Here is a 54615-nt window from a genome sequence, read left to right as displayed (position 1 = left end):
GTCGCCGACCGCCATCCGCATGCTGAAGTTCGCGATGAACGCCGTCGACGACGGCCTCGTCGGGCAGCAGGTGTTCGCGGGCGAGGCCACGCGGCTCGCGTACGGCACCGACGAGGCGGCCGAGGGCCGCGACGCGTTCCTCGAGAAGCGCGACCCCGACTGGTCCGCCTTCCCGTACGCCTACTGACGTGCGCGATCTCGAGGTCGTCCCCGCCGGGGACCCGGCGCCGGTGATCGCCGCGCTGCGGGCCGCAGTCGACGGCTCGGGCCCGGCCGTGCTGCCGCTCGCACCGGATGCGGCACGGCCCGCAGGCCTCCCCGACCGCGTACCGGTGCGGGTCGCCCTCGTCATCGCGACCTCGGGCAGCAGCGGCGCCCCCAAGCTCGTCGCGCTGTCGGCCTCGGCGCTGCTCGCCTCAGCAGCCGCGACGGAGGGCGTGCTCGGCGGCCCGGGCGGCTGGGTGCTCGCGCTGCCCACGCACTACATCGCCGGCGTGCAGGTGGTCGTCCGCGCCCTCGCGGCCGGGACGGAGCCGGTCGTCGTGCCACCCGGGCCCTTCACCGCCTCGGCGTTCGCGGCCGCCGTCGCATCGCTGCCGGCCGACCGGCGCCGCTACAGCGCCCTCGTGCCGACGCAGCTGCACCGGGTCGTCGAGGCGGTCGAGAACAGGGAGGCGGAGGTCGCCGCTGCCTGCCGCGCGCTCGACGCGGTGCTGATCGGGGGCGGCCGCCTGTCCGCGCCGCTCGCCGAGCGTGCCCGCGCCGCGGGCATGCGCGTCGTCCGCACGTACGGGGCGAGCGAGACCGCCGGCGGCTGCGTCTACGACGGCGTGCCGCTCGCCGGGGTGCGGGTCGCGGTCGTCGACGGCGAGGTGCTGCTCGCGGGGCCGATGCTCGCCGAGGGCTACCTCGGCGACGACGCGCGCACCGCGCGCGCCTTCCTCGATGAGCCGGGGGTGCGCTGGTACCGCACCGGTGACGCGGGGGAGTGGGACGGCGAGCGCCTCACGATCACCGGGCGGCTCGATGACGTCGTGATCACGGGCGGCGAGAAGGTGTCGCTCGGCCTCGTCGAGCGGGTCGTGCAGGCCCTGCCCGGGCTCGCCGACGCGGTGGTCGTGCGGGCGCCGGATCCCGAGTGGGGCGAGGTGCCCGTCGTCGCGACCGCGACCCGCGGAGTCGATCTGGCCGTGGTCCGCGACAGGGTGGCCGACGAGCTGGGCCGGCGGGCCGCGCCGCGACGGCTGCTCGTGCTCGACCCGCTGCCGCTGCTGCCGAACGGCAAGCCCGACCGGGTGGCCATCGCCGTGGTCGCGCGGACCTGACTCAGGCGCTCCGCGGGCGCAGCGCCCCGGCGGCGGCGAAGCCGAGGGCGAGCAGCAGCACGACGAGCCAGAGGGCGTTCAGCAGCCCGAAGCCCTGCGACAGCAGACCGACGACCGGCGGACCGGCGAGGTTCGCGAGGTAGCCGATCGAGGCGACGACGCTGACGCGAGCCGCGGCGTCCGCTCCGCTCTCCGCCGCCGCCCCGTACCCGCTCTCCGCTGCCGCGGACATCCCGAGGGGGAACCCCATGGAGACCCCGACGGCCCAGAGCAGCACGCCGACGAGCACGATCCAGGGGGCACCCCCGAGGATGAACAGCACGAGGCCGACCGCGCCGAGCGCCGTCGTGATCCGGATCGTGCGCACCCGGCCCAGGCGGTCGACGAGCGGGCCGCCGAGCACGCGGGCGGTGGTCTCGCCGGCGGCGAAGGCGACGAAGAACAGCGCCGCGGTCGCGTCCGGCTGGCGGTGGCCGTCGCGCACCGCGAGGGTGAGCCAGTTGTTCGCGGAGCCCTCGCCGAGCTCGACACCGAGCATGACGGCCCCGATGAGCAGCAGGCGCCAGTCGGTCCAGCCGCGCGCCCAGCCGCGGATGCGCTCGGCGGCGGACGGCCGGTCCTCCTGCGCGGGCCCGTGCTCGCTCGCGGGCACGAACCGCACGGTGACGACCGCGAGCACCGCGATCGCGACGGCCTCGCCGGCGAACTGCGTCGCGGGCGGCACCTCGAGGGCGGCGCAGGCGGCGCCGAGCGCCGCGCCGAGGATGGCGCCCGCCGACCACGCGGCGTGCATGAGCGGCATGAGCGTGCGCTCCGCGGCCGCCTCGACGGCCGCTCCCTCGACGTTGATCATGACGTCGAGCGCGCCGATGCCGAGCCCGACCGCGACGAAGCCGAGCACCGTCGGGGCGACCGCGTGCAGGGTGCCGGCGGCGAAGCCGACGAGCGCGATCCCGGCGGCGACGAGCAGGAGCACGCCGAGCATCGCGCGGCGCGCGCCGAAACGCGTGAGCAGCGGCGACGCGAGCAGCAGGCCGGTGATCGACCCGACGGTCACGCCCGCCAGCACGGCGCCGATCACGGCGTCGGTCACGCCGAGGTCGGCACGCAGCGTGGGCAGCCGCGGGCCCCACGTCGAGAGGCTCACGCCGCCGAGTGCGAAGGCGGCCATGATCGCGTTCCGCCAGCCCCGCAAGCCGGGCCGCAGGGCGGTCGCGGAGGTCATCGGGTCGTGGCCGTCGTCACCCGACGACCCTAGGGGCGCTCGCGGCGCGAGCCGCCCAGGAGGGGCCCGGCAGAATGCTCTGCGACCACCGGCGCCGACGCGGGAGACCTGATGCGCTTCCTGCGGACGGGCACGACCTGGGTCCGGTACGGCCAGCTCGGCCTCGTCGCCTTCGTCATCGACGGCTACGCCCCGACCGTGCGTCTGATCGGACGCGACCTGCGGGTGCCGCTCGCGCTCGCCGCGCTGCACGCGACGGCGTTCGGGATCGGCTTCATGCTCGGCCCGTTCGCGACGACCTGGCTCACCGCGCGGGTGGGCCGCGTCGCGACGGCCTGGATCGGCGCGGCCGGTCTCTGCGCCGGCGTCCTGCTCTACCTCGCCGGAGGGGTGCTGCCCGTCACGATGCTCGGGATCGCGGTCGCCGGGTTCGGTGGCACGCTCGTGCAGTCGGCGGCGTTCGCCGATCTCGCGGTCGTGCACGGACCGAACGGTCCGCGGGCGCTCAGCGAGGGGGCCGCGGTCTCGCAGGCGGCCGGGGTGGTCGCCCCGCTCGCGGTGGGTGCGGCGAGCGCCACCGTGCTCGGCTGGCGCGCTGCGTTCGCGGTGGTGCTCGCGCTGGCAGCCCTGCTCGGCCTGCTCGGGGCGGTCGGCTCGCGCCGGGCCGCGACGGCGGGGGACGGGGCGCGGCAGTCGCGCCCCGCGCCGATCCGGCGCCGGCTGCCCGGGCGCTTCTGGGGCGTCTGGTGCTCCTTCGCCGTCGTGCTCGGGGTCGAGTTCTGCCTCTCCGTGTGGGCGCCCGTCCTGCTCGCCGCCCGGCACGTGCCCGACGCCCTCGCCACCGCGAGCCTCGCGCTGATGCTCACCGGGATCATGGTCGGGCGGCTCCTCATCGGCCCGCTCACACGGCGCCTCCGCGTCGACGTGCTGCTGCTCGCCTCGATCGCCGTCAGCCTGGCCGGGTTCGCGGTGTTCTGGACCGCGACGCAGGGGTGGCTCGCGGTCGCCGCCCTCGGCGTGGCAGGGCTCGGCATCGCGGGGCAGTCCCCCCTCTCGCTCGCCCGGCTGGTCGCCGCGTCGGACGACCGGCCGGACGACGCGTCGGCGTCCGCCTCGTTCGCGCTCGGGATCGCGATCGCCGGCGCCCCGCCGCTCGTCGGCGCGCTGGGCGACCTCGTGGGCGTGCGCGTCGGGCTGCTGCTCGTCCCCGCGCTCGGCGTGGTCGCCGCCGTGCTCGTGCTCCTCACGCCGACGGGTCCGGCCCCGGTCGCGGCGGCCTCGCCGGAGCCCGCCTGACGTCCATCGGTCCCGCCCCGGGGGCGGGGAATCGGTGGAACGATTGGGGCGTGGCGAGCAGGACGACGGCGAAGCGACCGGCGGCTCGGCGCGGCCCCGCCCGGCCCGCGTCGCGGAAGCCGGTCCCGAGGGCGCAGCGGCGCGCGACGGTCCGCGACTGGATCGACGGGGCCCGTCCGCGCACGCTGCCGCTCGCGATCGCGCCGGTCGCCCTCGGCACCGGCGCCGCGGTCGGCAACGGGCGCCCCGCGCACCTCTGGCTGGCCTGGCTCTGCCTCGCCGTCGCGCTGCTGCTGCAGATCGGCGTGAACTTCGCCAACGACTACTCCGACGGCATCCGCGGTACGGACGCGTTCCGCGTCGGACCCGCGCGGCTCACCGGGTCCGGTCGTGCGAAGCCGCGCACGGTGCTCGCCGTCGCGCTCGTCTGCTTCGCGCTCGCCGCGGTCGCCGGCCTCGCGATCGTCGTCGTCACGCAGGTCTGGTGGCTGCTCGCGGTCGGCGCCCTCGCGATCGTCGCGGCCTGGTTCTACACGGGCGGAAGGCGCCCCTACGGCTACGCGGGGCTCGGCGAGGTGGTCGTCTTCCTGTTCTTCGGCCTCGCCGCGACCGCGGGCACCACGTTCGTGCTGCTCGGCCTCGTGAACGCCGAGGGCTGGTTCACCGCGGTCGCGATCGGCTGCATCGCCTGCGCCGTGCTGCTCGTGAACAACCTGCGCGATCTCGAGCAGGACCGCGCCGCCGGCAAGCGCACGCTGAGCGTCCGCATCGGCGCGCGTGGCACCCGCGTGCTCTTCGCGGTGCTGCTGCTCGTGCCGTACCTGGTGCTCGGCTACCTGACGCTGTTCTACCCGTCGGCGTCGCTCGTCTTCCTCACGCTGCTGCTCGCGGGACCGGCCGTGATCATCACCGTGACGGGGCGCACCCCGCGCGAGCTCGTGCTCGCCCTCAGCCTCACCGGGCTGACGGCGCTCTTCTACGGCTTGGGGTTGGCCGCGGCGCTCGCGCTCTGACCGCCGTCCGGGCCGTCGGCGAGCCCGTCCTCGACCGACTCGTCGGATCCCGCGGAGGGACGCCGGCGCTCCCGGCGGCTCCCGAGCGCCTGCAGCTCGCTCGTGAACGCGCGCCGCTGCCGCGACAGGAACAGCACGGACACGGCGAGGCCGATCACGGCGCCGAGCGCGACGGCGAGCAGGGGGTCGACGCCGAGGCCCCATGCGACGAGGAACGGCACCGCGAAGGAGAGCACCCGCAGCACCGAGTAGACGAGCCAGCCCGGCAGCCGGGATCGGCGCTCCTCGGTCCCGCTCACGGTCGTCCAGTGTAGGTCGGCGGCACCGGGGCGCCGCGGCTGCGGACCCGGCCCGAGGAACGCTCAGGGAATCGATACCCGCGGGGGCACTTCGACACGCCACGGGGGCGCGGCGCTCACCTACACTCGCTCGAATGGGTCGGCTGATCGTCGGGCTGGTGATCGTGGTCCTGGTCTGCACGATCTACGCCGTCGTCGACTGCGCGCTCACCGAGCGCTACCGGGTGCGTGCGCTGCCGAAGTCGCTCTGGCTGCCGGTCGTGCTGCTGCTCCCGGTCATCGGGCCGGCGCTCTGGTTCCTGCTCGGCCGGATCCCGGTGCGGGCCGCGCGGCGCCTGCCTCCGGACGACGACCCCCGCTTCACCGGCCCGAGCACCCGCTCGCGCGGCCCGCAGCGCCGCGAGCCGAGGATCGATCTGAGCCGGCTCGAGGAGGAGCTCGCGAACCTCGACGGCGACGCGGACGACGACGGCGACGGCCGCCGCCGCTGAGCCGCCCGCCGGTACCGTGGCGGGCGTGGAGCAGACCGACGGGACCCGGACGTGGCGTGGCTGAGCCGGCGAGCCCCGCGGGTGCCGCCGCAGCCGCGCTGCTCGAGGCGCTCGTCGCGCGCGGTCTCACCCACGTCGTCGTCTCGCCCGGTTCGCGGTCGCAGGCGCTCGCCCTGGCGGCCGCCCGGCTCGAGCGGGAGGGCCGGATCCGGCTCGCGGTGCGCATCGACGAGCGCGTCGGCGGCTTCACCGCGCTCGGCATCGCCCGCGAGACCGGACGTCCTGCCGCCGTGGTCGTCACCTCCGGCACCGCGGTCGCCGAGCTGCACCCGGCCGTGCTCGAGGCGTTCCACTCGGGCGTGCCGATGCTGCTGCTCACCGCCGACCGCCCCGCCGAGCTGCGCGGCACCGGCTCGAACCAGACCACCGAGCAGCCCGGGCTCTTCGCGCCCGCGGTGCGCGCCGAGCACGACGTGCCCGCGCCCGCCGGGCCGGACGACGTGGCCGCTGCCGCCCGCATCGGCGCGCTCGCCTGGGACGAGTCCGTCGGCCGCCCGGGACCGGTGCACGTGAACCTGCAGTACCGCGAGCCGCTCTCCGGGCCGCCCGCTGAACCGGTGCCCGCGGCGCCGCCGCCCGCGGGGCCGGGCGCCGCCGGGGCGCCGCTTCCGATCGAGCCCGGGCCGCGCACGGTCGTCGTCGCCGGGGACGGCGCCGGGGAGCGCGCCGAGGCCTTCGCCCGGGCGCTCGGGGTGCCGCTGCTCGCGGAGGTCTCGAGCGGGGCGCGCTTCGGGCCGCACCTCGTCGCCGCCTACCGCGAGCTGCTGGACGAGCCGGAGCTCGGCGGCCGCGTGCAGCGGGCCGTGGTCTTCGGCCACCCCACCCTCAGCCGGCAGGTGCCCCGGCTGCTCGCCAGGCCGGACGTCGAGGTGGTCGTCGTCCGCGCGCCCGGGGAGCGGTTCGAGCCGACCGGCGGCCGCGCGACCACCGTGGACGGCGTGGTGGCGGCCGGGCAGGATGCCGACCGCGCGTGGACCGGGCGCTGGGTGACCGCGTCCCGCGCGCTCGTCGACCGCACGGAGGACCTGCCGTACGTCGGCTCTCCCGACGCGCCGGGCCCGCGCGAGCTGCGCGAGCACACGCGCGCCGAGCTCGCGGCGCTGCGCGCGCCGGTCACCCGCCGCGTGCTCGTCGATGCCGTCTGGCGGGCGACGTGGCCGCACGACCGGCTCGTGCTCGGCGCGAGCCGCCTCATCCGCGAGGCCGACCAGGTGGTCCCGGGCAAGCGCATCCGCGTGCTCGCGAACCGCGGCCTCGCCGGCATCGACGGCACGATCGCGACCGCCACGGGCGTCGCGCTCGGGCTGCCCGCGGACGGCCGCGCCGGTACCGTGCGGGTGCTGCTCGGCGACCTCGCCCTGCTCCACGACGCCGGCGCGCTGCTGCAGGCGCCGGGCGAGCCCGTGCCCCGGCTCCAGGTGATCGTCGGCAACGACCTCGGCGGCACGATCTTCGACACCCTCGAGGTCGCCGGCACCGCCGATCCGGCCGACTTCGAGCGCGTCGTGCGCACCCCGCGCCCCGCCGACCTCGAGGCGCTCGCCCGCGCCTACGGCTGGTCGTACCGGCGCATCGAGACCCGGGGCGACCTCGACCGGGCACTCACCGCGCCGGAAGCGCGGCCGAGCCTGCTCGAGGTGCCCCTGTCGGCAGCAGCGGCTGCTCGCCCAGGGCCTCGAGCACCGGCGTGAGCTTCCACGCCGTCTCGGCGAGCTCGCTGCGCGCCTCGGAGGCCGCGACGATGCCGGCGCCCGCGAAGGCCCGCACGACGCCGCCCGGCTCGACCTGCGCCGAGCGCAGCCCGATCGCCCACTCGCCCTCGCCGGACGCTCCCACCCAGCCGACCGGACCGGCGTAGCGCCCACGGTCGAACGGCTCGAGCGAGCGGATGAGCTCGATCGCGTCCGCACGCGGGGCACCGGCGACCGCCGCCGTCGGATGCAGCGCGGCGACGAGGTCGAGCACGCCGGTGCCGGCGTGGAGCCGGGCCTCGGCGTCGGTGGCGAGGTGCCAGACGTTCGGCAGCCCGAGCGCGAACGGGCGGCCGATGCGGAGGTCGTCGACGCGCTCGCCGAGGGTGAGCAGCAGGCTGTCGACGGCGAGGGCGTGCTCGAAGCGGTTCTTCGCCGAGCCGAGCAGGCCGCCGCGCGCCGCGGCGTCGAGGGCCGGATCCGCGTCGCGGGCGGCGGTGCCGGCGAGCACCCGGGCCGTGAAGACGCCGTCGCGGACCGTGGCGAGGGTCTCGGGGCTCGCCCCGAAGAAGCCGTCGACCGCGAAGGTGAAGGCGTCCCGGTGCCTCGCACGCAGCGCGCGCAGCCAGGCGGCCGGATCGACCTCGGCGGGAGCCAGGGCGAGGTCGCGGGCGAGCACGACCTTCTGCAGGCCGCCGGCCCGGATCCGCTCGACGGCCGCGGCGACAGCGGCCACGTAGTCCTCGTCGGCGAACCGCGTGCCCGGCCCCTGCGCGGGGACCGCGGCCGTGGCGATCGGGCCGGTGCCCGTCACATCGGTGACGAACCCGACCCCGTCGCGCCGTCCGACGATGCGCCGGGGCACGACGAGGACGCTCGGCGCCGCGGAGGCGTCGTCGAAGGCGAACGCGCCGAAGGCGACGGGACCGCTGCCGGGCAGGCCGACCTCATCGGCGATCCGGGCGCCCTCGAGCAGCCGTCGCCAGGCCGTGGCCGCGTCGGCGAAGCGCGACGGGCCGGAGAGGACGATCCGGGCGGCCACGCCGTAGCCGAGCAGACGGTCGTCGCCGCGCGCCCATGCCGTGACGGGCGGTCCGGCTTCGGCGCCGAGCGCCTCGGCCGCGCCGCCGTTCGCGGGATAGGTCCTGGTCGCGACGGTGAATGCTGCGCCCGCACCGACCGTCACCCGCACAGAGTACGCGTGCGCCTCTCGCCTAGACTCCCAGGGTGTCCTCGGCCGACCTCACGAAGAAGCCGGCCGATGTGGCCGCGATGTTCGATCGGGTGTCCCGCCGGTACGACATGACGAACGCGATGCTCTCCGGCGGCAACGCGGCCCTCTGGCGGGTCGCCACCGTCAAGGCGGTGAACCCGCGTCCGGGCGAGCGCATCCTCGACCTCGCCGCCGGCACCGGCACCTCGAGCGAGGCCCTCGCCCGCTCCGGCGCCCGGGTGGTCGCCGCCGACTTCAGCAAGGGCATGCTCGCCGTCGGGCGCGCGCGCCTCAAGGACGAGTCCCGCGTCGAGTTCGTCTTCGCCGACGCCCTCGCCCTGCCGTTCGGCGACGAGGAGTTCGACGCGGTCACGATCTCGTTCGGCCTCCGCAACGTGGCCGACCCTCACCGTGCCCTCGCCGAGATGTACCGGGTGGCCAAGCCCGGCGCGCGCATCGTGATCTGCGAGTTCTCGAAGCCTCCGATCGCGCCGGTGCGCGCCGCCTACTTCGCCTACCTCGACCGGGTCATGCCGGTCGTGTCCCGCCTCGCGAGCTCGAACGCGCCCGCCTACGGCTACCTCGGCGACTCGATCAAGGCGTGGGCCGACCAGACGACCCTCGCCGCGTGGATGCGCGAGGCCGGCTTCCGGCAGGTGCGCTACCGCAACCTCACGGGCGGCATCGTCGCCCTGCACCGCGGCGTGAAGCCCGCTGCCGGCGTCTGGGCGAGCGAGTGAGCGCGCGCGTGCCGGTCGCGCGGCGCAGCAAGTCGCTCTCCGCGCAGATCGGGCTCACCGAGCGGCTGTTCCTCTCCGGCGACGACCGCGGCATGGTCGGGGCGATCGAGGACGGCCTCGAGCAGGTCGAGCAGGGGCTGCTCGAGCGCGTCTCGTTCGACGACGGGTTCGCCGACGTCACCACCCGCTACCTGCTCGCCGCGGGCGGCAAACGGGTGCGCCCGCTGCTCACGCTCCTCACGGCGCAGCTCGGCGACGGCGTCAGCCCGGCGGTGGTCACGGCCGCCCAGGCGGTCGAGATCCTGCACCTCGCGTCGCTGTACCACGACGACGTCATGGACGAGGCGGAGCAGCGGCGGGGCGTGCCGAGCGCGCAGACCGTCTGGGGCAACTCGGTCGCGATCCTCACGGGCGACCTGCTCTTCGCGCGGGCGAGCAAGCTCATCGCCCGCGTCGACGGCTCGAACGTCGTCGGGCAGACCGAGACGTTCGAGCGGCTCGTGCTCGGGCAGCTGCACGAGACCATCGGCCCGCAGCCCGGCGAGGACCCGGTCGAGCACTACCTCGGCGTGCTGCGCGACAAGACCGGCGCGCTCATCTCGGCCGCGGCCGAGTGGGGGATCGTGTTCTCCGGCGCGCCGGGCGAGTACCGCCAGCCGCTCGTCGAGTTCGGCGAGCGCATCGGTGTCGCGTTCCAGCTCGTCGACGACGTCATCGATCTCGCGCCTCAGGACGCCGAGACCGGCAAGCGCGCGGGCACCGATCTGAAGGCGGGCGTGCCCACGCTCCCGCTGCTCTACCTGCGTCGCACCGCGCGGCCCGGCACGGCCGACGAGGCGCTGCTCACGCGCATCGAGGCCCTGACGAGCGGCAAGGACGACGACCAGGTGGCGCTCGAGCAGGCCGTCGCCGAGCTCCGAGCCCACCCCGTCACCGCCGAGACCACGCGCGAGGCGCACCGCTGGGCCGCCGAGGCGGTCGCGGCCCTCGACGCCCTGCCCGAGGGCACCGTGCGCCGGGCCCTCATCCGGTTCGCCGACCTGCTCGTCGACCGCTCGAACTGACTCGCGGGACGCCCCCACGTCCCGCCGGGAAGGACCTCCGTGACCCTGCTCCGCCTCGCGATCGTCGGCGCCGGGCCGGCCGGCATCTACGCCGCCGACCTCGCCAAGAAGGCCGACCGCGGCTTCGACGTCTCGATCGACCTCTTCGAGCGCCTGCCCGCGCCCTACGGCCTCGTCCGCTACGGCGTCGCGCCCGACCATCCCCGCATCAAGGGCATCATCGGCGCCCTCCGCGAGGTGCTCGACGGCGGCGCGGTGCGCCTGTTCGGCAACGTCGAGTACGGCACCGACATCACCCTCGAGGACCTGCAGCGGCACTACCACGCGGTGATCTTCGCGACCGGTTCGATCCGCGACGCCGCGCTCGACATCCCCGGCATCGACCTGCCCGGCTCGTACGGGGCGGCCGACTTCGTCTCCTGGTACGACGGCCACCCCGACGTGCCGCGCGAGTGGCCGCTCGACGCGGAGCAGATCGCGGTGATCGGCAACGGCAACGTCGCTCTCGACGTCGCGCGCATGCTCGCGAAGCACGTCGAGGACCTCATGCCCACCGAGGTGCCGCCGAACGTGGCCGCCGGGCTCGCCACGTCGCCGGTCACCGACGTGCACGTGTTCGGGCGCCGCGGCCCCGCCAACGTGAAGTTCACGCCGCTCGAGCTGCGCGAGCTCGGCGAGGTGCGCGACGTCGACATGGTCGTGCACGACGAGGACTTCGACTACGACGAGCAGGCCCGCACGGCGATCAGGAGCAACAAGCAGGTGCTCGTGATCGACCGGGTGCTGCAGGCGTGGCGGCAGCGGGAGATCGGCGCGGCGAGCCGGCGGCTCCACTTCCACTGGTGGTCGCGGCCCGTCGAGATCCTCGGCACGGACCGGGTCGAGGGCATCCGCTGGGAGCGCACCGAGCCGGACGGCAAGGGCGGCGCCCGTGGCACGGGCGAGTTCCGCGAGCAGGCCGTGCAGGCGGTCTACCGCGCGGTCGGCTACTTCGGCTCGCCGCTGCCGGACGTGCCCTTCGACGAGCTGCGCGGCGTGATCCCGAACTCCGAGGGCCGCGTGCTCGATCGGACCGGTCACCAGATCCCGGGCCTCTACGCCACCGGCTGGATCAAGCGCGGTCCCGTCGGGCTCATCGGGCACACGAAGTCCGACGCGATGGAGACGATCGACCACGTGCTGCGCGACTCCGCCGACTGGTGGAGCCCGGCCGAGCCGCGCGAGCAGTCGGTGATCGACCTGCTCGAGTCGCGCGGCGTGCGCTACACGACCGTCGAGGGCTGGCACCTGCTCGACCAGCACGAGATCGCGCTCGGCGCCCCGGAAGGCCGTGCCCGCGTCAAGGTCGTGCCGCGCGACGCGATGCTCGCGGCGTCGCTCGGCGAGCCGGTCGCCTAGCGCCCACGCAGGGTCGCGCTACAGCGCGACCGTGTCGTTGGTGTCGGCGAGCGCCCGGTCCCGCACGTACACGGGCATGCCGTCGGCCTCGCCCGCGAGCACCCAGCGACCCGGGAAGTCGACGTGGGGGTTCTCGAGCAGCTGGGGGACGTCCTCGGTGCCGGGCGCGACGTCGATGTCGTGCACCTGGAGGTCGTCGGCGGTGGCCGAGTGGCGGGGGAGCGTCTCGTCGGAGCGGAACGCGACTCGGAGCGATCGTGAAGCCATGGCCGGACGGTACCGCCCAGCGCGGAGCCGTTCGGGCGCTTCCCGGGAAGCGTTCAGACTCTGGCCGAGGCGTCGGTGAGCAGCTCGGGCAGGTTCTCCGGGTAGACGCGCTCTGCGGTGCCGCGCACCTCGTCGGCGGTCCACCAGCGCATGGCGATGGTCGCGCGCTGCTCGAGGTCGGTGAGCGCGGCGCCGGCCGGCTCGAAGTGCGGCACGCGGACGGTGAAGTACTGCTCGTGCTGCGTCACGACCACGCCGTCGAAGGGGAAGGTCGAGGTGCGCTCCCAGAGCGGCCCGGTGACCCCGTGCAGCTCGAGCCCGGTCTCCTCCCACACCTCGCGCACCGCCGCGACCTCGGGCGTCTCGTCCGGCTCGAGGTCGCCGCCCGGCGTGATCCACCAGCTCCCGAGCTCGGGCGCGGCGGGATCCGAGCCCTGGATGAGCAGCACGCGGTCGTGCTGGTCGAGCAGCAGGACGCGGGCCGCGTTCCGGGAGAGCGCTTCGGGCACGGGCTCGACGCTAGCCGTCGGCGAGGAACGCGATCGCGCGGTCGCGGAACGGCCGCGACGGCGGCGCGTTGAAGTGGTTGCGGCCGGGGATCACGAAGAAGTCGCTGCCCGGCGTCGCTGCCGCGAGCCGCTGCGACGCAGGCAGGATCGGGTCGTCGCTGCCGGTCGCGAACAGCACGGGCTGTCGCGGGGGGTCCGCGGGGTCGGGTCGCGGGGCGTCGTGCAGGCCGTCGACGAGCGCGATGAGCGCCTCGAGATCGTTGCCGGGGATGCCCGCCGCCATCTCGATGTAGGCCCGCGTCAGAGGGTGCTCGACGGGCGGCCCGCCGCGGGCGAAGGCGAGCGCCTCGTCGCCTCGGAAGCTCGCGAGCGCGTCCCCGTCGGGGATCCCGCCGAGCATCGCGCGGCCGACGAGGTGGGGGAGCCGCACCGCGACCTGCCAGCCCACCCGGGCGCCGAGCGAGTAGCCGATGTAGTCGATGCCGTCGAGGAGGTAGGTGTCGAGCACGGTCCGCACGTCGTCGACGAGCTGGTCCATCGAGTACGCGCCGGCGTCGCGCGGGGTGCTGCTCGCGCCATGCCCGCGCTGGTCGAGCGCGAGCACCCGGTGCCCGGCACGGACCAGGTCGCGCGCCCAGCCGGTCGCCCACCAGTTCGCGGCCGCCGACGAGGCGAAGCCGTGCACGGCGAGCACGGCGGGCGCCTCGGCGTCGCCCTCGTCGTACGTCGCGAGCCGGACGCCGTCGCTCGCGAGCACGAACCGCGGCTCGGGCGCGCGCTGGGGGAGGACCGCCACGCTCGCTCCCTCCGTCCGCCCGTGCTCCGCCAGCCTGGCGGATCGCTACTGCAGGGCGGCGGTGAGGCGAGCGACGTTGTCGAGCACCGCCGTGCGGAGCGGGCGGCGCTGCCACTCGTCGAGCGTGAGGCGCCGGCTCGCGCGCCGGTAGCCCTCCTGCACCTGCCGCAGGTCGTTCACGAACTGCCGCCCGCGCACCATCAGCGACACCTCGAGGTTCAGCGTGAAGGACCGCATGTCGAGGTTGCTCGAGCCGACGACCGCGACGTCGTCGTCGATCGTGAAGTGCTTCGCGTGCAGGATCGTCGGCGCCGGGTAGAGCCAGATGACCACGCCGGCCTTCAGCAGGGTCTCGTAGTAGGAGCGCTGGGCGTGGAAGACGACGGCCTGGTCGCCGATCTCGCCGACGAACAGCTCGACCGAGACGCCGCGCTGCGCGGCGGTCGTGACCGCGTAGAGCATCGAGTCGTCCGGCACGAAGTAGGGGCTCGTGAGCACGATCTTGCGCTGCGCCGCGTAGATCAGGCCGTTGAAGAGGCGCAGGTTGTTCTCGCCCTCGAAGCCCGGGCCGCTCGGCACCACCTGGCAGTCGAGATCCTCGGTCCCGACCGGGGCGACGGACTGCCGGGCCTCGCGCTGCAGCAGCTCGTTCGTCTCGCTGTACCAGTCGGTGAGGAAGATCGCGTTCAGGGCCGCGACCGTGGGGCCCTCGATGCGGAGCATGAGGTCCTTCCACCTGAGGCCCCGGCGGCGGTTCGTCCACCGGTCGTAGGTGCGGTCGATCATGTTCTGCGAGCCCATGAAGCCGACGCGGCCGTCGACGACGAGCACCTTGCGGTGGTTGCGCAGATCGGGTCGCTGGTAGCGGCCCAGCCAGGGCTGCACCGGCAGCATCGGATGCCACTCGGCGCCGAGCTCGGTGAGCCGCTTCTTCGTGCGGCGGTAGCCGCGCACCCGCAGCGAGGCGATGTGGTCGTAGAGCACGCGCACGGTGACCCCGCGCTGCACCGCGGCCTCGAGCGCGTCGAAGAAGGGCTTCGTCGTGCTGTCGGCCGAGAGGATGTAGAACTCGGCGTGCACGAAGTGCTCCGCGGTCTCGACGGCCTCGACCATGGCCCAGAGGGACCGGTCGTAGTCGTCGAAGACGCGCGCGGTGTTGCCGGACAGCAGCGGCATCGCGCCCAGCCTTCGGTTGAGCCCCGCGAGCGAGGCGAACCACGGCGGCCACGCCTCGGTCTCGATCGCCCCGTCGATGCCCTCGGTCGCGTTCAGGATGTAGCGGTTGATCTCCTTCTGCTTGTCGCGCCGACGGCGCGGCAGGCGGGTGCTGCCGAAGAGCAGGAACGCGATCACGCCGGCGTACGGGATGAAGAAGATCGCGAGCAGCCAGGCTGTGGCGGTGGCCGGGCGGCGGTTCTTGGGCACGAAGACGACGGCCAGCACCCGGATGGTGAGGTCGAGCACGAACGCCGCGATGGTCAGCGCCAGGGAAACACTGGGCGGCATGCGCGCGAGTCTAGGGATCGCGGCGCCCGAGCGAACGCCCCTTTCCGGGCGTCGCCGGATCCTCTATGCCGACCTCGGCATGCCGGGGACCGGGATCAGCGGAAGTTGACGAACTGCAGGTCGAGGTCGAGGTCCGCGCGCTTCAGGAGCGCGATGGTCGCCTGCAGGTCGTCGCGGCTCTTGCTCGTGACGCGCAGCTCGTCGCCCTGGATCTGGCTCTTCACGGTCTTCGGCGCCTCGTCGCGGATCAGCTTGTTGATCCGCTTCGCCTGGTCGCTGTCGATGCCGTTCTTCAGCTTCGCCTCGAGCCGGTACTCCTTGCCGCTCGCGAACGGCTCGCCCGCGTCGAGGCTCTTCAGCGAGATGCCGCGCTTCACGAGCTTCGACTGCAGCACGTCGAGCACGGCCTTCACCCGCTCCTCGCTCGAGGCGTGCAGCGTGATCGTCTCGCCGGAGTGGTCGATGCGCGCGCCGATGCCCTTGAAGTCGTACCGCTGCTCGATCTCCTTGCGGGCCTGGTTGACGGCGTTCTCCGCCTCCATGGGATCGACCTTGCTGACCACGTCGAAGGAGGAATCGGCCATGCGCGACAGTGTAGGCAGCGCCGGTCGGGGCCGGCGCGGGAGGGGTGAGGGCGGGCGACGCGGGAGGCCTGAGACCCCTTCGTGATTCGGCGCCCACGCGAGCCTCCGGTACGCTGAACGCCGCGCCTCCGGCCGACCTGCATCAGGTCGGCCGGAGCAGCCAGGCGGGTTACCCAAGCGGCCAAAGGGATCTGACTGTAAATCAGCTGGCTCTGCCTTCGGGGGTTCGAATCCCTCACCCGCCACAGATGCTCCGCGCCCCTGCAGGGGTGCGGAGCATCTGCGTTCCGGCGCTGCTCCCGTCTCCGGGCCGTGCGACATGGCAGCGCAGAACGGCCTCCCCGTGGCGGCCGTCCCCGACCCCCCGGTGGTGCCCGATCGTGGGCGACGCGCTCGGCGCCGGAGCGTCCCGCCCGCTCCAGGACGCGGACGGGACGCCCGTGCGTCATCGACCGCGGTGACCTCGCTGTCCCCGCCGACGAGGCAGTGCCGCCGACAACGGGCGGACGGTATCGCCGGCGACGCTCATTCTTCGCTGAGATGCGGGGGTCCCTGCCGGCGCATGCGGAGGTCGATGCCTGTGCCGGCGCTCCAGCACCCGCATCGCCGCGACCGCTGCAGGGATGCAGGAGGGCACCGGCCCCGATGCGATCGCCTCGTTCCTCACCACCCCAGGTGAGGAACGAGGCGATCTGTGCGCGTTCTCGGCCTCGGTGGCCGCGTGTCCTTCCGGCCCACGAGGCTCTGCCGCCGACAACCCGCGCGCACCGTACTCCTTGGCGGACCTCGATCTCAACCGCGATATCGAGATCGGGTCGCCCTGGGTTCCCAGGGCAGCGAGGCGGGGGAACCCAGGGCCCGGGTACGGAGACGGATCGCCGGCGGCGCGGATCCTCGCGTCGCGAAGGGAGCCCCGAAGCCCGTCTTCATCAGGAGGAGGCTGCCGCCGGCGGTCCTGGTTTCGAACGTACGGGGTCAGCCGCTCAGAATTCGCACATCATCGGAGTCGATGAGCGCTCTTTGAACAATGGTCCGGAATTCCGGATGGCACGACGGAGAAGCGATTCCGTCCGGCCCGGCTCGGCTGCTCCGGAACCTCGTCGCTCCGGAGGCGGCGAAACGTCGGTGCTCCGGAGCAGGTCGGCTGGGGCTCACCCGCGCGCGGCCGCCAGGGCCACCCCTCGCCAGCCGTTCAGCTGCAGCCGCACCCCACCGCGCCGCTCGGCGGCGCCCGCGGCAGCCGCCGCATCGTCGGCGCCGAACACCGTGAACTGCTCCTCGTGCACGAGCTCCGTGCCGGCGCTCGCGACGAAGGACGTCGAGCACAGGGCGACGGAACGCAGCACGTCGTCGACCCGCACCTCGTACGTCCACACGACGCGCTGTGGCGCGGCGAGCTCGAGGAAGCGCGCGCGGCCGTCGAGGTGCTCGGTCCGGTCGTCGAGCACGAAGGCGCCGCGGAGGAGGTGATGGCCGCCCTCCCGCACGTCGACGTCCTCGTGCTCGAGGCGTCCCGGAAGGCGGAACCAGCGGCGTCGCAGCGCCGGCTCGGTGTACGCGCGCCAGGCGGTCTCGACCGGCACGCCGGCCGGGACCTGGACGCGCACCTCGCCGCGGACCTCGACGGGCAGCACCTGCGGCGCCACGGGCATCACCGGACGCCGGGGTGGGGTGCCGGGGAAGCCGCGGGTGAGGTGTGCTCGGCCTCCGCGCTCCCGCGGTGGCTGGCGCTCACGGGTGCTCGGGCGTGCGCCGCCAGACCTCGAGCGCCGCCGCGATCAGCTCCCTCGTCCACGACGCGGGGACGGTCACCAGGGAGCCGTCCCGCACGGTGAAGCGCACCTCGACGCCGTCGACGAGTCCGGCGACCTCGTCCGGCCCCACTCGAACCAGCTCGACCCGGCCGGCCTCGGCGATCTCGACGGCGCGATCGAAGTCCGCAGCATCCACGCCCCGCCCGTGCGCGGGGCCCTCCACGAGCTCGGCGACCGATGGCATGGCGCTCCCTCCTGCGCCGACCGTACGCCCGAGCGGCCGGTGCGGGCAGCATGTCCCGGGTGGACGCGGATGAGGTGGAGGTCGTCGTCGCGCACGCCGAGCGGGCGACGCTCCGCGTGGGCGACGTGTTCCTCAAGATCGACGCGGATCAGGCCCGGGTCGACCGCGAGGTGGCCGCGATGGCCCTGGCGCCCGTCCCGGTGCCGCGCGTGCTCTGGCGGCAGCCGCCCGTGCTCGCGCTCGCCGCGATCCACGGCACCGCCCTCGCCCGGCTCGGGACGCCGTCGCCCGCCTCGCCCGCGGCCTGGGCGGCCTCCGGCGCGACGCTGCGGACGCTGCATGGCGCGCCGCCGCCGGAGTGGTCCGGGCCGTCGAGCGCGGAGCTGCGGACGCGGCTCGACACGGAGTGCGCCGCGCTGGTGAGCGGGGGGCTCCTGCCCGCCGACCTCGTCCGGCGGAACCGGGCCCTCGCCGAGGCGGCCCTCGCGCCCCGGCCCGCCGTGTTCGTGCACGGCGACCTGCAACCCGCGCACGTCCTCCTCGAGGGCGACGAGGTGGTCGGCGTGCTCGACTGGTCGGAGGGCGCCCAGGGCGATCCGCTGGCGGACCTCGCCACCCTCACGCTCGGCTACGCGGATCGGCTGCCCGACGTGCTCGCCGGGTACGGCGGCGACGTCGACGTCGACGGGATCCGCGGGTGGTGGTCGCTCCGCAGCCTGGTCGCGATCCGCTGGCTGATGGACCACGGGTTCGACCCCTTCGCACCCGGCTGCGAGGTCGACGTGCTGCGGGCCTCCGGCTGAGCCCCCGCACGGTCGCCCGTCACGAACCTGCGGGGGCCGGCGGCCCCGATCTGCGGCAGGCTTGCGCCGTGCCGTACGAGGACCTGCTCGAGACCGCCCGGAGCATCGCCGAGGAGGCCGCGGCCCTCGCGGCGCGGCTCCGGCGCGAGGGCGTCGAGGTCGCGGGCACGAAGTCGTCACCGATCGACGTCGTCACCGCCGCCGACGAGGCGTCCGAGGCCCTGATCCGCGGCCGTCTCGCCGACCTGCGGCCGGACGACGGCTTCCTCGGCGAGGAGTCCGGCGCCGAGCGCGGCACGAGCGGCCTCACGTGGGTCGTCGACCCCATCGACGGCACCGTGAACTACCTCTACGGGCTGCCGAACTGGTCGGTCTCGATCGCGATCGTCGAGGGGGAGCCGGACCCCGCCTCATGGCGGGCGCTCGCCGGGGTGGTCGCGGCGCCCGCGCTCGCGGAGACGTACTGGGCGACCGCCGGCGGTGGCGCCCACCGCAACGGCGAGCGGCTCGCGGTCCGTCCGCCGGTGGCGCTCGACCGGGCGCTGCTCGCCACCGGCTTCCACTACACGCAGGCCGTCCGCGGCAACCAGGCGCGGGTCGTCGCCGGGCTGCTGCCGCTCGTCCGCGACCTCCGCCGCGCGGGCGGCGCCGCGCTCGACCTCGCCGCGGTCGCCGCGGGGACGATCGACGGGATGTTCGAGCAGGGCCTCAACCCCTGGGACCAGGCCGCGGGCGCCCTGCTCGTGCGCGAGGCCGGCGGAGTGGTCGAGGGTCTCGACGGCGCGGCCCCGTCCGCCCGCATGATCATGGCCGGCACCCGCGAGGTGATCGACGAGCTGGACGCCGCCCTCCAGCGGCTCGGCGCCTGATCGCCGCGCAGGTTCCGCCCGGGCGCGCTGCCTAGCGTTCCCGTATGAGCGACGAGCAGCAGCGGAAGCCGATCATCGAGTCCCCGCCGAACGTGGACCCGTCGGAGCGCAAGGACACCGACTACAGCCCGAGCAGCGACCGCGAGGTGTCCGAGCTGCAGCAGGATCAGGGCGGCAGCCCGGCGCTGCAGGATCCGGACATCGACCGCAGCAAGGTGAAGGTGCTGCCCGGCACGGGTGACTACACGGACTCCGGCGACGTCGAGGTCGACGAGAGCGACGTGCACATCCCTCGGCATCCGGGCGCCGACGGCGTCGGCCCCGTGGCGCAGCGGCGTCCCGACGACGAGCCCTGAGCCGATGGCGGGGGAGAGGGACCGGTTCGACCTGACCGGCCGGATCGCGCTCGTCACCGGCGCGGGCCGCGGGCTCGGTCGCGCCATCGCGGTCGCGCTCGCGGAGGCGGGCGCCGACGTGGCGCTCGGACTCCGTGACGCCGCGCACGACGAGGGACCGGCCGACGAGATCCGCGCGCTCGGGCGCCGCGTGCTGCCGCTGCAGCTCGACGTGACCGACCTCGAGCAGGGCCGCGCGGCCGTGCAGTCCTGCGTCGACCGGCTCGGGGGCCTCGACGTGCTCGTGAACAACGCGGGCGGCGGCATCTCCGAGCCGGCTGCCGAGGTTACGCCCGAGCACTTCGACGCCGTCTGGGCGCTGAACACGCGGTCGACGTTCTTCCTGTCGCAGTACGCGGCGGCGCACATGCGGACCGCGGGCGGCGGCGCGATCGTGAACATGGCCTCGCAGGCGGGGCTCGTGGCGCTGCCGACCGAGTCGGCCTACTGCGTCGCGAAGGCCGCGGTCATCCACCTCACCCGCTGCCTCGCGGTCGAGTGGGGGACCGACGGCATCCGCGTGAACGCGGTGGCGCCGACCTTCATCGAGACCGACGGCACGGCCTCCGCGCTCGGCGACCCCGACTTCCGGGCCGACACCGTCGAGCGGATCGCGGCGCTGCACCGCATCGGCGTGCCCGACGAGGTCGCGGGCGCGGTGGTGTTCCTCGCATCGCCGGCCGCGTCGCTCATCACCGGCCAGACGCTCGCCATCGACGGAGGCTGGACCGCCCGCTGACGTCGGCGCCCTCACACGGCGGCGATACCGGCCGTAGGTACTTCGCCCTCGTGTAGGTGCGACACGCGACGTGCGCACCTACACGAGGGCGGGTCACCTACACGCGGTACCTCAGAGGGTCTGCTGCGCCGGGTCCCAGCCCTCAGGGAGCGGCTCCGGCTGCGCGACGCGGCTGCGGATCGGCACGAACGCGTCGGTCTCCGCCGCGTCGGTGACCGACAGCATGACGTCGAGCACGTGCGCCGCGAGCTCGCCGCTCGCCCGCTCGGGCACGCCCGCCCGGATCGCGCGGGCGAGGTCGACGACGCCGGTGCCGCGCCCGGCCGCCGAACCCGACTCGACGAGGGTCTCGGGCTGCTCGGCGCCGCGCGCGTAGAGCGTGGTGGGACCGTCGAAGCGGTTCGGGTCGGGCAGCACGAGCACGCCCTCGGTGCCCGTGATCTCGACGAAGCCCTGCCGCGGCAGCGCGGACTGGAAGCTGAAGGTCGACTGCGCCGACGTGCCGTTCTCGAACCGGAGCAGCACGCCGTAGTGCGTCGGCACCTCGACCGGGAAGTCGGTGCCCGCGAGCGGCCCGGATCCGATCGTCCGGGTCGAGAACGCGGTCGACGCGGCGGCCGCGACCGCGCCCACCGGCCCGAACGCCGACACGAGCGTCGTGAGGTAGTAGGGCCCCATGTCGAGCAGGGGTCCGCCCCCCTTGGCGAAGAGGAACGCGGGGTTCGGGTGCCACGACTCCGGGCCGGGCGACAGCATCATCGTCGCCGCGGTGGTCGGCGTGCCGATGCGGCCGTCGCGGATCGCGCGCAGCGCGGTCTGGATGCCGGCGCCGAGCACGGTGTCGGGCGCGCAGGCGACGCGGAGGCCGGCCTCCCGGGCGTGCGCGAGGAGGGCGTCGGCCTCGTCGCGGTTCACGGTGAGCGGCTTCTCGTTCCAGACGTGCTTACCGGCGTCGAGCGCGGAGTGCGCCACCTCGGCGTGCGCGGCGGGGATCGTCAGGTTGACGACGATCTCGACGTCGTCGGAGGCGAGCAGCTCGGGAACGGTGCCGGCGCCCGGGATGCCGAACGTCTCGGCCTGCGCGCGGGCGCGCTCCACGTCGATGTCGGCGACGAACACGACGCGCACGTCGGGGAAGGTGACGAGGTTCTGCAGGTACTGGTTGCTGATGACGCCCGCGCCGATGACGCCGACGCCGACCGGGCCGGTGCCGCTCATCGGTCGTGCTCCGACACCCAGGCGAACGAGGCGGCGAGCCCGTCGAACGGGTCGCCGTCGTAGTCGTCGAACTCGAGCACGCGCATCGCTCGCGGCGCGGCCGCGAGCACGGCAGGCACGTCGACCTCGCCCTGCCCGGCCGGCAGCTGGGTCCTGGTGTCGCGGCTGATCGGGCCGTCCTTGACGTGGATCAGCTGCACCCGGTCGCCGAGGCGGCGGAGCAGGTCGGGAGCGTCGACGCCGCCGACGCTCGCCCAGAAGGTGTCGACCTCGAGCACGACCTCCGGGGAGAGCTCCGCGGCGAGCACCTCGAGGGCGGGAGTGCCGTCCACGCGGTTCTCGAGCTCCCACCAGTGGTTGTGGTAGCCGAACGCGAGGCCCGCCTGCGACGCCCGCTCGGCGGCGCGGTTCATCAGCTCGGCGGCCCGCTGCACGTCGTCGGCGGTCGTCCACTGCTCGCGCGGGTGGTGCGGGTCGATGAGGGTCCCGACGCCGAGCCGCTTCGCCGCCTCGAAGGCGGGCGCCGGGTCGTCGTACTGCAGCACGGGCGCGTGCGCGGACGGCGCCGACAGCCCGGTCGCCTCGAGCGCGGCGGCGTACTGGTCGGCCTTGTCGACGAACCCGTACAGCTCGACGTTCGTGAAGCCGATGTCGGCGAGGCGCTGCAGCGACCCCTGGAGGTCGTCCGCCACCGCCCCCCGGACCGAGTAGAGCTGGACGGACAGCGGTCTTCCGGGCACGGTGCTCCTTCGCCTGAACCTCCGGCGCCGCCCGTCGACGGCGCCCGCCGGTCACGCTACTGCGGGGTCGTGAGAAGCCTCCTGGACGCCCGGTCCGCAGCAGAGGCGGTGCTGCGCGTCGGCTCCACCTGGACGGAAGGACGCGCCGGAGCGGACCGGAACGGCTCGGGGCCGCTCAGCCGCGGGCGAGCCCGAGGCCCGACCGGGAGAAGGCCGCCGCCTGCGCCGCTGTCAGCGACCCCGTCGCCGCGAGCCGGTCGAGCACGTGCGCGCGGCGACTCGCCGCGAGACCCGGGTGGGTCACCGGGTCGTAGGCGGTGGGCGCCTGCACGAGACCCGCCAGCAGCGCCGCCTGCGGCCAGGTGAGGTGGTCGGCGCTGCGCGAGAAGTACCCCTCGGCCGCGGCGGCGACCCCGTAGTAGCCGTGCCCGAAGTACGCGGTGTTCAGGTACATGCGCAGGATCTGCGCCTTGGAGTACGTGCGGTCGAGCTTCAGCGCGAGGCCCACCTGCTCCATCCGGTCGATCGTGCCCTGGTGTCCGTTGGTGTAGAGCATCTTGGCGAGCTGCTGCTCGATGGTGGCGCCCCCGGCGTCCTGACGGCCCTGCACCGTACCGACGATCCAGCGAGCGGCGCCGAGCGGGTCGACGCCCGGGTGCGCGTAGTACCGCGCGTCCTCGGTGGCGAGCAGCGCCGCCGCCACCCGGGTGGGCGCCGAGGCCGTGCGCAGGGTCGCGGAGTGCGCGGCGGCGAGCACCCGCACCCGATCGGGCGCGTCCGCGACGCTCGGAACGGCGAGCACGAGCCCGGCGGTGCCGAGGGCGCCGACGAGGGCGAGCACGCCGACGAGGGCCACGCAGCGCGCGAGGATCCCGGGCAGCCGGGAGCGGCCGGCGGTCGCGCCGCGCGTGCCCCGCACCGCGAGCAGGGCGCCGATCAGCGCCCCGAGGGCGTTCAGGGCGAAGTCCGAGAGCGACGGCACACGCGTGGGGATGACGAACTGCGCGAGCTCGCTGAGCCCGCTGAGCGCGAGCCCGGCCACCACGCCGGGCAGGCGACGCCCGGTGCGCCGCGCGGGCAGGAACCCGATCGGCACGAACAGCAGCACGTTGCCGACGGCCTGCAGGCCGCTGCTCAGCGCCGAGCGGGTGCCCGCGTCCGCCGACGGCGGCAGCAGGGCGAGCACCGCGCGGATCACGAGGTGATCGAGGTGGAACGGCAGCAGCAGCACCGCGGCCACGACGAGGAACACGAGCACGGTCACGAGACGCCCCCGTCGACGCCGCACGGTCTGCCGCGGGCCGCGCCGCTGCCCGCCGGACGGCTGCCGCCGCCGGTCGGGCCGTCCGCTCGGAAGGGTCGACGGCAGCGGCAGCGTCGCATCCGACGGTGCGGCCACGTGCTCCTCCTTCCGGGCGTCCCAGCATCCGGCGCGCCGGGTGAGAAGGCGCGAAGACGGGTCGAGGACCTCTCCAAGGATCCAGGCTGCGCCGCCGCCGGGCCAGGTGCCGCCCGCCCCCCGAGCGAGGGGCCGTCAGATCAGGTCGAGCGCCTCGCCGAGCGCCGGCGCGGCCGCCAGTGCCTCCTCCGGCGGCAGCGCTGCGCCGAGCAGGAAGCCCTGGGCGCGCGAGCAGCCCGCGCTGCGGACGGCCCGCAGCTGCTCAGGGGTCTCCACCCCCTCGGCGACGACGCGCAGCCCGAGGCCCAGCCCGAGCTTCGCGACCGCCTGCAGCACCGTCGAGGCCACCGCGCCGCCGCGCTGCACGAGCGACCGGTCGATCTTCAGCTCCTGCACCGGCAGGTCCTGCAGCTGGGCGAGCGACGAGTACCCGGTGCCGAAGTCGTCGACGGCGGTCTCGACGCCGAGCGCCCGCAGCCGGGCGAGCTGCCCCGCGACCCGAGCCGGATCGTGGACGAGCGCGGTCTCGGTGAGCTCGACGGTGAGGTTCCAGGTGCGGTCCGGGTACGCCGCGAGCACCCGGGCGACGTCCGTCGCGAGATCCGCCTCGGTGAGCCCGATCGGGCTCGTGTTCACAGCGATGCAGAGCCCCTCGACGCCGGCCCGGTCGATGGCCGCGCAGGCCTGCTCGAGCACCTGCACGTCGAGGTCGTGGACGAGGCCGCCGACCTCGGCGAGGGCGACGAACCGCTCGGTGGGCACCTCGCCGAGCAGCGGGTGGATCCAGCGGGCGAGCGCCTCGAAGCCGGTCAGCCGGCCGGTGCGCAGGTCGTACTGCGGTTGCAGTGCGATGCCGATCTCCCGCCGATCGAGCGCGAGGTGCAGGTCGGTGTCGAGCGCGAGCAGGTCGACGCCGGGCGCATCGAGCTCGCGCCGGTGTCGCCGCTCCTTCACGCGGTACATCGCGGCGTCTGCCTGGCGCAGCAGCGCGTCGGCCGTCTCGGCGGCCGGCTCGGTCCGCATCCGGCCCGTCGCGATGCCGACCGACATCGTGACGAACACCGGGCGGCCGTGGATCGTGAAGGGCAGCCGGAGCGCGGCCTCGAGCCGCTCGGCGAAGGCGCGCGCATGGTCCGGGCTCACGAGCTCCGGCAGCACGATCACGAACTCGTCGCCGCCGGCGCGCCCGACCGTGTCGATCGCGCCGGCCACTGCTGCGAGGCGCCCCGCCACCTGACGGAGCACCTCGTCGCCGGCCCCGTGCCCGAGGGCGTCGTTGATGCGCTTGAAGCGGTCGATGTCGCAGAAGAGCACGCCGGTGAGGCCGTCGCGCTCGAGCGCGTCGGCGAGCCGCTCGGTCACGACCGGACGGGTCGCGACGCCCGTGAGGGCGTCCTCGCGCGCGTCCCGGCGCACCCGCTCGAGCAGCGCGACGTTGTCGAGGGCCGTCGCGGCGAGCCCGGCGATGGCCGTGAGCGACTCGGTGAGGCCCTGGGGGAGCTCCGCGGGGGCGGGCGAGTCGGCCCAGTGGCAGACGAGGAGCCCGTGGAGCTCGGCCCCCGAGCGCACCGGCACGGCGACGAAGCCGTTGCTCGAGAGCCGCCGCAGCATGTCGGCGGCCCACGGCGACGAGTCGGGCCGGACGAGCAGGATCCGCGGGTTCGCGAGCATGTCGTCGAACTCGGGGGAGTCCTCGGGTCGCAGCCGGAGCTCCTCGACCTCGGGCGCGAGCTCGCCCCAGCCCGCGCGGCTCGCGATGCGCAGCCGGCCGCGCGCGGCGTCGATGACCGCGACGCTGCAGCGGTCGAGGCCGAGGTGGCGCACCGTCTGCGCCACCTCCTGGGCGATCGAGGCCTCGGCGGGGCTTCGCCCCAGTCGCGCGGCGAGATCGAGCAGGAGCGCGGTGGTGCGTGCCTCGTCCGCGAGGAGCCGGCGCTGCTCGACCGAATCGGAGACGTCGAGCTGCGCGCTGATGAAGCCCTGCAGCGTGCCGTCGTCCGCGCGCAGCGGCTGGATGCGCAGGAAGTTCCAGAACGGGGTCCCGTCCTTGCGTACGTTGAACACCTCGCAGGAGTAGGCGCGGCCTGCGCGCAGCGCCTCGTCGAGCTCGGCGAGGGTCCGCTCGTCGGTCTCGGGCGACTGCAGGAAGCCGCAGGTGCGGCCGCGCACCTCGTCCTGGGTGTACCCGGTCATCCGGGTGAAGGCGGCGTTCGCCACCAGGATCCGCTGCTGCGCGTCGGTGATCAGCGACGCCGCGGGCAGTGCGAACAGGGCCTGCGCGACGACCTCCTCGGGCAGGGCGTCCACCCCTCCTCCTCCTTCCGCTCCGAGGATGCCGGAGCCGTGGATCCCCACCGTGGCACAGGGCGCCGACGCCACCCTGCACCCCCGAACTGGCGGGTGACCGGGGAAGACCGGTCGTTCTACCCTGGCGCTGAGCGGATCGCGGGGCCCGCTCGCGGTATCCCCGCAGCCGTCGCTCCTTCCACGACAACGGCAAACCCGGCGCGAGCCGGGGACGCAAAGCCACGGGACCCTCGAGGTCAGCCGGGTTACCGAACGAAAGTCGAGTGCCGCCACATGAGCGTCCTCCCGATGGTGCTCCGCCCGCTCGCGGCGGAGCCGCACCTCCTTCCGACCGACGATCCGCGTGTGTCCGCATCCGGGCCCGATCCGCACCAGCTGCTGCTGCTCGGCGCCGAGGCGTCCCTGCTGCACGGCGTCCGGTGCCACGGGCTGGGCGTGGCCGGGCAGCTCGCGCGCCGCATGCCGCCGTTCACCGGGCACGGGGCCGACGTCGAGGTCGTCCCGATGCGACGGCTCGCCGCCTCGGCCCTGGACCGAGGCCTGCACGGACGGGACGTCGCGCACGTCGACGCCGCCGTCGTCGTCGCCGGTCCCGCGCCGCTCCGGCGCGGTTCGGCGAACCGCCTGCGCGACCTGCTCGCCGAGCTGTGCCGCCGGCTTCCGGCGGGCGTCCCCGTCGTCGCTGCGATCGTGACGGGGGACCCGTCGCCGCAGGCGCTGCTGCGATCCGCCGTCCCGGCGGACGTGGTGCTCGTCGAGCTGCCCGAGGCGGCTCCCGGGCGCCCGAGCGACACCTACGCCGCCTGGGCCGGCGCGGTCGCACGCGGGCTCGCGCCGCACGTGGGCCGCGCCGAGCGACGGAGCGCACCGGTCGACGAGCCTCGACGGCAGGCGGCAGTAAACCGGCTCGCGGGGCTCGACCTGAGCCGCGACGACGAGCTCGGACGCATCGTGGCCTCCGCCCGCGCCGGCTACGGCACCCGCTACGCGGCCCTCAGCGTGATCGACGCGGACCGCACGCGCTTCTCGGTGCGGCAGGGCTTCGAGCTCGAGGAGATCGACCGGTACGACTCGTTCTGCGCGTCGGCGTTGCACGAGCGCCGCGGGCTGCTCGTCCGCGACGCGCGCAGCGACCCGGCGTTCCGCTCGCTCCCGTCGGTGCAGGACGGCACCGACCGCTTCTACGCGGGGCACCCGGTGGAGGGGCCCGACGGCCAGCCGGTCGCGGTGCTCTGCGTCTTCGACCCCGAACCGCGGAGCGACGGCACGGACGACCTCGTGCTGCTCCGCGACCTGGCCGTGGCGGCCCGGCGACGGCTCTTCGACGCCGCCGCCGGCCGCTGACGATCGCGGGAACGGGGTCACCTCGATGAGCTGGGCGATCGCGCTGCCGCGTCCTCGCGTCACCGCAGCGCGCGCGAGTGCCGCCGAACCGGTCGCGACGCCGAGCGACCATGCACGGGTCGAGAACCGGCCGGACCCGGTCGCGGCGATCTCCGCCGGTGGGGCCGAGCCGTTCCGGGTGCTGGTCTTCGGCGGCGGCGCCCTCGTCGGCTGGGGCCTCCGGGAGCACCGGCTCGGCCTGCCCGGCTACCTGGCGGAGGAGCTGGCCCGGCTGACGGGCCACGGCATCGACCTCGACGTGGTGGTGGAGCCGGATCCCACACGGCTTCCGGCTCTCGCCGCGCTCCGCGGGCTGCGCCTGAAGCGCTTCGACGCCGTCGTCGTCGTGCTGGGGGAGCGCGCAGCCCTCGACCGCTCGCGTCAGGGCGGGTGGGGTGCGGAGGTCGCGACGGCGCTGCGGCTGCTGCAGAGCGAGTGCGCCCCGACGGCAGCGCTCGCGGTGCTGACCTCGGCGTCCGCGATGCTCGCGCTCGAGGAGCGCGGGTGGGGCGGCCGTGCCGCGCGCACCGTCGCCGAGCAGCAGGCCGCGGTGGTCGAGCAGCTCTGCGCCACCAGCCGGCGGGTGCTCTTCACCGACCTCGCCGCTCCCGCCGGCGAGACGGGGCGGCAGCTGCCAGCGCACGCCTACCGCGACTGGGGCGGCGTCGTGGCGGACCGTCTCGCACCGCGGCTGACGGCGGCCGCCGCCGCGGTCTCGGTGGAGTCGCCGTCGGTCTTCCGGGGCCGCAACGACGAGTGGAGCCGCCAGAAGGCGCTCACCGCGATGCGGCTCTCCGCGGACCAGCAGAACCCGTTGCTCGAGGAGCTGGTGCGGGAGGCCCGGCGCTACCATCGCGTGTCCGGGGCGGCGCTGACCCTCCTGGACGGCGACCTCCAGTGGGCCCTCGCCGCGGAGCCCGCGCAGCCGGTGCGGCCGCGCACCGAGGGCTACTGCCAGGTCACGGTGAAGCGCGACGGCATCACGCTGATCAACGACGCGCAGAAGGACGGGCGCGTCGCGGATCTGCCCCTCGCGCAGCGGCTCCGCTTCTACGCCGCGTACCCGCTGCACAGCTGGGACGGCCACCGCATCGGTTCGTTCTGCATCTTCGACCCGAAGCCGCGGGCGCTGCGCGAGGGCGACTTCGGTCGGCTGCACGACCTCGCGAGGCGCGCGGAGCAGGAGCTCTGGGCCCGGGCGCTGCGCAGCCGCTGATCGCGTCGCGGGTCCGGACGCCGACGACCGGACCTGCGGCGCGGGATCGCCGCGGGCCGGCGACCTGAGCATCTCGCCGACGCGCTCGCCCAGGACGCGTACCGTCCGCTGCTCCAGCCGCTGCGGCGCCGGACCCGCACCACCGCCTCCCGTGAGGCGCTGCGGTCGCCGTTCCGGTGCCGCGCCGCGAAACCCTGCAGGGCGACCCGGGCCGCGTCGAGGTCGTCCTCGCGCCACCGGCGCAGCACGAGCGGGCCCGGTGACAGCACGAACGGCGCGGCCGGACTCCGGGGTCGTGCCCTCGCACGACGCGCCTCGAACGGGAAAGAGCGCCACGGATGGCCGGCCCCCCGACCGGCCATCCGTGGCGCTCTTCAGCTTCGGCTGCTCGAGCTCCGATCCCCCAATCGAAGCGAGGCCCGATGCAGGAATGCTATGCGGATCGGGAGGCGCGGCGCTCGCCCCGCGCGTCCCCAATCCGGGGCGCGACCAGGGCGGCCGTACCCGTTCACGGGTAACGCGGAGACCCCCGCTAGCCGAGAACCGGCAGAATGGGAGCCCGGCCGGAAGGGGGCGACATGGCGCTCGAGGATGTGCCGCTCGCCGACGGCGACGCGCGGGTGCGGCCGCTCGCCGACGCGATCCGTCTGTTCGACTACGAGTACCGGCAGTTCCGCATGCGGGTCGCCGCCTCCCAGGGGCTCAGCATCCCCGAGTTCGACGCCTTCACCATCGTCACCTTCTCGTCGGCGCCGATCACGCCGAAGCGTCTCGCCGAGGACCTGCGCATGACCACCGGCGCGGTGACGGCGATGGTGGACCGCCTCGTGGGCAACGGCCTGTTCGTCCGCCGGCCGCACCCCACCGACCGGCGCAGCGTGCACGTCGAGCTCACGCCGGCCGGCCAGGAGATCGTCGAGAACATCTACCGCGGCTTCGTGCGGGCCTTCTCACCGTTCGCCGGTCTGTCGGACGACCACCTCGACCGCCTCGTCGCCGACGTCGTCGCGGTCACCGAGGCGGTCAGGGTGGGCGACCAGCAGCTCGATCCGGCCCGCTGAGCCGACGCGCACTCCCGCACCGTTGTCAAGGGTCGCCCACGGGCGCGCCCACCTGCCTAGCGTGCTCGGATGCAGCGTCTCACCGTCGCCCAGCGGTCGTTCCTCGTCGGGAACGGCGTCGCCGCGCTCGTGCTCGAGTACGCGGCGCTGCTCGGCCGCATCCGGGGCTCGGACATCGTCCGGCTCGCCGCGCTCGACGAGGACCAGGAGGCCCGGGTGTCGATCGCGCTGCTCCTGAACGCCGGCACCCAGCTGCTCGCCGAGGACGCCGGCGACGGCCCGGAGCCCGACAACGGCTCTGCCGAGCGCTACCTCCGCGGGCGGCTCGACGCCTACACGGGAGCGGTCGTGCCGCCGCTCGGGGCCGAGGCCGTGGCGTCGTAGCGCGCCGGCGCAAGAGGGCTCATGACGCCGCGCGGGCGGCCTCGAGGATGCGGCCCACCTGCTGCTCGTCGAGCTCGAACGCCACCGTCAGCGCGATGCGGCCCGTCCCTCCCCGGTCGTAGACCATCCGCAGCTCGTCGGACTGCGGGTCGAACTCGTGGTCCTGCAGCCGCCACGCACCCGCCTCCCGCTGCAGGGCCGCGAAGAGGGATGCGGAGTCGAGCATCAGGGTCACGCTCGTGTCACTGGCCATGGCGGCCAGTGTCCTCCCGGTGCCGCAGCGGCACGAACCGGTCAGCAGCCGACGCAGGCGCGGCCGGGCCGGCAGGTGGTGCGCAGACCGCCGCTCGCCTCGCTGACGGCCTCGATCGCCGTCCAGAACTCGCGGACCGGCGCCGTCGCCCCGCAGACGATGCACTCGATGCTCGCGAGCCCGACGGGGACGCTGAACACGGTGAGGACGGACGACTGGCAGAGCAGCAGCACGTCCTCCTCGCGGCAGCTGGGGCAGCGGGCGTGCACGACGTAGGCGGCCGGCTCGTCCGCGTCGCCGTGGCGCGTGTGGTGGTTGCAGCCGCAGACGGGCGGTGCGACGACGCCGGGCCGGCCCTGCGCATGGCGGGGCTCGGTCGCGCGGACGGCTCGCACGGATCGGCCTCCTCGGCTCGGTCGCTGCAGCAGCGGCGCCCGGTCCGGCGGGCGGCTGCGGGGGATCAGCGTACGCGGCTCCCGCCCTCCCGCCGCGGCGGCGCGACGCACGGCGTGCCGACTGTTCGCACCGGGGCGCGCGGCGGCCGGGCGGCCGCGCTGCCACACTGGCGCCCGTGCTGTACCTGCTGCGCTACGACATCGTCCCCGGCGCCGCGAGCCGGGTGCCGGAGGTGTACCCGCGCCACCGCGCCTACCTCGACGAGGTCGCCGTCGGCGGCGACCTGCTGCTGATCGGACCGCTCCTGCCTGCACCCGGCAGCGGCTCGCTGGCCGTCTTCCGCACCCGCGCGGCGGCCGAGGCGTTCCCGCAGCACGACCCGTTCGTGCTCGAGGGGCTCGCCGAGCCGCTGCCCGTGCAGGAGTGGAACGCGCTCGAGCTCCCGCCCCGCGGCTGAGCGTCGCCCGCGGTCATCCGGCGTCGCATTCCGCAACACGGATTCGGCGCGCGGCCCCATCGCCCTGCACGGTGGTCCGGGCGCACCGAACGGCCGCGCCCCACCGACGTCCCGAACGAGCAGAGGCCACGATGAGCGACCCCCGCAGCAGCACCCCGTCCGATCCCGCCCCGCAGCTCCCCACGAGGGCCCGTCGCCGCGGTCCGGTGATCGCGGTCGTCGCCGCCGCCGCGGTGGTCGTCGCCGCCGTCGCCGTCGGGGTCGCGGTCGTCGGTCGCCAGTCCGCCGCCGGAGCGCCTGACAAGACGGTGACGATCGGCGTCGCCGACATCGCGCAGCCGCACTGGAAGCCGTTCATCGCGCTCGCGAAGCAGCGGCTCGGCGTGACCGTGAAGCTCGTGAACTTCACCGACTACAGCCAGCCGAACCCCGCGCTGTCGCAGGGGCAGACGGACCTCAACGAGTTCCAGCACCTGCAGTACCTCGCGAACTACAACGTGACGAGCAAGGACGACCTCCAGCCGATCGGCGCCACGGCGATCTACCCGCTGCCGCTCTACTCGACGAAGTACTCGTCGCCGTCCGCGCTGCCGAAGGACGCGAAGGTCGCGATCCCGAACGACGCGGTGAACGAGGCCCGCGGCCTGCTCGTGCTGCAGAGCGCGAAGCTGCTCACGCTGAAGGGGGGCGGCACGGCCTTCTCGACCACGAAGGACATCACCTCGTCGAAGATCCAGGTGCAGCCGATCGACGCCTCGCAGACGGCGAACGCCGTGAAGAACGGCTCGGTCGCCGCCGCCATCGTGAACAAGAACTACGCCATCGACGCCGGCCTCACCGGCGCGCAGGCGATCGCGCAGGACGACCCGAAGTCGGCCTCGGCGGCCCCGTACGTGAACGCGTTCGTCGCCCGCAAGGCCGACGCATCGAAGGGGCTGTACCAGAAGCTGGCGGCGCTCTACCAGGCCCCCGCGGTCAAGGCGCTCGTCGAGAAGGAGAACGGCGGCACCGCGGTCTTCGAGACCTGGAGCCCGAAGCGGCTGCAGTCGACGCTCGCGAAGGTCGAGTCGGACGCGAAGGCCGCCCAGTAGCGGCACGGCAGGGAGGGTGCGGTCCGGCGGCGACGCCGGACCGCACCCGTGCGAGGGGAGCAGCATGACCGCGGCGGTCCGGGTCGAGCACGTGACGAAGCGCTTCGGCGACCTCGTCGCGCTCGACGACGTGAGCCTCGAGGTCGAGGAGGGCGGCGTGCTCGGGGTGATCGGCTACTCGGGCGCCGGCAAGAGCACCCTCGTCCGCCTCATGAACGGGCTCGAGCAGCCCACGACGGGCCGGGTGCTCGTCGGCGACGCCGAGATCTCCGCGCTGCCGGAGCGCGAGCTGCGCCGGGTGCGGCGGGACATCGGGATGATCTTCCAGCAGTTCAACCTGTTCCGGGCGCGCACCGTCGCGGGCAACGTCGCGTACCCGCTCCGCGTGGCCGGCGTCTCGAGGACCGAGCGCGATGCACGCGTCGCCCGGGTGCTCGACTTCGTCGGCCTGCTCGACAAGGCCCACGCCCACCCCGAGCAGCTCTCCGGCGGGCAGAAGCAGCGGGTCGGCATCGCCCGGGCGCTCGCGACGAGCCCGCGGCTGCTGCTCGCGGACGAGGCGACGAGCGCGCTCGACCCCGAGACGACGGCCGACGTGCTCGCGCTGCTGAAGCGGGTGAACCGCGAGCTCGGCATCACCATCGTGCTCATCACCCACGAGATGGAGGCGGTGAAGGCGGTGGCGCAGCAGGTGGTCGTGATGGAGGCGGGCCGCATCGTCGAGCGCGGCTCGCTCGTCGACGTCTTCAGCGCCCCGGCGACGCCGGCGGCGGCGCGCTTCGTGCGGAGCGTGCTCCACGACCGGCCGACCGGCGCGACCCTCGACCGGCTGCGCTCGGCGCACCGCGGCCGGCTCGTCACGGTCCGCGTCGCCGACCGGCCCGGATTCACCGCCACGGTCTCCGACGCCTTCGCGAAGCGCCGCCTGTCGAACGAGCTCGTGTTCGGCGGCATCTCCGAGCTCGGCGACCGATCGGTGGGCGCCCTCACGTACGCGCTCGACGGCCCCGGCGCCGCGGTCGACGAGGCGCTCGCCGAGCTGCGCGGGGCCGGCATCGCCGTCGAGGAGGAGGCCGCCGGATGAACGGGTTCCTCGCCGACCTGCCCACCTACCTCACCGCGATCGGGCAGACGCTCTTCATCGTGCTCGTCTCGCTCGTGGTCGCGGGCGCGCTCGGCCTCGTGCTCGGCGTCGCGCTCGCGGTGACCCGCAGGGGCGGCCTGCTGTCGAACCCCGTGCTGTTCGCGGTGCTGAACGTCGTCGTGAACATCGTGCGGCCGATCCCGTTCGTGATCTTCGTCATCGCGATCGCACCCGTGACGATCGGGGTGCTCGGCACCTACCTCGGCCCGGCCGCCGCGACCTTCGCCCTGTCGCTCGCGGCGGCGTTCGCCGTCTCGCGCATCGTCGAGCAGAGCCTCGTCGCCGTGGACCCCGGCGTGCTCGAGGCCGCGCGAGCGGCGGGCGCATCGCCGCTGCGCACCATCGCGACCGTGCTGATCCCCGAGGGGCTCGGTCCGCTCATCCTCGGCTACACGTTCCTCTTCGTCGGGATCGTCGACATGTCGGCGCAGGTGGGCCTCATCGGCGGCGGCGGCCTCGGTGACTTCGCCGTCACGTACGGGTCGCAGCGCTACGACTGGCCCGTCGTCTACATCACGGTCGCGACGATCATCGTGCTCGTGCAGATCGGGCAGCTCGTCGGCAACCGCCTCGCGCGGCTGGCGCTGCGCCGGTGAGCGGCGCGTCCGCCGTGACGGAGCAGCGGGTGGACGGCGTCGTCGTCGTCGGCCTCGGCGGCATCGGCTCCGCCGCGGCGCACGCGCTGGCCGCGCGCGGGGAGACGGTCCTCGGGCTCGACCCCCGGTCGGCCGGGCACCGCGACGGCAGCTCGCACGGGGCCGCCCGGCTCGTGCGGCAGGCGTACTTCGAGGACCCGGCCTACGTGCCGCTCGCCGCGCGCGCCTGGCGGCTGTGGCACGACCTCGAAGCGGCTGCAGGGGAGCGGCTGCTCACGCCGGCGGGCGTCCTCACGCTCGCCGCCCCCGACGACCCGAGGGGTGTCGTGCCGGCCGTGCTCGGCGCCGCCGAGCGGCACGGGCTGCCGGTCGAGGCGCTCGCCGCGGGCGAGGTCCGCCGCCGATACCCCGCGGTGCGGCTCGGCGACGACTGGCAGGCGGTGCTCGAGCGCGACGCCGGATTCGTCGATCCGGAGGCGACGGTCCGCGCCCAGCTCCGTCTCGCCGGAGCGGCCGGCGCCGAGCTCCGCGCCGACCGGGTGGTCGCGATCGAGCCCGGCGACGAGCCGGTCGTCGTCACCACGGCCCGCCGCTACCGCGCCCGCGCGGTGGTCGTCGCGGCCGGGCCCTGGGCGCCCGGGCTGCTCGCCGATGCGGGGCTGCCGATCGTCGCGCGCCGCAAGGTCGTCGCCCACTTCACCCCGCGCGATCCCGCAGCGCTCGGTCCCGCCGCGCTGCCGGGCTTCGTGCTGAGCGACGCGGCAGGCCTCTTCTACGGCTTCCCCTTCCTGCCGGGGCACGGCGTGCGCATCGGGCGCCACGACGGCGGCGAGGACACGACGCCGGAGGGCGTGGACCGCGTCGTGCGTCCCGAGGAGGTCGCCGAGCTGCGCGCGGCGCTCGAGCGGGTGCTGCCCGAGGCCGCGGGGCCCCTGCTCTCCGCGGTCACCTGCCTCTATACGATGAGCCCCGACGGCGACTTCCTGCTGGGCCCGCTGCCGGGGGCACCGGGCGTCGTGGTCGCCACGGGCTGCTCCGGGCACGCCTTCAAGTTCGTGCCCGCGCTCGGCGAGGCGCTCGCCGACCTCGCGACCGGACGCGCGCCGGGGCTGGAGCTCGGCTTCCTCGACCCCGCCCGTTTCGCGTCCGCCGCATCCGCCTGAGCACCCCGGCCGGCCTTCGAAGCGACCGGCAGGGGTCCCGCTCCCGTCGGCCCCTCCCCATCCGGTCTTGCTAGCGTCCGCACGTCCCGACGCGATGGAGCACGGCATGGCACTTCTCGATCTGGGCGCCCGCAGCGAGCGCCTCTTCCTGGCAGGCGAGTGGACGACCGGGTCCGGCGTCACCCGCGACGTCGTCTGCCCGTCGGACGGCTCGAGCCTCGGCACGGTGGGCCTCGCCGACGCGAGCGACGTCGACCGCGCGGTGCGGGCGGCGCGACGCGCTCAGCCCGCGTGGGCCGCCGCTCCGTTCGACGAGCGCGCGGCCGTGCTGCGCCGGGCCGCCGCGCTGCTCGAGGCGAACGCCGACGAGTACGCCGGCCTGCTCGTCGGCGAGGCGGGCTCCGCACGCGGCAAGGCGGCCTTCGAGGTCGGGCTCGTCGTGAGCGAGCTGCACTTCGCCGCCGCGCTCGCCCTCGCCCCGACGGGGCAGGTGCTCCGCACCGCCAAGCCGCGGCTGAGCCTCGCGCAGCGGGTGCCGGTCGGCGTCGTCGGCGTCATCTCGCCCTTCAACTTCCCCGGCATCCTCTCGACGCGCAGCGTGGCCCCGGCGCTCGCGCTCGGCAACGCCGTCGTGCTGAAGCCCGATCCGCGCACCGCCGTCACCGGCGGCCTGTTCCTCGCCGAGCTGCTCGCGCAGGCGGGGCTGCCCGCTGGCGTGCTGTCGGTGCTGCCCGGCGGCGCCGAGGCGGGAGGCGCGCTCGTCGAGCACCCGGACGTGCGCGTGATCTCGTTCACCGGCTCGACCGCCGCCGGTCGGCGCGTCGGCGAGCAGGCGGGGCGGCTGCTGAAGCGGGCGCACCTCGAGCTCGGCGGCAACAACGCGCTCGTCGTGCTCGACGACGTCGACGTGGATGCCGCCGTGAGCGCCGGCGCGTGGGGGTCGTTCCTGCACCAGGGCCAGATCTGCATGACCGCCGGCCGTCACCTCGTGCACGCCTCGGTGTACGACCGGTACGTCGACGGGCTCGCGGCGAGCGCCGACCGCCTGCCCGTCGGCGACCCCCGCAGCGACGACGTCGCCCTCGGGCCGATCATCGACGCGCACCAGCGCGACCACGTGCACGAGCTCGTCACCGCGTCGGTCGACGCGGGCGCCCGGCTCGCCGCGGGCGGCACGTACGACGAGCTCTTCTACCGCCCGACGGTGCTCGCCGAGGTGCGGCCGGACCACCGGGCGTTCGCGGAGGAGGTGTTCGGACCGGTCGCGCCCGTGCTGCGGTTCGAGTCCGAGGACGAGCTGGTCGATGTCGTGAACCGCAGCGAGTACGGCCTCTCGCTCGGCATCCTCACCCGCGACGTCATGCGCGGGCTGTCCCTCGCCGAGCGGCTGCCCTCCGGCATCGTGCACATCAACGACCAGACGGTCGACGACGAGTCCGTCGCGCCCTTCGGCGGCGTCGCCGCCTCGGGCACCGGCGTGCGCTTCGGCGGCTTCGAGGCGAACGCCGAGGCCTTCACCGAGACGCGCTGGATCACGGCGCAGGGGTCGATCGAGCGCTACCCCTTCTGACGGCGGCGTTCATGCCTGCCGCGGTATGCCGAGCCGCTCGAGGGTGTCGTCGAGGTGCTCGCGCACCGGCGGCGCCCCGAGCCGCTGCACGTCGGCGAGCAGCGCGCGGTGCTGCCGCTCGAGCTCGCCGGCGCCGTAGCGGGGACGGGCGTGCAGGAGCAGCAGGCTGAGCTCGTCGCTCAGCTGCTCGTGGGCCCGGGTGATGCGCGGGCTGCCCGCGGCCGCGACGAGCGCGCGGTGCACCGCGCTGTGCGCCTGCAGGGTCTCGGCCTCGTCGCCGTCGCGCTCCGCGGCGCGCAGCCGGCCGAGCGCCGCGTCGATCGGCGCGAGGACCGCCTGCGGCCAGGGGGCGCCCCCGTACCGGCGGTGGAGCAGGTCGGCGGCCTCGCTCTCGAGCGCCCGGCGGAGGTCCTGCAGCGCCGCGGCCTCCGCCTCGTCGAAGGGCGGCACCCGGGCGCCCACGAACGGCGCCGTGCGCACGAGTCCCGTGCCCGCGAGGTTCGCGAGCGCCGTGCGCACCGTGTGCCGGGAGACACCGAACCGGGCGGCGAGCGGCTCCTCCCGCAACGGGCTGCCGAGCGCGATGCGACCGCTCAGGATCTCCGACCGCAGCTCGGCGGCGACGCGCAGCACCGCGGTGTCGCGGGAGGCGGTCACGTCGTCGGCAGCGCGTCCGGCACGGCCGCTCCCGCACGCGGCAGCGCGAGCAGCGACAGCGCGAGCAGCAGCAGCAGCCCGCCGACGATCGCGGGCGCCGAGAGCCGCTCGCCGAGCACGAGCACGCCGAGCACGGCGGCGACCACCGGCTCCGCGAGCGTCAGCGTGGAGACGGTCGCGGCGGGCAGCCGCTCGAGACCGCGGGTGAAGAGCAGGTACGCGGCGGTGGTCGTCATCACCCCGAGCCAGAGCACGGCGAGCAGCTGGGGACCCGTCGTGATCCCGCCGTCCCCGACGACCGCGAGCTCGAGCGCGCTCACGACGCCGGCGGTGCCGAACACCGCCCCAACGGCGGCCGTGGTGCTCCAGCCGCGGTCGAGCAGGCCCTTCACGCCCAGGGTGTACGTCGAGTAGGCGACGCCGGCCGCGAGCGAGGCGACCGCGCCCGCGGGCGAGACCGGACTCGCGCCGCCGTCGAGCAGGCCGCTCAGCAGCACGACGCCGAGCACGGCGATCGCGGTGCACAGGAACCAGCGCGAGGAGGGCCTGCGACGCAGGGCGAGCCAGCTCCAGAGCCCGGTGAAGACGGGGGAGGAGCCGAGCGCGACGAGCGTGCCGACGGCGACCCCGTTCGCGCGGACGCCGGCGAAGAACGCGGGCTGGTAGACGACGACGCCCGCCGTGCCCGCGGCGACGAGCAGCAGCGCGCGCCACGCGACGGGGCGCCCCGGCGGCAGGGCGAGCCGGGGCCGCCGTCGTGCGAGCGCGATTACCGCGAGCAGCAGGCCGCCGAGCGCGATGCGCAGGGCCCCGGTGACGACGGGGTCGAGGTCCGGCAGCCCGAGCGCGCGCGTCGTTCCGGTGGTGCCGAAGAGCGCCGAGGCGAGGAGCACGAGCAGGACGGGCACGGCGAGGATTGTTACACAATCCTCGCCCTCCGTGCTGGTCCCGCGCGGGTCGTCACCCCGGGTCGATCACGGCCGCGATCGCCTCGATCTCGACGAGCTGGTCGGGCCACCCGAGCACGGTGACGCCCAGCAGGGTGCTCGGCACCTCGTGCGGGCCGAAGGCGTCGTGGACCACCGTCCACACCGTGCCGAGGTCGGCTCGATCCGTCGAGGCGACGAGCACGCGTGTCGCGAGCACGTCGGTCAGGGTCGCGCCGGCGTCCGCGAGGGCCTGCGTCATGGTCTCGAGGCAGCGGGCTGCCTGCGCGGCGAGGTCGCCGACACCGACGGTGGCGCCGTGCTCGTCGAGCGGGCACGCGCCCGCGAGCACGATCAGCCGCGCCTCCGGCGGGGGCGGTGGCGGCCACGGCGTACGGGGTGGCGGGAGGGACGGACGAGCGGATCAGCTGCACGGCGGACGGCACGGCTCGAGTCTGGCCGGCCGGTCACCGCGCGATCGGGCGCGTTCTCGGCGGGCTGCGGGGCACGCCAGGATGGATCCGTGGCACAGAGGGACGTCGACCCCGCGATCTCGCGGTCCTGGTTGCTCGTGAACGGCTCGGCGGGCGCGGACGCGTTCGACCGGGCACGAGCGTCACGAGCGGACCAGATCGTGCTCGACATCGAGGACGCGGTCGACCCGGCGAACAAGGCGCAGGCGCGCGACTCCGTGGTCGAGTGGCTGTCGCGCGGCGGCGAGCATCGGGCCTGGGTGCGCATCAACGACCACTCGACCGCGTTCTGGTCCGACGACGTGCTCGCCATCGCGGGCCTGCCCGGGCTGCAGGGCGTCGTGCTCGCGAAGACCGAGGCCGGCGAGCACGTCACCGAGACCTTCGACCGGCTCGGCGGCGCGACGCCCGTGCTGCCGCTGCTCGAGTCGGCGCTCGGCATCGAGGAGGCGGTGACGGTCGCGAAGTCGCGCGGCGCCTTCCGCCTCGCCTTCGGCAGCGGCGACTACCGCCGCGACACGGGCACGAGCGCCGACGACCTCGCGATGGCGTACCCGCGCTCCCGGCTCGTCGTCGCGAGCCGCATCGGCGACCTGCCCGGCCCGATCGACGGCCCGACCGTCGGCACGAGCCATGCGGTGCTCCGCGAGCAGGCCGAGGTGACGGTCGCGCTCGGCCTCACCGGCAAGCTCTGCCTCGACGTCGGTCAGCTGCCGGTGATCAACGAGGTCATCAGCCCGACGCCGTCCGACGTGGCGTGGGCTCGCGACTTCCTCGACGACTTCGAGGCGCGCGGCCGGATCGTCCGCGACGGCAGCGACCTGCCGCGCCTCGGCCGTGCGCGCAAGATCGAGCTGCTCGCCGCGGCGTTCGGGGTGCAGCCGAACTGATCGCCGCGGCTCAGTCCTCGCGGGGAAGGCGGCGCGCCAGCGCGCCGCCTGGTACAGGAGCGCTCCGGCGGCGAGCGAGACGGCGACGACCGCGCCGACGGCCGCCGCGACGCCGCGCGGCGCGGCGGTCGCCACGCTGAGCAGGACCGCGGCCGCCGCGCCGCCGACCACGGCGTTCACGACCGCGACGAGGCTCGCCATCGTGAACAGCAGCCGGAACCGGCTCGGTCGCATCCCCTGCATCGACTGCGAGTCGGCCGCGGCGGTGCCCGCGGTCGGGAAGTAGCGCGCGCCCTCGGGCAGCAGGCTCGCGTAGTAGCGCCGGATCGCGCTGATCCGCCGGAGGCACTGCACGTTCTCGATGCTCGTGTCGACGAGGCGGACGAGCGTGAACCAGCCGAGCAGGAGCACGACGGGGAGCACGACGGCCGCGAGCAGCGGGAAGTCGCCCGAGCCGGTCGTGAACCCGAGCGCGACGAGGCTGCTCGAGAGGGCGACGAGGTAGAGCGAGCCGCGACTGCTGCTCTCGCTGATCGTCGCGCTCGCCGCGGACTGCAGCGCGAAGTGCTCGGTGACGAGCGCGGTGATGAACGCCTGCTCCCGGGCTTCCTGCTCCACGCGGCACAGTGTGCTCCTCGGGCCGCCTCCACAGCGATGGACGGGAGAGGCCCGTCCGTCGCGGTGGTCAGCGGGGGAGCGGCGCCGCCTCGGGGATCGTGCCGCCGGCGAGGAAGCGGCGGATCGCGTCGTTGAGGAAGTCCTTGTCGGCCGGGCTCGCGCCGGCCCCGGCCGGGTGACCCCAGAGCGACGGGATCGGCAGCAGCGCGCCCTGCGGGATCGCCGCCGCCTCGAGCGCGGCGTCGCCGACGGGGAAGTAGAGGTCCGTCTCGCCCGGCATCACGAGCACCGGCACGCCGATGGTCGCGAGCGCCGCCTGCGTGTCGCCGTCGGCGCCCGGTGTGGTCCCGACGTCGTGCCGCTGCCAGGTTCGGCAGTGCAGCACGACGTCGTTCGCGTCGGCGCCCGGCAGGAAGTCGTCGCGGAACTCCCGCATCGTCGACTCGAACGTCGCCTCCGGGTCGGTCTCGCGCCACAGCTCGTCGCGCCACCACTGCTGCGAGTAGAGCCACGCCGCCCAGACCGTGCCGAAGGCGGCGATGCCCGCCGACGGCTGCTCGGTGTACTCGCCGCCCGCGAAGGACGGATCGGCGAGGAGCGCTGCGAGCTGTCCCTCCAGCCGGGCGGTCCCGTGCGGGTAGCAGCGGGCGGTCCCGGCGAGGGCGACGACGCGGTCGGCGAAGCCCGGCAGCGAGACGGCGAGCTGGAACGCCTGCATCGCCCCCATGGAGAAGCCGACCACCGCTGCGAGGTGCTCGACGTGCAGCTCCTCGACGAGCAGGCGGTGGATCAACCCGACCGTGTCCCGGATCGTCGTGACGGGGAAGCGCGGCCCGTCGAACGGGGCGGGCGTGTTGCTCGGGGAGGACGAGACGCCGTTGCCGAGGAGCTCCGTCGCGACGACGAAGAACTCGGCCGGGTCGAGGGCGAGCCCCTCGCCGATCACGAACTCGTTGTCGGCCGAACCCGCCATGAAGTGCGACGGCACGAGCACCGCGCCGCGGGGCGCGTCGGGGGAGCCGAAGGTGCGGTAGGCGAGCCGCGCCTCCGGGAGGACGACACCGGACTCGGTGCGGAACTCGCGGACGGCGAAGAAGCGGGGCGCGTCGTCGGTCATGGCGGCAATCCTGCCCAACCGTCCTGCGACCGCCGATCGCGGCCGCTCGGGCAGGACCCGCTTGACGGACTCCCCGTCGACTTCTAAAGTCAATATTACTTCTCTTAGAAGGAGGGGTCGATGACGATCCTCACCCCCGCGGCGCCGCTGCTGCCCCGCGTCGACCACGACGCCGCCCGGGCCGCGGTCGCCGACCTGCTCCGCGCGCTCGGCCGCGACTGCGGCGAGCCGGAGCTCGTCCGCACGCCGCAGCGCGTGGCCGAGACGCTCGAGGCCCTGCTGGCGGCCCCGCCCGTGCCGACGGCCGTCCTCCCGAACCCCGAGCGCGTCGACGACCTCGTGGTCGTCACCGGGATCCGGTTCTCGTCGCTCTGCATCCACCACCTGCTGCCCTTCACCGGAACCGCGCGCATCGGCTACCTGCCCGGCGAGCACCTGCTGGGGCTCTCGGACCTCGCGCGGGGGCTCCACGCGTTCGCCCGCGACCTGCAGCTGCAGGAGCGGCTCACGACCCAGGTCGCCGACTGGCTGGAGCACACGCTGCGCCCCCGCGGCGCGGGGGTCGTGCTCGAGGCCGAGCACCTCTGCATGTCGCTGCGCGACGCGAGCACGGCGGGCGCCGTCACCCGGACGGTCGCCCTGCGCGGTGCGCTCGCGAGGTCGCAGGCGCTGCAGGACCGCTTCCTCCGCTGAGCGGACCGAGAGAGCAGGAGCAGGACATGGACGGACCGGTCGTGATGGTGGGTGCCGGCCTCGCCGCCGTCACCGCCGCCGAGACGCTGCGGGACGAGGGGTTCGGCGGCCCGATCCGGCTGATCGAGCGGGAGCGGCAGCTGCCCTACCTCCGGCCGCCGCTGTCGAAGGGGCTGCTCGGCGGCAGCGAGGACGAGGACACGATCCGCATCCAGCCGCCCGAGTGGTACGACCAGCAGGGGATCGAGCTGCTGCTCGGCCGCGAGGCCGTCGTACTCGACCGCGCCCGCAGGGTCGTCGAGCTCGGCGACGGGAGTGCCGTCCCGTACGGGCGGCTGCTGCTCGCGACCGGATCGAGCCCGCGCCGCCTGCCGATCCCGAACGCCGACCTGCCCGGCGTGCATCTGCTGCGCACCCTCGACGACAGCCGCCGCCTGCAGGCCGCCCTCGTCGCCGATCCGGGCGCCGAGCCGCGGCGGCTCGTGGTGGTCGGCTCGGGGTGGATCGGCATGGAGGTGGCCGCTGTCGCGAGGACCTCCGGCGCCGACGTCACCGTCGTCGGTCTCGAGACGGTGCCGCTGAGCGCCGCCGTCGGCCGGGAGATCGGCGACGTGTTCCGCCGGCGGCATGAACGGGCCGGGGTCCGGTTCCGGCCGGGCCAGACGGCCGCGGCCGTCGTGGCGCGGGACGGCCGCGCGGCAGGCGTCCTGCTCGGCTCGGGGGAGACACTGCCCGCCGACGTCGTGCTCGTCGCGGTCGGTGTCGCGCCGAACACCGCGCTCGGGATGCAGGCCGGCCTCGACAGCGGCAACGGGCTGCGGGTGGGCGGCGACCTCACGACGAACGATCCCGCGATCTGGGCGGCGGGCGACGTCGCGGAGGTGCACCGGCCGCGGCTCGGCCGTGGCGAGCGGCTCGAGCACTGGGCGAACGCCATCGCGACGGGCCGCGCCGCCGCCCGGTCGATGCTCGGACTCGGTGCCGGGGAGCAGGAGACGCCGTACTTCTACACCGACCAGTTCGACCTCGGGATGGAGTGGTGGGGCCACCCGTCGCTCGCGGCGGGAGCGTCGCTCGTCGTGCGCGGCGACCTCGCGTCGGAGGCGTTCGTCGCGTTCCTCGTGCAGCCGGAGCCGGCCGGTGGCGCGCGGGTCGTCGCGGGTCTGCACGTGAACGTGTGGGACGCGGCCGACGAGATCCGGTCGCTCGTGGAGGCCGAGGCGGTGCTGCCGGTCGAGGCGCTGCGCGGAGGCCCCGCCGCGCGACGAGGCGCGGCAGGATGAGCGACGTGACCGGTGGCCCCTTCCCGGCGGCGGTCCCGCCGCTCAGGCATCCCGTCCTCCGCATCCGGTCGGCGGCCGTCGACCTCCGCCAGCGGGTGCTCGTCATGGCGATCGTGAACCGCACGCCCGACTCCTTCTTCGACCGCGGGCGCACCTTCGGCCTGGAGGCGGCGCTGCGGGCGGCCGAGGCGGCCGTCGACGCCGGTGCGGACTGGGTCGACATCGGCGGTCAGCCGTTCCGGACCGGGCAGCGGCTGTCCGTCGCCGAGGAGCTCGAGCGCGTGCTCCCGGTCGTGCAGGGGCTCCGTGCGCGGTCCGAGGTCGTGATCTCCGTGGACACCTTCGAGCCCGAGGTCGCGGCGCGCTGCCTCGCCGCCGGCGCGGACGTGGTGAACGACACGACCGGGCTGCGCGATCCGGACCTCGCGGCGGCCGTCGCCGCCGGGGGCGGCCACGTCGTGATCGCCCACAGCCTCGCCGCCCCGCGATCGCCTTGGCCGGCGCCGCGGTACGACGACGTGGTCGACGAGGTCCGCGCGTTCCTCGAGGCGCAGGCCGAGGCGGCCGTCGCCGCCGGGGTCCCTGAGGAGCGGATCGTGCTCGACCCGGGGCACGACCTGAACAAGACGACCGTCCACTCGCTCGAGCTCACCCGGCGGCTCGACGAGATCGCCGCCATCGGCCTCCCGGTGCTCGCGGCCGTGTCGAACAAGGACTTCGTCGGCGAGACCCTCGACCTGCCCGCCGAGCAGCGGCTGCCGGGCACCCTCGCCGCCGCGGTGCTCTGCGTGCTCGGGGGCGCGCGCGTCCTGCGCATGCACGACGTCGCGTCGGCCGTGCAGGCCGCACGGATGACCGAGGCGGTGCTCGGGCTGCGGGCGCCGGCGATGCAGCGCCACAACCTGCCCGAGGAGCGCGGCGCCGCATGATCGAGCGGCTGCATCCCGGACCCGTCGTGACGGACGCCGACGACGAGCAGCTGCTCGACTGGTACTCCGCCCCCTCGGGCGCCGATCCGTGGGTCCGGTTCGAGTTCATCGCGAGCGCGGACGGCGCCGCGACGGTGCAGGGCCGCGCCGGCGGCCTCGGGAGCGCCGAGGACCAGCGGGTGCTGCACCTGCTGCGCCGACTCGCCGACGTGCTGCTCGTCGGAGCGGGCACCATCCGCGCCGAGGGGTACGGCGGCGAGCTGCTCGACGCCCCGGGCAGGGCCTGGCGGCAGCGGCGCGGCATGCGGCCGCGGCCCGTCGTCGCGGTCGTCTCGGCGCACCTCGACCTCGACCCGGCCTCCGCGTTCTTCGCCGACGCGCCCGAGCCCCCGCTCGTGCTCACGAAGGACGGTGCCGACCGTGACCGGCGTCGCGCGCTCGAGCGGGTCGCCCGCGTGATCGGCGTGGGGGAGCGGGCGGCCGAGCCCGGGCGCATCCTCGCGGCGCTCGGCGCCGACGGGCACCGCGTCGTGCACTCCGAGGGAGGCCCGACGCTGTTCGGCGCGTTCCAGCGGGCGGGCGCGGTCGACGACCTCTGCCTGTCGCTCAGCCCGACGCTCGCCGGCAGCGACGAGCCGCGCATCGTCCGGGACGCGCCGCTGCCGGCGCCGCTCGGGCTGCGGCTCGCGCACGTGCTCCGCGCGGACGACCTGCTGCTGCTCCGCTACGCCTCGGGCCGCGGCTGAGCGGGCCGCAGCTCGACGCAGCAGCGGTCCTCGCCCGGCGCGAAGCAGACCTGCGCCGGGTCCTCGCCCGCGCCGTCCGCCATGCCGGTGACGAGCGCGACGTTCATGCCGCAGATGGTGCGGGTGTGCCGGGTGGCGAGGCGGTGGAAGGGGCAGTTCACGAGCACGACCGCGTCCTCGTCGTCGCGGGGCTCGAACCCGGTGGCCTCGAGCGCCTCGCGCAGCGAGCCGGCCTCCGCCCCGATGCGGCTGCCGCGCCGCCGGGCGACATCGGCGACGACCGCCTCGAGCGGCACCGTGCCGGCGCCCGCCGTCTCGATGGCCTCGGTGAGCAGGTCGCCCGCGAGGTCGTACCGGCGCTCGGGGATCGTGAGGCCCACCTCGGTGAAGGCGCGCTCGTAGAGCTTCGCGGGTCGTCCCGCCCCGGGTCCGCGGCGACCGTTCACGCGGGCGTGCGACGTGGCGAGCAGCCCCGCCTCGACCAGGCGGTCGAGGTGGAAGGCCGCGGTCGCCCGCGGGATCCCGAGCGCCTCGGCGGCGCCGTCCCGGGTCACCGGCCCCGTCGAGCGCGTGATGAGGCGGAGCAGGGCACGCCGCAGCGGGTCCGCTGCCGCGGCCGCCGCGTCGGCGGGACGCGCCTGCGTGCCGTCCGTCATCCCCGCAGTGTAGTTCTAAGAGCGGTCGCGTTGCCATTAGAGATCGCTCGCTACGCTCCGCTGGACCGACCTCCGGAGGAGAGACGATGACGACGACCGCGCTGCTCGACCTGCACGTGCGGCAGGACCGCCTCGCCGACTCGGCCGGGGTGATCGACGCGGTGCTCCGCGACACCCGCGCGTTCGACGGCTGCCTCGGCATCGAGGTGCTCGTCGACGAGGCCGACGCCGCGCACGTGACCGTCGTCGAGCGGTGGCGCTCGCTCGAGCACGACGACGCCTACCGCGCCTGGCGCGCGACCCCCGAGGGCGCGTCCGGGCTCGGCGAGATGGTGGACCGCCCGCCGGTGCTCACCCGGTACGCGACGCGCACCACGTCCTGAGGCCGTCGAGCCGCCCCCAGCGACACCTCAGTACTGTCGAGCAGGTCGGCGGCACGAGGAGGAGTCCATGCAGGTCGTGGTGACGGGATCCCGCGGCAAGGTCGGCCGCGCGACGGTGCAGGCGCTCGTCGACCGGGGGCACGACGTGCTCGGCGTCGACCTCGTCCGTCCCGTGTTCGACGCGGGCGTGGTCGTGCCGGGCCGCTACGTGATGGCCGACCTCACCGACGCCGGCTCGGCCTACGCCGTCGTCGCGGGCGCCGACGCGGTGGTGCACACCGCGGCGATCCCGCAGCCGACCGGCAACCCGCCGCACGTCGTGCTGCAGACGAACACGATGTCGACCTTCAACCTGATCGAGGCGGCGGTCCGCTTCGGGGTGAAGCGGTTCGTCAACGTCTCGAGCGAGAGCATCGTCGGCAACTTCTTCCCCGAGCGCCCGTTCCTGCCGCAGTACGCACCGGTCGACGAGGACCATCCGCTGCTCCCGCAGGACCCGTACGCGCTGTCGAAGCTGTTCGGCGAGCAGATGATGGACGCCGCCGTGCGCCGGTCCGACCTGCGGGCGATCTCGATCCGGCCGAGCACGGTGCACAACGAGGACAACTACGAGAGCAACCTCGGCAAGCAGGTGCGCGACCCCTCGAACCTCTCCGCGAACCTGTGGAGCTACATCGACGTCTACGACCTCGCCGACGCGCTCGTGCTCGCCGCCGAGTCGGAGCTGCCTGGCCACGAGGTGTTCTACATCGCGTCGCCCGACAACGCGGGCGGCCACGACTTCGCCGAGATCCTGCGCCGCTACTACGGCGACGCGATCGAGCTGCGCCCGCTCGACCGGCCGGACGCCTCGGGCATCTCGACGGCGAAGGCGCGGCGGATGCTCGGCTGGACGCCGACGCGCTCGTGGCGGGACTATCTCGACGCGGACGGACGCGCGCTGCAGCGCTGAGCCGGCGTCCGCGGAAGGACGGGTCGATCCGATGAGCACCGCGCAGGACCTGCTCGCACCCGAGACCGCGATGGGCGCGGTCGTGCTGAAGGTCGCCGACCTCGACGCGATGATCCGCTTCTACCGCGACGGCGTGCTGCTGACGCTGCTCGCGCAGGAGGGATCGCGCGCGGTGCTCGGCCGCGGCGCCGTGCCGGTGCTCGTGCTCGAGCACGAACCGGCGCTGCGGCACGCGGCGCCCGGGTCCGCAGGGCTCTTCCACACGGCGGTGCTCTTCGACACCGAGGCCGACCTCGCGGCCGCGCTCTGGTCGACGGCGACGAGGTACCCCGGCAGCTTCACCGGCAGCGCCGACCACCTCGTGAGCAGGGCCTTCTACTTCGACGATCCGGAGGGCAACGGCGTCGAGCTGTACTGGGACCGCGCCCGCAGCGACTGGCAGTGGGTCGACGGCCGCGTGCGGATGGACAGCCTGCGGCTCGACCCGAACGCCTTCGTGCAGCAGCACCTCGACGAGGTCCGCCTGCAGGGCGCGCCAGACAGCCGCGCCGTGGTCGGCCACGTGCACCTCAGCGTCGGCGACACCGCGACGGCCCGCGACTTCTACGTCGATGCCCTCGGCTTCGCGGTCACCGCGGATCTGGGCTCCGCGCTGTTCGTGAGCGCCGGCGGCTACCACCACCACATGGCGATGAACGTCTGGCGCTCGCGCGGCGCCGGGCTGCGCGCACCCGCGCTCGGACTCGGCCAGGTGCACATCGAGGTGCCGTCGGAGGACGACCTCGGCGCGGTGGTCGATCGGATGCGGCACCGCGGCGTCGGCGTCGAGCACGACGGGCGCGCGGCCCGCTTCGACGACCCGTGGGGCAACCGGATCGAGCTGGACGTCCGGGGCCGATGAGCGCGAGTGCGGGCGTCGCGACGACGAACGGCGCGGTGTCGTTCTGGTGGGCGCAGATCGGGCAGCCCATGCGCCGGGCGCCCCTCGACGGCTCCCGGCGGGCCGACGTCTGCATCGTCGGCGGCGGCTACACCGGGCTCTGGACCGCCTACGCGCTGAAGCGGGCCGACCCGGCCCTCGACGTCGTCGTGCTCGAGGCCGAGTTCTGCGGCTTCGGCGCCTCCGGCCGCAACGGCGGCTGGCTCACCCACGACATCACGGGCCGCGACCGCTTCCTCGCGAGCGCCGGCCGCGACGCCGTGGTCCGCTTCCAGCGCGCGATGGACGACGCCGTCGACGAGGTCGTCGCGACCGCGCGGACCGAGGGCATCGACGCCGACATCCATCGGGGTGGCGAGCTCGACGTCGCGGTCACCCCGTCGCAGCTGCGGCGCCTGCAGGCGCACGTCGAGCACGAGCGGAGCGTCGGGAACACGGACCTCCGGCTGCTCCCCGCGGACGAGGCCCGCTCACGGGTGGCCGTCTCCGGCGCGCTCGGCGCCTCCTGGCACGAGCACTGCGCCCGCATCCAGCCCGCGAAGCTGGTCCGCGGGCTCGCCGAGGCGGTCGAACGGCTCGGTGTGCGCGTGTTCGAGAGCACCCGAGCGCGGGAGATCACCCCGCGGCTCGTGCGGACCGCCCGCGGCGACGTCACGGCGCCCGTGGTGATCCGGGCCACGGAGGGCTTCACGGCCGGGCTGGCCGGCGAGCGCCGGCGGTGGCTCCCGATGAACTCGTCCCTGATCGTCACCGAGCCCCTGCCCGCGGCCTTCTGGAGGGAGGTCGGCTGGGAGCACCGCGACACCCTCGGCGACGGCGCGCACGTCTACGTGTACGCGCAGCGCACGGCCGACGACCGCATCGCGATCGGCGGGCGGGGCGTCCCGTACCGCTACGGGTCGCGCTTCGACGCGGACGGCCGCACCCCCGCCCGAACCATCGCGCAGCTGCGCGAGATGCTCGTCCGTCTCTTCCCCGCGGCGCGGGACGCGGCGATCGATCACGCGTGGTCCGGAGTGCTCGGGGTGCCGCGCGACTGGGCCGCCACTGTCTCCTTCGAGCGGCGGACCGGACTCGGTCACGCCGGGGGCTACGTCGGCACCGGCGTCACCACCACGAACCTCGCGGGCCGCACCCTCGCAGACCTCGTGCTCGAGCGGGACACCGAGCTCGTGCATCTGCCGTGGGTGAACCACGGCGCGAAGCGCTGGGAGCCGGAGCCCCTGCGCTTCCTCGCGGTGCAGGCGGTCTACGGCGCGTACCGCGCGGCGGACCGCCACGAGCGGCGCGGAAGGGCGTCGACCTCGCCGCTCGCGCGCGCTGCCGACCTGCTCGCCGGGCGCTCCTGACGGCGGAGGCGCGGCCGGTCAGCGCGAGCCGATGCGGCGCCGCGCGACCCGGACGTCCGGCCCGAGCCCGCGGAGCGCCTCCGCGAGCACGTCGACGGCGGTGTCGAGGGCCGCGTCGGACATCGGCGCGAGCGCGTCGAGGATGAAGATCGCGGCGCCGGTGCCGTCCGTGAGGCGGGTGCGGGCGCACTGGCGCCAGTTCCAGCGGCGGCAGGTGACGCCAGCGTCGTCGCGCCACACCACCTCGCCGGCGTGCGGGTGCTCGATCACGGTGTCGCCGTCGGCGATGGTGTCGAAGGCCTCGTCGCCCGCTGCGCGGACGAGCCGCGGCGGCCCCGCGTACTGCGCGAGGTCCTCGCCGCCGAGCGGCACCTGGTGCAGCACCGAGACGGCGTTGTAGAGGTCGGTGAGCCGGTTCACCCGGGGGAGCCCGCTCGCGGCGCGCCGGGTGAGCGCCTCGAGGCTGTTGCGGGTGCGCTGCGGCTTCGCGCCGAACGCCCGGTAGGCGTCCCGCCACGCGGCGATGTGCGGCAGCTCGTCGACGGGGCTCCCGGCGGTCGCGGTTCCGGCGAACGCCTCGGCCTCCTGCAGGAGCGCCCCACTGCGGGCGTCGCTCGGCGCCGGATGGATGCCGTCGACGGCGAGCAGCCCGACGCGGTAGTCCGGTCGCAGCGCGAGCACCCCCTCGTCGACCGCCACCCCGGCCAGGAATCCGTCGAGGTCGTGCCGCTGCGTCATCCCTGCCCCGCCTCCCGCCCGTGCCGGGCGTCCAGCAGCATCCTGCCGGTGGGGGGCTCCGCGGGACGGCGCATGACGTTTGTCCTAGCCGAGACCCCGGTGGTTTGTCCTAGGACATGCGCGCTACCGTGCCGCGCGTGACCCTCTCCGGCATCAGCGGCGCGAGCGCCGGGGCCATCGCGGCCTCCGTGCGCGAGTCGATCGACCGGGGCGCGCTCCCCCCGGGCGCGCTGCTGCCGACGGTCCGCGCGCTCGCGCAGGAGCTCGGGGTGAACCGCAACACGGTGGCCGCCGCGTACTCGTCGCTCGCCGCGGCGGGAGCGGTGGAGACGCACGGCAGGGCCGGCACCGTCGTGCGGCACCGACGGCCGCTCGCCGGCGAGGGGACCCGCGCGCCGTCCGGGCTCGTCGACCTCGCGAGCGGCAACCCGGACCGGGCGCTGCTGCCGGCGGTGCCGGCCCGGCTCGCCTACGAGCCCCCGCTCTACGGCGAGACCGAGCCCGACGGCCGCGTGGTCGCGTGGGCCAGGTCGGCCGCCGCCGATCTCCCCGCCTCGGCGTCGCTCGTGGTCACCGCGGGCGCGATCGATGCGATCGAGCGGCTCCTCACCGCGCACCTGCTCCGCGGCGACGCAGTCGGTCTGGAGGACCCCTGCTTCCTCTCGAGCGTCGGTGTGCTCCACGCGAACGGCTTCGCCGCGGTCCCGATGGCGGTCGACGCGGAGGGCGTGACCCCCGCGGCGCTCGCCGCCGCCCTCGACGCGGGCGTGCGCGCGGTCGTGCTCACCCCTCGCGCGCACAACCCCACGGGCGCGAGCATCACGCCCGCGCGGGCGGTCGCACTCCGCGAGGTGCTCGCGCCTCGACCGGGGGTGCTCGTGATCGAGGACGACCACTTCGCGGCGGTGGCAGCCACCTCCTACGCCCGCGCGACCCCCGCGACGGCCCCGCGCTGGGCGCTCGTGCGGACGATGTCGAAGTCGCTCGGCCCCGACCTCCGAGTGGCGGTGGTGCACTGCGACCCGGACACGCGCGACCGGCTCGACGCGCGGCTCGGCCGTGCCGTGTGGGTGAGCACCCTGCTGCAGGGCGTCGTCGGTCACGTGCTCGCGGCCCCGGCGACACCCGTCCGCCTCGGGGAGGCCCGCGACCGCTACGCCGAGCGTCGCCGCCTGCTGCTCATGGCGCTCGCCGCCCGCGGCGTGCGCGCCGCCCCGGCCGCCGACGGCCTCAACGTCTGGATCCCGCTGCGGACGGACGAGTCCGAGGTGGTCGGCGGCCTGCGCGAGCGGGGCTGGCTGGTCCGGCCCGGCGCGGCCTTCTCGGCCGCCCCACGGCCGGCCCCCGCGATCCGCGTCACCACCGCCACCATGACCGCCGCGCGGGCCCGTGCCTTCGCGGCCGACCTCGCCGGGCTGCCGGCGGGGGAGGAGCACACATGATCCGGGGCCTCAGCGCCTTCCCGCTCACCCCGCTGCGGGACGACGAGATCGACGAGCGCGCGTACGCGGGCCTCGTCGAGCGGCTCGCCGCTGCGGGCGTCGATTCGATCACCGCTCTCGGCTCGACGGGCTCCTATGCCTACCTGACGCTCGAGGAGCGCCGCCGGGCCGCACGGATCGCGCTCGCGCACGCGGGCGACGTCACCGTCCTCGTCGGCGTCGGCGCCCTCCGCACGGCGCACGTGGTCGCCCTCGCGCGCGACGCGGAGCAGCTCGGCGCCGCAGGGCTGCTCGTCGCGCCCGTCTCGTACCAGCCGCTCACCGACGACGACGTCCTCGGTCTGTACGAGGACCTCGCCGCGGCCGTCGCGCTGCCGATCGTCGTCTACGACAACCCCGGCACCACGCGCTTCCGCTTCAGCGACGAGCTCTACGGGCGGGTCGCCGCGCTGCCGACCGTCACGTCGATCAAGATCCCGGCCGTTCCCGCCGAGCCGTCCGCCGCCCGGGCGCGCATCGACGCGATCCGCGCGGCCGTGCCGGAGCGGGTCGGCATCGGCATCTCGGGCGACGCCGCGGCGGCGACCGCCCTCGTCGCCGGATGCGACGCCTGGTACTCCGTGATCGCGGGCACCGCGCCCGCGCCGGCCGTCGCGATCACGCGGGCAGCGCTCGCGGGCGACGCCGAAGGGGCACTCGCGGAGTCCCGGCGGCTGCAGCCGCTGTGGGACCTCTTCGCCGCGTACGGCAGCGTCCGGGTCGTCGCCGCGATCGCCGAGCTCGCCGGTCTCGCCGCGCGGAGCAGCCTCCCCCGGCCGCTCGTCGGGCTCGACGAGGTCGACCGGCGGCGCGTGGACGCGGTCGTGCGGGAGCTCGACCTGCTCCCGCACGAGACGTGACCGCCCCCGGCGGCGCCGGCGGCCTCGCCCGCTACGTCGTCGCCGCGACCCTCGCCCGCACGGCCGACGGCGGCGCCGTCGTCGCGATCGTGCTGCTCGCCACGACGGCCGGACGCCCGGGATGGGAGGCAGGCCTGCTCGGCGCGAGCATCACCGCGCCGCACCTGCTCGGCCCGTTCGTCGCGCGGCGGCTCGACGTCGCGCGCGACGGCCGCTCCGTGATCGCGCTCGCCTGCCTGCTGCACGGCGCGACGCTCACCGCCGCGGTGCTGCTGCTGCCGGTCGTGCCGCCGCTCGTCGTCGCCGCGATCCTCGTCGTCTCCGGGCTCGTCGGCCCGCTGCTCACCGGCGGGATCTCGAGCCGGCTGCCCGCGATCGCCGGCCCCGATCGCGGACGGCAGCGGCGCGCGCAGGGCTGGGACGTGGCCACCTACGGCCTCGGCGGCACGATCGGCCCGAGCGTCGTCGCCGCGATCTCGGCCTGGGCGTCGCCGACCCTCGCCGCCGTGGTGCTCGCCGCGGCCACGTTCGCCGCCGCGGCCGTCGTGCGGGTGCTGCCGTTCGCGCCGCCGGCCGCCGACGCCGCGGCGGTGCCGCGCCCGCTGAAGACGCTCGGGCTGATGACGGCGAACGGGCCCCTGCGCCGCACCCTCGTCCTCACCGTCGTCGTCGCCCTCTCGGTCGCGGTCCTGCCCGTCACCGCCGTCGCCGGCACGCGGGCCCTCGGTCTGCCGGCCGCGGCCGCCGGGCTGCTCACCGCGGCCTACGGGTTCGGCAACCTCGCCGGTGCCGCGGCGGTGCTCGTCCGGCCGCTCCGCGGCGCCGCGGACGTGCTCATGACCCGGCTCGCGGCCGCCGTCGCCGGGTCGCTCCTCCTCGTCGGCCTCGCGCCGACCGCGCCGCTCGCGCTCACCGCCTATGCGCTCGCCGGGATCCTCAACGCCTGCTTCTTCGCCGCGACCCTCGCGGCGCGCAACGAGTACGCCCCGCCCGCGGCGAAGGGGCAGGTCTTCGTCTGGGTCGGCGCCCTGAAGATCACCGCCGGCTCGGCCGGCACCGCCGCGGCGGGCGCCCTCGTCGGTGCGGCGCTGCACCTGCCCGTCGCCGCGGGCTGCGCTCTCACGGCCACGGCGGCGATCGGCTCGCTGGTCGACCGCGGGGTACGGCGACCGGTCCGCGCCGACGCCTGACCGCGGGCGCGGCCACCGCTCAGCCCGCGTGCCCCCGGAGCCGTGCCGCGGCCGGCGCGGTGCGCAGCACGACGAGGCCGCCGAAGAGCGCGAAGGCGGCGGCGAGCCCGAGCGCCCACCGCAGCGAGGTCGGCGAGTAGCCGCCGAGCGCCCACACGACGCTCACGGCGGCGGGGCCGGCCGTGAAGCCGATGTTCCGGAGGAAGCTCATCGCGGCCCCCGCCGAGCCGCCGTGCTCGGTGCCCGCGAACGACATGCCGAGGAAGGTGGCCGGCGGGTTCGACAGCCCCTGGCCGGCGCCCATGAGGAGCGCGGCGGCGACGAGGGCGCCGAGGCTCCCCGCGACGACGCCCGACGCGATCCCGGCGGCGAGCAGCACGAATCCCGCCGCGGACACCCGCTCGGGCCGGATGCGCCGCGCGAGCGCCGACCCGACGATCGAGAACGGCATCGTGGCCGCGGGCAGGGCGAGTAGCGCGGCGCCGGCGGCGACGGGACTGAGGCCGAGGGTGCGCTCGGCGAGGAACGCGAGCAGGTACTGGGCGGCGAGCACGCTGGCGGCGAGCGACGCGAGCGACACCACCGCGGGGGAGAAGCCGGGCCGCCGCACGAGCGCGATCACGGGGGAGTCGGGATGCAGCCGCCGCCAGGCGAGCAGCGCGGGCGCCGCGGCGACGGCGAGCAGGCCCCAGGCCGGCGCGCGATCCGCGGCGAAGGTGAGCCCGAGCAGCACCGCGCTGACGGCCGCCGCGAGCAGCGCGGCCTCACCGAGCAGCGCGCGCGACGGCACGACGAGCGGCGCTCCCGCCGGCAGACGGCGCACGAACACCGGCAGCGTCGCGAGCAGCACCGGGATGCCGCACCAGAAGATCCACGGCCAGCCGAGCAGCTGCGTCACGAAGGCGCCGAGCGACGGACCCGCCACACCGCCCGCCGCGCCGATCGCCGAGAGCGCGGCCACCGCGGCTCCTCGGCGCTCCGGCCGGACGGACTCGAACGCGACGATCGGCGTCACGGCGAAGAGGCCGGCGCCGAAGGCGCCCTGGGCGATGCGCACGACGAGCAGGACCGCGAA

General features: G+C 75.2%; 57 protein-coding genes, 1 tRNA gene, 1 pseudogene and 1 riboswitch (2 of these 60 cut by a window edge). Of the genes and pseudogenes, 36 read left to right on the top strand and 23 right to left on the bottom strand.

Annotated features, from left to right (window positions below; translation table 11 throughout):
• Nucleotides 1-187: the 3' end of a 1,4-dihydroxy-2-naphthoyl-CoA synthase gene (locus QDR37_RS05595; protein WP_279713560.1), read on the top strand. Its footprint begins 707 nt before the window's first position; only the last 187 of its 894 coding nucleotides appear in the window; its start codon lies off the left edge, out of view; the stop codon is at nt 185-187.
• Between the two features lies 1 nt (nt 188).
• Nucleotides 189-1325, top strand: a complete 1137-nt coding sequence (locus tag QDR37_RS05590) for an AMP-binding protein (RefSeq protein ID WP_279712622.1) — start codon at nt 189-191, stop codon at nt 1323-1325.
• A gap of 1 nt (nt 1326) precedes the next feature.
• Here the strand turns inward: QDR37_RS05590 and QDR37_RS05585 are convergent, their stop codons facing one another.
• Nucleotides 1327-2496, bottom strand: a complete 1170-nt coding sequence (locus QDR37_RS05585; RefSeq protein ID WP_279712621.1) for an MFS transporter — start codon at nt 2494-2496, stop codon at nt 1327-1329.
• A 165-nt stretch (nt 2497-2661) separates the two neighbouring features.
• On the opposite strand from QDR37_RS05585, the gene QDR37_RS05580 reads away from it, so the two are divergent.
• Together QDR37_RS05580 and QDR37_RS05575 are read left to right on the top strand one after the other, a co-directional pair.
• A complete protein-coding gene (locus tag QDR37_RS05580; RefSeq protein WP_279712620.1) occupies nt 2662-3846 on the top strand; it encodes an MFS transporter in 1185 nt (394 codons plus the stop codon).
• A 161-nt stretch (nt 3847-4007) separates the two neighbouring features.
• On the top strand, nt 4008-4859 hold the full coding sequence (locus QDR37_RS05575) for a 1,4-dihydroxy-2-naphthoate polyprenyltransferase (RefSeq protein ID WP_279713559.1): 852 nt from the start codon (nt 4008-4010) through the stop codon (nt 4857-4859).
• On the opposite strand, the gene QDR37_RS05570 is transcribed toward QDR37_RS05575, so the two are convergent.
• Nucleotides 4823-5158, bottom strand: a complete 336-nt coding sequence (locus tag QDR37_RS05570; RefSeq protein WP_279712619.1) for a DUF4229 domain-containing protein — start codon at nt 5156-5158, stop codon at nt 4823-4825. The two genes, QDR37_RS05575 and QDR37_RS05570, sit on opposite strands and share 37 nt — an antisense overlap.
• Before the next feature lie 134 nt (nt 5159-5292).
• Here QDR37_RS05570 and QDR37_RS05565 point away from each other — a divergent pair, with 134 nt between their 5' ends.
• Nucleotides 5293-5649 carry a PLDc N-terminal domain-containing protein gene (locus tag QDR37_RS05565; RefSeq protein ID WP_279712618.1) on the top strand — a complete coding sequence of 119 codons (357 nt, stop codon included), beginning with the start codon at nt 5293-5295 and terminating at the stop codon, nt 5647-5649.
• Nucleotides 5650-5705: 56 nt separating this feature from the next.
• Nucleotides 5706-7400 carry a 2-succinyl-5-enolpyruvyl-6-hydroxy-3-cyclohexene-1-carboxylic-acid synthase gene (menD, locus tag QDR37_RS05560; RefSeq protein WP_279712617.1) on the top strand — a complete coding sequence of 565 codons (1695 nt, stop codon included), beginning with the start codon at nt 5706-5708 and terminating at the stop codon, nt 7398-7400.
• On the opposite strand, the gene QDR37_RS05555 is transcribed toward menD, so the two are convergent.
• Entirely contained in the window at nt 7312-8586 is a 1275-nt protein-coding gene (locus tag QDR37_RS05555; protein ID WP_279712616.1) for an isochorismate synthase, read from the bottom strand. The two genes, menD and QDR37_RS05555, sit on opposite strands and share 89 nt — an antisense overlap.
• A gap of 41 nt (nt 8587-8627) precedes the next feature.
• Between QDR37_RS05555 and QDR37_RS05550 the strand changes: the two genes are divergently transcribed.
• From QDR37_RS05550 to QDR37_RS05540, 3 genes are read left to right on the top strand one after another with little or no spacing between them, the layout of a single operon-like run.
• Nucleotides 8628-9353: a demethylmenaquinone methyltransferase gene (locus QDR37_RS05550; RefSeq protein ID WP_279712615.1), complete on the top strand. Its 726-nt coding sequence runs from the start codon at nt 8628-8630 to the stop codon at nt 9351-9353.
• A complete protein-coding gene (locus tag QDR37_RS05545; protein ID WP_279712614.1) occupies nt 9350-10417 on the top strand; it encodes a polyprenyl synthetase family protein in 1068 nt (355 codons plus the stop codon). The genes QDR37_RS05550 and QDR37_RS05545 overlap by 4 nt, the downstream gene beginning before the upstream one ends.
• A 39-nt stretch (nt 10418-10456) precedes the next feature.
• Entirely contained in the window at nt 10457-11815 is a 1359-nt protein-coding gene (locus QDR37_RS05540) for an FAD-dependent oxidoreductase (RefSeq protein ID WP_279712613.1), read from the top strand.
• 18 nt (nt 11816-11833) lie between these two features.
• Here QDR37_RS05540 and QDR37_RS05535 read toward each other — a convergent pair whose 3' ends face one another.
• The 5 genes from QDR37_RS05535 to QDR37_RS05515 form a co-directional block, all read right to left on the bottom strand.
• A complete protein-coding gene (locus QDR37_RS05535; protein WP_279712612.1) occupies nt 11834-12082 on the bottom strand; it encodes a hypothetical protein in 249 nt (82 codons plus the stop codon).
• Nucleotides 12083-12135: 53 nt separating this feature from the next.
• The gene (locus QDR37_RS05530) at nt 12136-12591 is read right to left on the bottom strand and encodes an NUDIX domain-containing protein (RefSeq protein ID WP_279712611.1); all 456 of its coding nucleotides are present in this window, start codon (nt 12589-12591) and stop codon (nt 12136-12138) included.
• A 10-nt stretch (nt 12592-12601) separates the two neighbouring features.
• Complete coding sequence (locus QDR37_RS05525) at nt 12602-13387, bottom strand: alpha/beta fold hydrolase (RefSeq protein ID WP_279712610.1); 786 nt, start codon at nt 13385-13387, stop codon at nt 12602-12604.
• A gap of 45 nt (nt 13388-13432) precedes the next feature.
• A complete protein-coding gene (gene cls / locus QDR37_RS05520; RefSeq protein WP_279712609.1) occupies nt 13433-14893 on the bottom strand; it encodes a cardiolipin synthase in 1461 nt (486 codons plus the stop codon).
• A gap of 95 nt (nt 14894-14988) precedes the next feature.
• The gene (locus QDR37_RS05515; protein ID WP_279712608.1) at nt 14989-15477 is read right to left on the bottom strand and encodes a YajQ family cyclic di-GMP-binding protein; all 489 of its coding nucleotides are present in this window, start codon (nt 15475-15477) and stop codon (nt 14989-14991) included.
• A 163-nt stretch (nt 15478-15640) separates the two neighbouring features.
• On the opposite strand from QDR37_RS05515, the gene QDR37_RS05510 reads away from it, so the two are divergent.
• A tRNA-Tyr gene (locus QDR37_RS05510) sits at nt 15641-15722 on the top strand.
• Between the two features lie 906 nt (nt 15723-16628).
• On the opposite strand, the gene QDR37_RS05505 is transcribed toward QDR37_RS05510, so the two are convergent.
• Nucleotides 16629-17123 carry an SRPBCC domain-containing protein gene (locus tag QDR37_RS05505; protein ID WP_279712606.1) on the bottom strand — a complete coding sequence of 165 codons (495 nt, stop codon included), beginning with the start codon at nt 17121-17123 and terminating at the stop codon, nt 16629-16631.
• Nucleotides 17124-17208: 85 nt separating this feature from the next.
• A complete protein-coding gene (locus QDR37_RS05500; protein ID WP_279712604.1) occupies nt 17209-17475 on the bottom strand; it encodes a hypothetical protein in 267 nt (88 codons plus the stop codon).
• A 59-nt stretch (nt 17476-17534) separates the two neighbouring features.
• Here QDR37_RS05500 and QDR37_RS05495 point away from each other — a divergent pair, with 59 nt between their 5' ends.
• The 4 genes from QDR37_RS05495 (at nt 17535) to QDR37_RS05480 (ending at nt 20281) form a co-directional block, all read left to right on the top strand.
• Nucleotides 17535-18278, top strand: coding sequence for a phosphotransferase (locus QDR37_RS05495; RefSeq protein ID WP_279712603.1), 744 nt, complete (start codon nt 17535-17537; stop codon nt 18276-18278).
• Between the two features lie 68 nt (nt 18279-18346).
• Nucleotides 18347-19147 (top strand): inositol monophosphatase family protein, encoded by an 801-nt coding sequence (locus QDR37_RS05490; RefSeq protein WP_279712602.1) that lies wholly within the window; start codon nt 18347-18349, stop codon nt 19145-19147.
• Nucleotides 19148-19191: 44 nt separating this feature from the next.
• Nucleotides 19192-19503, top strand: coding sequence for a hypothetical protein (locus tag QDR37_RS05485; protein ID WP_279712601.1), 312 nt, complete (start codon nt 19192-19194; stop codon nt 19501-19503).
• A gap of 4 nt (nt 19504-19507) precedes the next feature.
• The gene (locus QDR37_RS05480; RefSeq protein WP_279712600.1) at nt 19508-20281 is read left to right on the top strand and encodes an SDR family NAD(P)-dependent oxidoreductase; all 774 of its coding nucleotides are present in this window, start codon (nt 19508-19510) and stop codon (nt 20279-20281) included.
• A 111-nt stretch (nt 20282-20392) separates the two neighbouring features.
• On the opposite strand, the gene QDR37_RS05475 is transcribed toward QDR37_RS05480, so the two are convergent.
• The 4 genes from QDR37_RS05475 to QDR37_RS05460 form a co-directional block, all read right to left on the bottom strand.
• Entirely contained in the window at nt 20393-21499 is a 1107-nt protein-coding gene (locus QDR37_RS05475) for a Gfo/Idh/MocA family oxidoreductase (protein WP_279712599.1), read from the bottom strand.
• Nucleotides 21496-22239 carry a sugar phosphate isomerase/epimerase gene (locus tag QDR37_RS05470; protein WP_279712598.1) on the bottom strand — a complete coding sequence of 248 codons (744 nt, stop codon included), beginning with the start codon at nt 22237-22239 and terminating at the stop codon, nt 21496-21498. The genes QDR37_RS05475 and QDR37_RS05470 overlap by 4 nt, the downstream gene beginning before the upstream one ends.
• Nucleotides 22240-22414: 175 nt before the next feature.
• On the bottom strand, nt 22415-23638 hold the full coding sequence (locus QDR37_RS05465) for a transglycosylase domain-containing protein (RefSeq protein ID WP_279712597.1): 1224 nt from the start codon (nt 23636-23638) through the stop codon (nt 22415-22417).
• Nucleotides 23639-23773: 135 nt separating this feature from the next.
• A complete protein-coding gene (locus QDR37_RS05460; RefSeq protein WP_279712596.1) occupies nt 23774-25945 on the bottom strand; it encodes an EAL domain-containing protein in 2172 nt (723 codons plus the stop codon).
• A 178-nt stretch (nt 25946-26123) separates the two neighbouring features.
• Nucleotides 26124-26198, top strand: a riboswitch (cyclic di-GMP riboswitch).
• A gap of 20 nt (nt 26199-26218) precedes the next feature.
• Here QDR37_RS05460 and QDR37_RS05455 point away from each other — a divergent pair.
• From QDR37_RS05455 to QDR37_RS05440, 4 genes are all read left to right on the top strand, one after another.
• The gene (locus tag QDR37_RS05455; RefSeq protein ID WP_279712595.1) at nt 26219-27289 is read left to right on the top strand and encodes a GAF domain-containing protein; all 1071 of its coding nucleotides are present in this window, start codon (nt 26219-26221) and stop codon (nt 27287-27289) included.
• Nucleotides 27290-27314: 25 nt separating this feature from the next.
• The gene (locus QDR37_RS05450; RefSeq protein ID WP_279712594.1) at nt 27315-28544 is read left to right on the top strand and encodes a hypothetical protein; all 1230 of its coding nucleotides are present in this window, start codon (nt 27315-27317) and stop codon (nt 28542-28544) included.
• Between the two features lie 578 nt (nt 28545-29122).
• Nucleotides 29123-29605, top strand: a complete 483-nt coding sequence (locus tag QDR37_RS05445) for a MarR family transcriptional regulator (RefSeq protein WP_279712593.1) — start codon at nt 29123-29125, stop codon at nt 29603-29605.
• Nucleotides 29606-29674: 69 nt separating this feature from the next.
• Nucleotides 29675-29989, top strand: a complete 315-nt coding sequence (locus tag QDR37_RS05440) for a hypothetical protein (RefSeq protein ID WP_279712592.1) — start codon at nt 29675-29677, stop codon at nt 29987-29989.
• Nucleotides 29990-30008: 19 nt separating this feature from the next.
• On the opposite strand, the gene QDR37_RS05435 is transcribed toward QDR37_RS05440, so the two are convergent.
• Nucleotides 30009-30242, bottom strand: a complete 234-nt coding sequence (locus QDR37_RS05435; RefSeq protein WP_279712591.1) for a hypothetical protein — start codon at nt 30240-30242, stop codon at nt 30009-30011.
• A gap of 41 nt (nt 30243-30283) precedes the next feature.
• Nucleotides 30284-30637, bottom strand: a complete 354-nt coding sequence (locus tag QDR37_RS05430) for a hypothetical protein (RefSeq protein WP_279712590.1) — start codon at nt 30635-30637, stop codon at nt 30284-30286.
• Between the two features lie 176 nt (nt 30638-30813).
• Between QDR37_RS05430 and QDR37_RS05425 the strand changes: the two genes are divergently transcribed.
• The 6 genes from QDR37_RS05425 (at nt 30814) to QDR37_RS05400 (ending at nt 36659) form a co-directional block, all read left to right on the top strand.
• A complete protein-coding gene (locus tag QDR37_RS05425) occupies nt 30814-31095 on the top strand; it encodes a YciI family protein (RefSeq protein ID WP_279712589.1) in 282 nt (93 codons plus the stop codon).
• Nucleotides 31096-31226: 131 nt separating this feature from the next.
• On the top strand, nt 31227-32186 hold the full coding sequence (locus QDR37_RS05420) for a MetQ/NlpA family ABC transporter substrate-binding protein (protein ID WP_279712588.1): 960 nt from the start codon (nt 31227-31229) through the stop codon (nt 32184-32186).
• Between the two features lie 64 nt (nt 32187-32250).
• Nucleotides 32251-33270, top strand: coding sequence for a methionine ABC transporter ATP-binding protein (locus QDR37_RS05415; protein ID WP_279712586.1), 1020 nt, complete (start codon nt 32251-32253; stop codon nt 33268-33270).
• A complete protein-coding gene (locus QDR37_RS05410) occupies nt 33267-33926 on the top strand; it encodes an ABC transporter permease (RefSeq protein ID WP_279712584.1) in 660 nt (219 codons plus the stop codon). The genes QDR37_RS05415 and QDR37_RS05410 overlap by 4 nt, the downstream gene beginning before the upstream one ends.
• Nucleotides 33923-35089, top strand: coding sequence for an N-methyl-L-tryptophan oxidase (gene solA / locus QDR37_RS05405; protein ID WP_279712582.1), 1167 nt, complete (start codon nt 33923-33925; stop codon nt 35087-35089). Before QDR37_RS05410 ends, solA begins: the two co-directional genes overlap by 4 nt.
• Nucleotides 35090-35195: 106 nt before the next feature.
• Nucleotides 35196-36659, top strand: coding sequence for an aldehyde dehydrogenase family protein (locus QDR37_RS05400; RefSeq protein ID WP_279712581.1), 1464 nt, complete (start codon nt 35196-35198; stop codon nt 36657-36659).
• A gap of 9 nt (nt 36660-36668) precedes the next feature.
• Here QDR37_RS05400 and QDR37_RS05395 read toward each other — a convergent pair whose 3' ends face one another.
• The 3 genes and pseudogenes from QDR37_RS05395 to QDR37_RS05385 all read right to left on the bottom strand — a co-directional run bounded on the left by QDR37_RS05395 (nt 36669) and on the right by QDR37_RS05385 (nt 38688).
• On the bottom strand, nt 36669-37316 hold the full coding sequence (locus QDR37_RS05395; protein ID WP_279712580.1) for a GntR family transcriptional regulator: 648 nt from the start codon (nt 37314-37316) through the stop codon (nt 36669-36671).
• Nucleotides 37313-38224 (bottom strand): EamA family transporter, encoded by a 912-nt coding sequence (locus QDR37_RS05390; RefSeq protein ID WP_279712579.1) that lies wholly within the window; start codon nt 38222-38224, stop codon nt 37313-37315. The genes QDR37_RS05395 and QDR37_RS05390 overlap by 4 nt, the downstream gene beginning before the upstream one ends.
• 52 nt (nt 38225-38276) lie before the next feature.
• A pseudogene (locus QDR37_RS05385) lies at nt 38277-38688 on the bottom strand (Rid family hydrolase).
• 77 nt (nt 38689-38765) lie between these two features.
• Here QDR37_RS05385 and QDR37_RS05380 point away from each other — a divergent pair.
• Entirely contained in the window at nt 38766-39605 is an 840-nt protein-coding gene (locus tag QDR37_RS05380; protein ID WP_279712578.1) for an aldolase/citrate lyase family protein, read from the top strand.
• A 685-nt stretch (nt 39606-40290) separates the two neighbouring features.
• Here the strand turns inward: QDR37_RS05380 and QDR37_RS05375 are convergent.
• On the bottom strand, nt 40291-41340 hold the full coding sequence (locus tag QDR37_RS05375; RefSeq protein WP_279712577.1) for an alpha/beta fold hydrolase: 1050 nt from the start codon (nt 41338-41340) through the stop codon (nt 40291-40293).
• Nucleotides 41341-41460: 120 nt separating this feature from the next.
• Between QDR37_RS05375 and QDR37_RS05370 the strand changes: the two genes are divergently transcribed.
• Genes QDR37_RS05370 through QDR37_RS05355 form a run of 4 tightly spaced genes read left to right on the top strand, consistent with a single transcriptional unit; the run spans nt 41461 to nt 44991 of the window.
• Nucleotides 41461-42033: a GTP cyclohydrolase I gene (locus QDR37_RS05370; protein ID WP_279712576.1), complete on the top strand. Its 573-nt coding sequence runs from the start codon at nt 41461-41463 to the stop codon at nt 42031-42033.
• A gap of 26 nt (nt 42034-42059) precedes the next feature.
• On the top strand, nt 42060-43316 hold the full coding sequence (locus QDR37_RS05365) for an FAD-dependent oxidoreductase (RefSeq protein WP_279712575.1): 1257 nt from the start codon (nt 42060-42062) through the stop codon (nt 43314-43316).
• Complete coding sequence (gene folP, locus QDR37_RS05360) at nt 43313-44245, top strand: dihydropteroate synthase (protein WP_279712574.1); 933 nt, start codon at nt 43313-43315, stop codon at nt 44243-44245. The genes QDR37_RS05365 and folP overlap by 4 nt, the downstream gene beginning before the upstream one ends.
• Nucleotides 44242-44991 (top strand): dihydrofolate reductase family protein, encoded by a 750-nt coding sequence (locus QDR37_RS05355; RefSeq protein ID WP_279712573.1) that lies wholly within the window; start codon nt 44242-44244, stop codon nt 44989-44991. Before folP ends, QDR37_RS05355 begins: the two co-directional genes overlap by 4 nt.
• Here the strand turns inward: QDR37_RS05355 and QDR37_RS05350 are convergent.
• The gene (locus QDR37_RS05350) at nt 44970-45647 is read right to left on the bottom strand and encodes a helix-turn-helix domain-containing protein (RefSeq protein ID WP_279712571.1); all 678 of its coding nucleotides are present in this window, start codon (nt 45645-45647) and stop codon (nt 44970-44972) included. The two genes, QDR37_RS05355 and QDR37_RS05350, sit on opposite strands and share 22 nt — an antisense overlap.
• 86 nt (nt 45648-45733) lie before the next feature.
• Here QDR37_RS05350 and QDR37_RS05345 point away from each other — a divergent pair, with 86 nt between their 5' ends.
• From QDR37_RS05345 to QDR37_RS05330, 4 genes are all read left to right on the top strand, one after another.
• Nucleotides 45734-46030 (top strand): antibiotic biosynthesis monooxygenase, encoded by a 297-nt coding sequence (locus QDR37_RS05345; protein WP_279712569.1) that lies wholly within the window; start codon nt 45734-45736, stop codon nt 46028-46030.
• Between the two features lie 67 nt (nt 46031-46097).
• On the top strand, nt 46098-46982 hold the full coding sequence (locus QDR37_RS05340) for an NAD(P)-dependent oxidoreductase (protein ID WP_279712568.1): 885 nt from the start codon (nt 46098-46100) through the stop codon (nt 46980-46982).
• 31 nt (nt 46983-47013) lie between these two features.
• Nucleotides 47014-47883 carry a VOC family protein gene (locus QDR37_RS05335; RefSeq protein WP_279712567.1) on the top strand — a complete coding sequence of 290 codons (870 nt, stop codon included), beginning with the start codon at nt 47014-47016 and terminating at the stop codon, nt 47881-47883.
• Nucleotides 47880-49271 (top strand): FAD-dependent oxidoreductase, encoded by a 1392-nt coding sequence (locus tag QDR37_RS05330; protein ID WP_279712566.1) that lies wholly within the window; start codon nt 47880-47882, stop codon nt 49269-49271. The genes QDR37_RS05335 and QDR37_RS05330 overlap by 4 nt, the downstream gene beginning before the upstream one ends.
• 18 nt (nt 49272-49289) lie before the next feature.
• On the opposite strand, the gene QDR37_RS05325 is transcribed toward QDR37_RS05330, so the two are convergent.
• Complete coding sequence (locus QDR37_RS05325; protein ID WP_279712565.1) at nt 49290-50009, bottom strand: phenylalanine--tRNA ligase beta subunit-related protein; 720 nt, start codon at nt 50007-50009, stop codon at nt 49290-49292.
• 137 nt (nt 50010-50146) lie between these two features.
• On the opposite strand from QDR37_RS05325, the gene QDR37_RS05320 reads away from it, so the two are divergent.
• The 3 genes from QDR37_RS05320 to QDR37_RS05310 are packed head-to-tail and all read left to right on the top strand — an operon-like array spanning nt 50147 to nt 53540.
• Nucleotides 50147-51451, top strand: a complete 1305-nt coding sequence (locus QDR37_RS05320; protein ID WP_279712564.1) for an aminotransferase class I/II-fold pyridoxal phosphate-dependent enzyme — start codon at nt 50147-50149, stop codon at nt 51449-51451.
• Nucleotides 51448-52350: a dihydrodipicolinate synthase family protein gene (locus tag QDR37_RS05315; protein ID WP_279712563.1), complete on the top strand. Its 903-nt coding sequence runs from the start codon at nt 51448-51450 to the stop codon at nt 52348-52350. Before QDR37_RS05320 ends, QDR37_RS05315 begins: the two co-directional genes overlap by 4 nt.
• A complete protein-coding gene (locus QDR37_RS05310; RefSeq protein ID WP_279712561.1) occupies nt 52347-53540 on the top strand; it encodes an MFS transporter in 1194 nt (397 codons plus the stop codon). The genes QDR37_RS05315 and QDR37_RS05310 overlap by 4 nt, the downstream gene beginning before the upstream one ends.
• A gap of 19 nt (nt 53541-53559) precedes the next feature.
• Here the strand turns inward: QDR37_RS05310 and QDR37_RS05305 are convergent, their stop codons facing one another.
• A protein-coding gene (locus tag QDR37_RS05305; protein WP_279712559.1) for an MFS transporter crosses the window boundary here: on the bottom strand, nt 53560-54615 show its 3' portion. Its footprint extends 255 nt past the window's final position; the window shows 1056 of its 1311 coding nt (coding positions 256-1311); the start codon falls outside the window, past its right edge; it ends in the stop codon at nt 53560-53562.

Origin of the sequence: Amnibacterium sp. CER49 (assembly GCF_029846255.1) — a bacterium.
Taxonomy (GTDB): Bacteria; Actinomycetota; Actinomycetes; order Actinomycetales; family Microbacteriaceae; genus Amnibacterium.
The sequence above is the reverse complement of the archived record's forward strand: the minus strand, read 5'-3'. Positions and strand labels throughout refer to the sequence as shown.

Coding starts and splice junctions, on each gene's coding strand:
- QDR37_RS05330 (WP_279712566.1), top strand. CDS start 47,880: ATGAGCGCGAGTGCGGGCGTCGCGACGACGAACGGCGCGGTGTCGTTC.
- QDR37_RS05345 (WP_279712569.1), top strand. CDS start 45,734: ATGACGACGACCGCGCTGCTCGACCTGCACGTGCGGCAGGACCGCCTC.
- QDR37_RS05410 (WP_279712584.1), top strand. CDS start 33,267: ATGAACGGGTTCCTCGCCGACCTGCCCACCTACCTCACCGCGATCGGG.
- QDR37_RS05515 (WP_279712608.1), bottom strand. CDS start 15,477: ATGGCCGATTCCTCCTTCGACGTGGTCAGCAAGGTCGATCCCATGGAG.
- QDR37_RS05420 (WP_279712588.1), top strand. CDS start 31,227: ATGAGCGACCCCCGCAGCAGCACCCCGTCCGATCCCGCCCCGCAGCTC.
- QDR37_RS05480 (WP_279712600.1), top strand. CDS start 19,508: ATGGCGGGGGAGAGGGACCGGTTCGACCTGACCGGCCGGATCGCGCTC.
- QDR37_RS05450 (WP_279712594.1), top strand. CDS start 27,315: ATGAGCTGGGCGATCGCGCTGCCGCGTCCTCGCGTCACCGCAGCGCGC.
- QDR37_RS05400 (WP_279712581.1), top strand. CDS start 35,196: ATGGCACTTCTCGATCTGGGCGCCCGCAGCGAGCGCCTCTTCCTGGCA.
- QDR37_RS05350 (WP_279712571.1), bottom strand. CDS start 45,647: ATGACGGACGGCACGCAGGCGCGTCCCGCCGACGCGGCGGCCGCGGCA.
- QDR37_RS05565 (WP_279712618.1), top strand. CDS start 5,293: ATGGGTCGGCTGATCGTCGGGCTGGTGATCGTGGTCCTGGTCTGCACG.
- QDR37_RS05315 (WP_279712563.1), top strand. CDS start 51,448: ATGATCCGGGGCCTCAGCGCCTTCCCGCTCACCCCGCTGCGGGACGAC.
- QDR37_RS05585 (WP_279712621.1), bottom strand. CDS start 2,496: ATGGCCGCCTTCGCACTCGGCGGCGTGAGCCTCTCGACGTGGGGCCCG.
- QDR37_RS05440 (WP_279712592.1), top strand. CDS start 29,675: ATGCAGCGTCTCACCGTCGCCCAGCGGTCGTTCCTCGTCGGGAACGGC.
- QDR37_RS05375 (WP_279712577.1), bottom strand. CDS start 41,340: ATGACCGACGACGCGCCCCGCTTCTTCGCCGTCCGCGAGTTCCGCACC.
- QDR37_RS05455 (WP_279712595.1), top strand. CDS start 26,219: ATGAGCGTCCTCCCGATGGTGCTCCGCCCGCTCGCGGCGGAGCCGCAC.
- QDR37_RS05335 (WP_279712567.1), top strand. CDS start 47,014: ATGAGCACCGCGCAGGACCTGCTCGCACCCGAGACCGCGATGGGCGCG.
- QDR37_RS05485 (WP_279712601.1), top strand. CDS start 19,192: ATGAGCGACGAGCAGCAGCGGAAGCCGATCATCGAGTCCCCGCCGAAC.
- QDR37_RS05435 (WP_279712591.1), bottom strand. CDS start 30,242: ATGGCCAGTGACACGAGCGTGACCCTGATGCTCGACTCCGCATCCCTC.
- QDR37_RS05340 (WP_279712568.1), top strand. CDS start 46,098: ATGCAGGTCGTGGTGACGGGATCCCGCGGCAAGGTCGGCCGCGCGACG.
- cls (WP_279712609.1), bottom strand. CDS start 14,893: ATGCCGCCCAGTGTTTCCCTGGCGCTGACCATCGCGGCGTTCGTGCTC.
- QDR37_RS05415 (WP_279712586.1), top strand. CDS start 32,251: ATGACCGCGGCGGTCCGGGTCGAGCACGTGACGAAGCGCTTCGGCGAC.
- QDR37_RS05500 (WP_279712604.1), bottom strand. CDS start 17,475: ATGCCATCGGTCGCCGAGCTCGTGGAGGGCCCCGCGCACGGGCGGGGC.
- QDR37_RS05365 (WP_279712575.1), top strand. CDS start 42,060: ATGGACGGACCGGTCGTGATGGTGGGTGCCGGCCTCGCCGCCGTCACC.
- QDR37_RS05535 (WP_279712612.1), bottom strand. CDS start 12,082: ATGGCTTCACGATCGCTCCGAGTCGCGTTCCGCTCCGACGAGACGCTC.
- QDR37_RS05370 (WP_279712576.1), top strand. CDS start 41,461: ATGACGATCCTCACCCCCGCGGCGCCGCTGCTGCCCCGCGTCGACCAC.
- QDR37_RS05325 (WP_279712565.1), bottom strand. CDS start 50,009: ATGACGCAGCGGCACGACCTCGACGGATTCCTGGCCGGGGTGGCGGTC.
- QDR37_RS05580 (WP_279712620.1), top strand. CDS start 2,662: ATGCGCTTCCTGCGGACGGGCACGACCTGGGTCCGGTACGGCCAGCTC.
- QDR37_RS05475 (WP_279712599.1), bottom strand. CDS start 21,499: ATGAGCGGCACCGGCCCGGTCGGCGTCGGCGTCATCGGCGCGGGCGTC.
- QDR37_RS05445 (WP_279712593.1), top strand. CDS start 29,123: ATGGCGCTCGAGGATGTGCCGCTCGCCGACGGCGACGCGCGGGTGCGG.
- folP (WP_279712574.1), top strand. CDS start 43,313: ATGAGCGACGTGACCGGTGGCCCCTTCCCGGCGGCGGTCCCGCCGCTC.
- QDR37_RS05355 (WP_279712573.1), top strand. CDS start 44,242: ATGATCGAGCGGCTGCATCCCGGACCCGTCGTGACGGACGCCGACGAC.